The organism is Citrobacter sp. JUb117 (genome assembly GCF_024809055.1).
Classification (GTDB): Bacteria; Pseudomonadota; Gammaproteobacteria; order Enterobacterales; family Enterobacteriaceae; genus Citrobacter; species Citrobacter gillenii.
On record NZ_JANUFB010000011.1, the window covers coordinates 1 to 57671 of the forward strand.

Here is a 57671-nt window from a genome sequence, read left to right on the forward strand (position 1 = left end):
GGGTTCTCAGTGGAACCCCGCTGACCCGGCGGCTTGTAATCCGTTGTTCCGTGTCAGTGGAGGCGCATTATAGGGAGTTATTTCAGGCTGACAAGGGGAAATTTAAAATAATTTTCCGAGTGCGTATTATTTCACCAAAACGGATTAAACTGCCAGTTTTTCGAGCGTTTTGAAGCCATAACGCTGGAGGACTGGCAGTAATTGTTCAGCTTCAGGCGTCATTGCCATACAAAAGGCAATATTCTCGTCAGCTGATTTTGCGTCAGGTGCTTCATGTTCTAACAACCAAGCCGTGCGACGCGCAATCGCGGCACCGGAATCCACCAGTCGCGTCCCTTCAGGTAGAACCTGTAAAAGTTCTTCCTGTAATAGAGGGAAATGCGTACATCCGAGAACAACCGTATCCGGCGGTTCCGACATCCGCAACCATGGTCGCAGAATGCGGCGCAACTCATCCAGAGGAACTGCTTCTCCGTGCAGCTTCGCTTCCGCCAGTTCCACCAACTCAGCGGAACCCAACATCGCGATCTGACACTCGTTCGCAAAGCGCGCAATCAACTCATGCGTATATGAACGCTTCACCGTCGCTCGCGTCGCCAGCAGCCCCACTACACCGTTAGCCGTAAGGCGCGCCGCCGGTTTAATTGCAGGTACCACGCCGACGACCGGGAAAGCGAACTTTTCGCGTAACGCAGGGAGTGACACCGTGCTGGCGGTATTGCAGGCGATAACAGCCAGTGAAAGGGAGTAGCGCTGCTGAACGGCAGTCACAATCTCAACAACACGCTCGACAATAAATTCCTCGCTCTTCTCTCCATAAGGAAAGGCAACGTTATCGAAAGCGTATATATAGTGGAGATCCGGCAAGAGGTTGCGGATCTCATTGTAGACCGACAACCCACCGACGCCGGAATCAAACACCAGCACGGTGGGACGTGGATCAGAAGGTGTAGCTGCCAGACAAGGTGTATTCCCGTCCTGCAGTTGGGTAGCCATAAACTGTCTCGTAATCTTTATCGAACAGGTTGGCGATTTTACCACGAACTGTCAGCTGTGAGGTGATCGGATATGACACCGCCAGATCCCACAAACTCACTCCACCCATTTTCACCGGCTGGTAGGTAACATAGTCCGTGTCATAGCGAGTTCCCAGATATTGATACGTCAGACCCCAGTCAAAATCATAGACCTGCCAATCGAGCTGATACTTCACTTGCTGCTTTGAATGACGCACCAGCGGCTTGTCGGTAATCGCATTGCGCGCATCAACATAATCATAACTCAGCGTATGCGCCAGCGGACCCGTATCGAAACTCGCCGTTGCTTCAACGCCTTTAATCCGCACTTTTCCTTCGTTATAGTATTCATCAGCGTGGGGGTCGAGAGAGATCATGTTATCAATATCGTTGCGATACCCTGACAAACGCCAGTTTACATCCGCCGTTAACCCTTCAAACGCCCCTTCCCACTGTTTGCTCTCTTCAGGATTCAGATTTGAATTACCGTAATAGCCGTACAGCTGCCCCAGATTAGGTGCTTTATAAGAGGTGCCATAAGAAGCAATGAAACGATAGCCGTCAATGAACGCCCATCCGGCGCTGGTTTGCCATGTGCCATGCCGACCAAACTGGGAGTTGTCGTCGCTGCGCGCCGCGCCTTCGAAGGTGAAATCGCCAAGCTGTTGCAACCCGGTCAGATAAATACCGGTATTACGCTGATCGTAACCGTCCGTAACATACCCGGTGCCTGGCTCTGTGGTTTGCTTTTGCCAGTCGACGCCAGCGCCCACATTGCCGTGGCCAACCACCATACTGTTTGACCACTGCACGTTATATTGCTTCATCTCATCCAGGGTTGCCGAGGAGTCGTAGCGACCATAGTCCGGGTCATAGTTGTAGTCTTTGCTGTGACTGTAGCTGGAAACCAGTTGTGACTGGATTTGCTCGCCATTAAAGCGCAGTCCGGCATCCCAGCTCTGGCTGTAGAGCTTACGCGTATCGACTAACGGAGATCCCGGAGAATAATAGGAGTCATAATTGGTGCGGTTATCATAGCCATAGCCGCGCACAAACCCGCTCCAGGTATCGGAGAAGTTATGTTCCAGTGCGCCGTACAGCGTCTTACTTAAAAAACCATCTTTATCGGGCTGCGCTTGCTCACCAGTGCTACCGTAGGCGACAACGTCAAAACCTTTGGTATAGGCATAATCCCCCATCAGCGTCACGCGCGTATTCTCACCGAGCTGTTGCTGCGTCGAGATGTCGTAATTCTGATAACCATTACTGCCCACACCGGCGGTCAATTCTGTCCCCGGCTTTTCTCGCGCGGTAATGATATTCACCACGCCGCCGATCGCATCAGAACCATAAACAGCGGAACGCGGCCCGCGAATGTATTCAATGCGTTGCACCAGCGATATCGGGAACTGGCTGAGATCGGCAGCACCACTCACCCCAGCTAAATTCAGGCGCACGCCGTCAATCAGCACCAGTACATGGCTGGCGTTGGTCCCACGAATAGAAATAGTCGAAAGTTGCCCCATGCCGCCGCTTTGTGCGATATCGACACCCGGCAGGCGGCGAAGAACGTCATTTACAGAGGTAGATTGCCAGCGATCGATTTCCTGGCGCGTAACAACGGTGATGGGAGCAAGCACTGCACTAAGGGGTTGCTGAAAACGGTTAGCCGTAACGACGAGAGTGTCTGGGCTAGCATCCTGCGCCCAACCAGAAAATGCCGCGACGGAAAGTGCCGTCAGCAGCAATGATTTTTTGATCATTGTAAAGCATCCACAATATAAGAAGGATGCCGCAGGTCCCACCGATAGTACGCGATGATGAAAACCAGATGCGACGTTAGCCGGCAGGTCTTCGGGCTTGGAAGGTTATTCAATATAGCGAATAAAAAGAAATGAAGACTTCCCACCCAAAGGCAGTGTCTGCTTACGCTCTCATTTCACCTTTCCTTACCGCTGCGCGTCAGCTCCAGATTTACACTGGATTCCCTTTTAACTCACAGGACCGGAACGCGGATGCTACAGTTTGTTATAACCGACTGTCCAGACTGCGTATCACAATATTAGAAATCATCAATAACTGGACATCTACTGAGCAATCCCTACAATCCCCGCGTACTTTTATTTTTCAGGACGCATCATGACCCCCGAACACCTCCCGACAGAACAGTATGACGCGCAGCTAGCCGATAAAGTGGCTCGTTTACAGAGCTTAATGACGCCATTTACTGATCAGGCTCCGGAAGTGTTTCGCTCGCCGGTCAGTCATTACCGCATGCGCGCTGAATTCCGCCTGTGGCATGACGGTGACGACCTGTATCACATCATGTTTGAAAGCCAGACCAAAAGCCGTATTCGCGTCGACAGCTTTCCTGCAGCCAGCGAACTCATCAACACGCTGATGACAGCCATGATTGACGGCGTTCGTCACAATCACGTCCTGCGTCATAAATTGTTCCAGATTGATTACCTCACCACCATGAGCAATCAGGCGGTGGTATCCATGCTGTACCATAAAAAGTTAGATGACGAATGGCGTCAGGAAGCCGAAGCACTGCGGGATGCGCTACGCGCGCAAAACCTGAATGTGCATCTGATTGGCCGGGCGACCAAAACCAAAATCGCGTTGGATCAAGATTACATCGATGAACGTTTGCCGGTTGCGGGTAAAGAGATTATCTACCGCCAGGTTGAGAACAGCTTCACGCAGCCGAATGCCGCCATGAACATTCAGATGCTGGAATGGGCGATTGATGTCACCAAAGATTCGCAGGGCGACCTGCTTGAATTGTACTGTGGCAATGGCAACTTCTCGTTAGCGCTAGCGCAGAACTTCAACCGCGTACTGGCCACTGAAATCGCTAAACCGTCCGTGGCTGCCGCGCAGTACAATATTGCGGCTAACCATATTGATAACGTGCAAATTATTCGTATGGCTGCAGAAGAGTTTACTCAGGCGATGAACGGGGTGCGCGAGTTCAACCGTTTACAGGGCGTCGACCTGAAGAGTTACCAGTGTGAAACCATTTTTGTTGATCCACCGCGCAGCGGCCTGGACAGCGAAACAGAGAAGATGGTGCAGGCGTATCCGCGTATTCTGTACATCTCCTGCAACCCGGAGACACTGTGTAAGAACCTGGAAACGTTGAGCCAGACGCACAATGTGTCACGTCTGGCGCTGTTCGATCAGTTCCCGTATACGCACCACATGGAGTGCGGAGTATTACTGACCGCGAAGTGATTTTTTTGTAGGCCGGGAAAGCAAAGATACCCCCGGCCTACAAATACTATTCCGCAATTTCTTGCTTACGGTTACGCACCTTAAAGCCGATCCAGAACACCAGAATCACTGACAGGACCGCTGGGAAGAAGTTCGAGCCGATATCCGGGTATTCCGCACGCACCACGGTGCTGTACAACAGAACGCCAAGAATAAAACAGGCCGCAGCCAGACCCGGCAGCCCCACAGGCATTGTGCGATTCTGGTAACGTTGATGCAGGCAGTAAACCGTCAGCACCAGCGAAATAATCGGGAATACAGAGAATGGCACAATGGAGCTAAACAGCGCCGCAAATGTACCATTGATCGATAAGCCAGCAACCAGCGCCAGCAGCAGCGTACCTTTATCTTGACCTGACTGTTTCATTGCTCGTCCTTCTCGTTACTCGGAGTGATGCGTCATCTTCTCTTGTTCACGGCGATACCAGTAAAATGCGCCTTTGGCGATCATGCGCAGTTGCAATACCAGCCGCTCTTCCAGTTGTCGACGCTGTTCGGCGCCAACATCCAGCGCTTCTGCCCCCGCACTGAAAACAATCGTCACCATGGCTTCGGCTTGTGCTTCAGTAAACGCACGAGGCATATGGTTTTCGAGTTCCAGATAGTCCGCAAGTTCCGCAATGAAATGCTGAATTTCGCGAGCCACGGCGGCACGAAACGCCGCGGAGGTACCAGACCGCTCGCGCAATAATAAACGGAAGGCGTTGGGATTGTTGCCGATGAACTCCATAAATGTTGAGACCGAGGTGCGGATCACACTGCCGCCCTTGGCGATACGCTGACGCGCCTGGCGCATCAACTGGCGTAGCATCAGGCCGCTCTCATCCACCATCGTCAGGCCGAGCTCATCCACATCGCGAAAATGGCGATAAAATGAGGTTGGCGCAATGCCCGCTTCACGAGCAACTTCACGTAAACTGAGGCTGGCAAAACTGCGCTCTGCACTCAATTGACTAAATGCGGCCTCAACCAGCGAACGCCGGGTTTTTTCTTTTTGTTGCGCTCTAACGCCCATCACGATGTCTGAATCCTTCCTTATACCTTGCTGGCACTATACCAGAGATTAGGCGGTTGGCATGGCTTTGTGAATGATTGTTTACGCGCAGTTTGTGCTTCGACTTCGCAAAAAAGCACAACGATAATTGGGTTATCCTGACAACGATGTTACTATTCTGTTGCTTTTATGTATAAGAACAGGTAAGCCTGACCATGTCACATTCCTACGATTACGATGCAATAGTAATAGGTTCCGGCCCCGGCGGCGAAGGCGCTGCAATGGGTCTGGTTAAGCAAGGCGCGCGCGTCGCCGTTATTGAGCGCTATCATAACGTCGGCGGCGGTTGTACCCACTGGGGCACCATCCCATCTAAAGCACTCCGCCACGCCGTCAGCCGTATCATTGAATTCAATCAGAACCCACTCTACAGCGACCATTCCCGGCTTCTTCGCTCTTCTTTTGCCGATATTCTTAACCATGCCGATAACGTCATTAATCAGCAAACGCGTATGCGGCAAGGATTTTACGAGCGAAACCACTGTGAAATTTTGCAGGGGAATGCCCGTTTTGTTGACGAACACACCCTCGCTCTGGAGTGCCATGACGGTACGGTGGAAACGCTCACGGCAGATAAATTTGTTATTGCCTGCGGTTCGCGTCCCTACCACCCAAATGATGTCGATTTTTCTCATCCGCGCGTTTACGACAGTGATTCTATACTCAGCCTGCACCATGAACCTCGCCACGTTCTGATCTATGGCGCGGGCGTCATTGGCTGTGAATATGCGTCGATCTTCCGGGGAATGGACGTCAAAGTTGATTTGATCAATACCCGTGACCGTCTGCTGGCGTTTCTTGATCAGGAGATGTCCGACTCGCTGTCTTATCACTTCTGGAACAGCGGCGTGGTGATTCGCCATAACGAAGAATACGAGAAAATTGAAGGCTGCGATGATGGCGTCATCATGCACCTGAAATCCGGAAAGAAACTAAAAGCCGACTGCCTGCTGTACGCCAACGGTCGTACCGGTAACACCGATTCATTAGCGCTGGAGAATATTGGCCTGAAGACGGACAGCCGCGGCCAGCTAAAAGTGAACAGCATGTACCAGACGGCGCTGCCACATGTGTATGCCGTAGGGGATGTGATCGGTTATCCGAGCCTTGCTTCCGCAGCCTACGATCAAGGCCGTATCGCCGCCCAGGCGCTGGTCAAGGGTGAGGCCACCGCGCACTTGATCGAAGATATTCCGACAGGCATTTACACCATTCCCGAAATCAGCTCCGTCGGTAAAACTGAACAGCAACTGACGTCAATGAAAGTCCCTTACGAGGTTGGCCGCGCCCAGTTTAAACATCTGGCACGCGCACAAATCGTCGGGATGAGTGTCGGAACATTGAAGATTCTGTTCCATCGGGAGACCAAAGAGATTTTAGGGATCCACTGCTTTGGCGAACGCGCTGCCGAAATTATTCATATCGGTCAGGCAATAATGGAGCAAAAAGGTGGTGGTAACACCATCGAGTACTTCGTTAACACCACCTTTAACTACCCAACCATGGCGGAAGCCTATCGGGTAGCTGCACTGAACGGCTTAAACCGCCTGTTTTAACGTGTTGTCGAAATGGCCATCCATTGCACCACGGATGGCCTCTGCCAGCTGTTCATAACGGCTGCGCAGCGGCGAACCCGGACGGTACACCAGACCAATGGTACGACGCGGTTCTGGTTTAATGCACGGCACATACACCACACCATCACGCTTACGCTCCGGTGGGACAGCCAGCGCGGGCAGTAAGGTAATCCCGCTGCCTGCCGCCACCATATTGCGCAGCGTTTCCAGACTGGTTGCCCGGAAATGGGTGTCTTCATCGGCCCCGGCTTCAAAACAAAAGCCCATCGCCTGGTCACGCAAACAGTGACCATCTTCGAGCATTAACAGTTTTTCACCTGCCAGATCGGACATCGGTACGCGGTCGCGATTTGCCCATGGGTGATCTTCATAGATCGCCAGCATCATCGGCTCATCAAACAGCGGTACCTCGATAAACGCTTCACTCTCTTTCACCAGCGCCAAAATCACGCAGTCGAGTTTACCGCTGTCCAGTTGCGCCAGCAGCTGATGCGTTTGCGCCTCATGCAGGTACATTTCCAGTTTCGGGAAGGTCTGGTGCAACATAGGAATAATATGCGGCAGCAGGTAAGGTCCTACCGTTGGGATCAAACCAATATGTAGCGGGCCAGACATTGTCTCACCCTGTTGGCTTGCCATCTCCTTGAGCACTTTGACCTCGCGCAACACGGTGCGCGCCTGATCCACCAGCAGTAAACCCGCTTGAGTGAACAGCACTTTACGACTCGTCCGCTCCAGCAGCATAACGCCAAGCTCATCTTCGAGTTTGCGGATTTGCCCACTCAGCGTTGGCTGGCTGACGTGACAGGAGTCTGCCGCTCGTCGGAAGTGACGGTGTTCGGCAAGTGCTACCAGGTATTCAAGATCACGAATATTCATTATTCATCCTCCATTGCCACGATAGTTCGTAGCGATAGGTAGCATAGCAACGAACGATTATCCCTATCAAGCATTCTGTTTAATAATGCACCACAGAAACGGAACGGTACCCCTTTAACCCTTGAAGCTACTGTCCGTTCTCATACTCGAAATAACTAAAGCCAACGTGAACGTTTGCGGACCTCTGGTCCGCTTTTTTTTTGCATAAAAAAGCCCGGCTTGATGCCAGGCTCAGATAACTATTTGCCGGATGGCGACGCGAAGGCGTTTACCGCCATCGGGCAAAACACACGTTACGCCAGGCGCGCCTTCGCGTAGTCGATCGCCTGCGCTACCTGCTGCGGTGAAACGCCCCCTTTCGCCACACGCTTATCGAGGCACGACTGTAGCGAGAGGATCGGGTACACGTCATCGCCAATCACGGCGCTGAATTTTTGCAAATCAGCCAGTGACAGTGCTTCCAGCGGTTTGCCCTGACGAATCGCCTCAACTACCGTTTCACCCACGATATGGTGTGCTTCACGGAACGGGACGCCTTTCGCCACCAGATAATCGGCCAGCTCCGTAGCGTTGGCATAGCCCTGCTGCGCGGCTTCCTGGCAACGTGGGCGTTTTACCTGAATACCGTCCAGCACCAGCGCCGCCATATGCAGGCAGTCCAGCCAGGTATCGAGTGCATCGAACAGCCCTTCTTTGTCTTCCTGCATATCCTTGTTATACGCCAGCGGCAGTCCTTTCAGCGTCATCATCATGCCAGTCAACGCACCTTGCACGCGGCCACATTTGCCACGAATCAGCTCTAATGCGTCCGGATTTTTCTTCTGCGGCATTAATGATGAACCGGAGGTTACGCGATCGGACAGTTCCACAAAACCAGCTTCCCCGGTATTAAAGAAAATCAGATCTTCAGCAAAGCGTGACAGGTGAACCATACCGATAGAGGCATCTGAGAGGAGCTCCAGAACATGGTCACGATCGGATACGCTATCCAGACTATTGCGGGTCGCCGAGGCGAAACCCAGCCAGCCAGCCAATTGCTCGCGATCGATTTCATAGGCAGTACCCGCCAGTGCACCGCAGCCTAACGGGCTGACATCCAGACGCTTGAGTGTATCCTGCAGACGGCTCTCATCACGCGCCAGCATTTCAACATAGGCCAGACACCAATGAGCAAACGTCACCGGCTGGGCACGCTGCAGGTGGGTATAACCCGGCATGACGGCATCCTGATTATTCTCTGCTGTCACCACCAGCGCGCTTTGCAACTGACGGTTAGCAGACAACAATTCAAGCACCGTGTCTTTGCACCACAGTTTAAGATCGGTTGCTACCTGGTCATTACGGCTACGCCCGGTATGCAGTTTTTTACCCAACGGCCCGACTTTATCGATGAGCTTGCCTTCTACCCAACTGTGAATATCTTCCGCATCGCTTTGCAGGATCTGTTGCGGGTCGAGGCGTACTTCTTCCAGCAGAGTATTCAACGCCTCTTCCAATTGACATTGTTCATCAGCAGTCAACACACCGACCGTGACCAGCGCTTTGGACCAGGCCACAGAGCCGACGATATCCTGCTCGGCCAAGCGGTAGTCGAAGCGCAAAGAGTCGTTGAACTGTTTGAACCGCTGATCTGCTGCCTGTGTAAAACGCCCACCCCAAAGTGCCATAACGAATTTCCTTAATATGATATTTTGCCCGGTGGCGCTACGCTTACCGGGCCTACAAAACCCATGCAGGCCGGATAAGGCGAAGCTGCCACCCGACACAGTAATAGTTAAGCCAGAATACGCGTACCGATCGGCGTGCCGTTAAACAGCGCCGGGAGTTGTTCGGCATGACGCCAGGAAGCGATATCCACTGGACGTCCCAGCGTACGTGCCGCGTCCAACGCCGCGTTCACCTTCACAATCATGCCATCGGTGATAATACCCTGCTCAATCAGCTGTTCTGCTTTGGCTGCGGTCATTTCGGCAATCCGCTGGCCTTTACCATCCAGAATACCGCTGACGTCAGACAACAGGATCAGATCCGCACCCAGCGTTGCCGCCAGCGCCGTCGCAGCCTGATCGGCATTGACGTTCATCAGTTGCCCTTCTTCCGTGACGCCTATCGAGCTGACGACCGGTAGAAAACCGTTTTCCAGTAGCGTGTTAATCAGCTTAGGAGAACCAGGCTGTGCCAGTCCAACATGACCTAACGCTACATCGAGCTGGGTCACTTTTACGCTGTCACCATCGCCAAGGTACAGACCAACAGCGTCAATATGGTGTTTCTTCGCCCACGCCAGCAGCGTTTTATTCGCCGTTCCGGCCAGGGCACCGGTAATGATGTCGATCTGGTCGGCTGGCGTCACGCGCAGACCATTTTTCTTTGTCACCGGCAAGTTGAGCCCTTTCATCAGCTCGTCAACCACGCAGCCGCCACCGTGCACAATGACCAGCGGACGCTGGTGCGACTCGCGATAATTGACCAGAGCGGTAAACAAACGCTCCAGCGCCTCTTCGCTATCCAGTAAAACGCCGCCCAGCTTGATAATTAATGGATTCATCATTGCACCCTTAAAGAAGAGACTGCGTTTCAGCAAAGCCGAAACGGATATTTGCGCACTGCATCGCCTGTGCGGCAGCGCCTTTCAATAAATTATCTTCGGTTGCCACCACAATCAGGTGCTCGCCCTGAACGGCAAAACCGATATCGCAGAACGGTAAACCCACCACATTTTTCAGGGCCGGGACACCGTTGTCATACAGACGAACCAGCGGTTTATCACCATAGGCCTGCTGCAGTGCTTGCGCCACCTGCGCATGGGTCACGCCCGGCTTCAAACGACAGGTGATGGTTTCCAAAATTCCGCGCGGGAAGTTGCCCAGATGCGGAGTAAAAATCACGTCCGCCCCCAAATGTGTGGCGATCTCCGGCTGATGGCGGTGGGTAAATACACCATACGGTTGCAGGCTCACTTCACAGAAGCTGTTCGAGATGGCAGCTTTACGTCCTGCTCCGCTCACACCACTGGTGGCGTTAATTACCGGCCACTGGCTGAGATCAAGCAGATTGGCATCAATCAGAGGCTTAAGCGACAACTGCGCCGCCGTAGGATAGCAACCCGGTACGGCAATTAGATTCGCGTCTTTAAGTTTGCTTGCACTCCACTCCGCCAGCCCGTAGACCGCTTGCTCCAGCAGCTCAGGATGCTGATGAGTAAAGCCATAATACTTTTCATAGAAGGCGCCGTCGTTAACACGGAATGCACCAGAGAGGTCAAACACCACGCAGCCCGCTTCCAGAAACTGTGGCGCCAGGTCATGACTAACCTCATGGGCCGTCGCCAGAAACACAACGTCTACCCCTGCGCTAAACTCGCGGATATCCGACATGGGTTGCAACGGCAAATCAACAATGCCCTTTAACTGCGGATGTAAATCAGAGATTAATTTTCCTGCATCATTGCTTTGCGCTGAGACAGTCAAAGCGGTTATGTTCATATCAGGATGGCGATTTACATAGGTCACAAGCTCTGCACCAGCATAGCCACTGGCGCCCACAATCAGCGTATTCAACATCGGGGCTGTTCACCTTCTTATATTCGGTTGCCAGGTATAAGCCTTTATCACCTCACCTTACACTTGGTGGGTTTTATTTCGCTCAACATTATTGTATTTTTATTCACAAATACTGCATGAATATTGATACTATCATGACCCGAGGTGTGTCAACAATGAAAAACAATTTACCGCCATTTATCGAGATTTACCGCGCTCTGATTGCCACACCATCGATCAGCGCCACCGAAGAAGCGCTCGATCAAAGTAATGCAGGTTTAATCACTCTGCTGGCGGATTGGTTCAAAGATTTAGGCTTCAGCGTTGAGGTACAACCGGTTCCCGGCACCCGTAATAAATTCAATATGCTGGCAAGTACAGGCACCGGCGCAGGCGGCCTGCTGCTCGCCGGTCATACCGACACCGTACCGTTTGACGACGGACGTTGGACGCGCGATCCGTTCACCCTGACCGAACATGACAACAAGCTCTACGGACTGGGTACGGCGGATATGAAAGGTTTCTTCGCGTTTATTCTCGATGCACTGCGTGATGTCGATGTGAAACAGCTGAAAAAGCCGCTCTACATCCTGGCCACCGCCGATGAAGAGACCAGTATGGCGGGCGCACGCTACTTCTCTGAAAATACGGCGATTCGCCCGGATTGCGCGATCATCGGTGAGCCAACATCCCTGCAGCCAATTCGCGCACACAAAGGCCATATCTCCACGGCGGTGCGCGTGCTCGGCCAGTCTGGCCATTCCAGCGATCCAGCGCGCGGCGTGAACGCCATTGAACTGATGCACGATGCCATCGGCCACATTATGCAGTTGCGCGACTCGCTGAAAGCACGCTATCACCACGATTCATTCACCGTGCCTTACCCGACGCTGAACCTCGGCAGCCTGCATGGCGGCGATGCCTCCAACCGTATTTGCGCCTGCTGCGAACTGCACATGGATATCCGCCCGTTGCCGGGAATGACGTTAAGCGACCTGAATGGCTTACTGACGGACGCGCTGGCCCCGGTGAGCGAACGCTGGCCTGGCCGACTGACGGTTTCCGAGCTGCACCCGCCGATCCCGGGTTACGAATGCCCGCCGGATCACCAACTGGTCGAGGTGGTGGAAAAACTGCTCGGCGAGAAAACCGATGTGGTGAACTACTGCACAGAAGCACCGTTTATCCAGACGCTGTGCCCGACGCTAGTACTGGGACCAGGTTCCATTAATCAGGCACATCAACCAGATGAATATCTGGAAACACGCTTCATTAAGCCAACCCGCGAATTAATTACCCAGGTTGTGCATCATTTTTGCTGGCATTAACCGAACGTCGCCTTGCTAATCCTTTAGTGGTAAGCAAGGCGATTCTTTTAACATTTGCATAAGCAACGCTTATTTGACGCGATGTGAATTAAATAACGTAAATTCCCGCCATTTTTTCGTTTGCTGAACCGATTTCGCAGCAATTGACGTCAGGTGTTTTACGTGGCTTTATAAAAGACGACTAAAAAGTTAAGTCCGAAAGATTTCGCGTTGCAGCCATTGCCGCTGGGACGCGAAAGATACAGGACATATTCAAAACAGATGGGGTGTCTGGGATCATATGAACGAACAATATTCCGCGTTGCGTAGTAATGTCAGTATGCTCGGCAAAGTGCTGGGAGAAACCATCAAGGATGCGCTGGGAGAGAACATTCTCGATCGCGTAGAAACAATCCGTAAGCTGTCTAAATCATCCCGCGCTGGCAATGAAGCGAACCGTCAGGAACTGCTCACTACGCTGCAGAATCTGTCTAACGACGAGCTGCTGCCAGTTGCCCGTGCGTTTAGTCAGTTCCTGAACCTGGCCAATACCGCCGAACAGTACCACAGCATTTCGCCAAAAGGCGAAGCTGCCAGCAACCCGGAAGTGATTGCCCGTACCCTGCGTAAACTGAAAGACCAGCCTAACCTCGATGAAGCGACAATCAAAAAAGCCGTGGAATCGCTCTCTCTGGAGCTGGTCCTGACCGCACACCCAACCGAAATCACCCGCCGTACGTTGATTCATAAAATGGGTGAGGTTAACGCATGCCTCAAGCAGCTTGATAACAAAGACATCGTCGATTACGAACGCCACCAGTTGATGCGCCGCCTGCGCCAGCTAATCGCCCAATCATGGCACACGGATGAAATCCGTAAACTGCGTCCCAGCCCGGTTGATGAAGCCAAATGGGGCTTCGCCGTGGTTGAAAATAGCCTGTGGGAAGGTGTACCGAACTATCTGCGTGAACTGAATGAACAGCTGGAAGCGCATCTGAACTACAAGCTGCCAGTCGATTTTGTCCCAGTCCGATTCACCTCGTGGATGGGCGGTGACCGTGACGGTAACCCGAACGTAACGGCAGATATCACCCGCCACGTGCTCCTGCTCAGCCGCTGGAAAGCGACCGATCTGTTCCTGAAAGACATCCAGTTTCTGGTTTCTGAACTGTCGATGGTCGAAGCCACGCCTGAGCTATTAGCGCTGGTGGGTGAAGAAGGCGCGGCAGAACCCTATCGCCATCTGATGAAAATGCTCCGTTCGCGTCTGATGACGACCCAGGCCTGGCTGGAAGCGCGTCTAAAAGGCGAAAAATTGCCGAAACCTGCAGGTCTGCTGACACAAAACGAGCAGCTATGGGAACCGCTGTACGCGTGTTATCAGTCACTGCAAGCCTGCGGTATGGGCATCATCGCCAATGGCGAACTGCTCGATACCTTGCGCCGAGTGAAATGTTTTGGCGTCCCGCTGGTGCGTATCGATATTCGTCAGGAAAGCACCCGTCATACCGAAGCGCTGGGCGAACTGACCCGTTACCTGGGCATTGGCGACTACGAAAGCTGGTCAGAAGCAGACAAACAGGCCTTCCTGATCCGAGAACTGAACTCCAAACGTCCACTGCTGCCGCGCAGCTGGGAACCGAGTAACGATACCCGCGAAGTCCTCGATACCTGTCGAGTGATTGCCGAAGCACCTCATGGTTCTATTGCTGCCTACGTGATCTCGATGGCAAAAACACCGTCGGATGTGCTGGCCGTTCACCTGCTGCTGAAAGAAGCCGGCATTGGTTTTACCATGCCGGTAGCGCCGCTGTTTGAAACGCTGGACGACCTCAACAATGCTGACGATGTAATGACTCAGTTGTTGAATATCGACTGGTACCGCGGTCTGATTCAGGGCAAGCAGATGGTCATGATTGGCTACTCTGATTCCGCAAAAGACGCAGGCGTGATGGCGGCGTCCTGGGCGCAATATCAGGCGCAAGATGCGTTGATCAAAACCTGCGAAAAAGCCGGCATTGAACTGACGTTGTTCCACGGCCGGGGGGGTTCAATCGGCCGCGGCGGCGCTCCGGCCCATGCGGCACTGCTCTCACAACCACCTGGCAGCCTGAAAGGCGGACTGCGCGTCACTGAGCAGGGTGAGATGATCCGCTTCAAATACGGTCTGCCGGAAGTGACCATCAGCAGCCTGTCTCTGTACACCGCCGCGATCCTGGAAGCCAACCTGCTACCACCGCCGGAACCGAAAGACAGCTGGTGCCATATTATGGATGAGCTGTCAGATATCTCCTGCAAGCTGTACCGTGGTTACGTGCGTGAGAACAAAGACTTTGTACCTTACTTCCGCTCAGCAACTCCCGAGCAGGAACTGGGTAAATTACCGCTCGGCTCACGTCCAGCTAAGCGCCGTCCGACCGGTGGGGTAGAGTCTTTGCGTGCCATTCCATGGATCTTCGCCTGGACACAAAACCGCCTGATGCTCCCGGCCTGGCTGGGCGCAGGTACCGCACTGCAAAAAGTGGTTGAAGACGGTAAACAGAGCGAACTTGAAGCGATGTGCCGCGACTGGCCATTCTTCTCCACGCGCCTTGGCATGCTGGAAATGGTGTTCTCGAAAGCGGACCTGTGGCTGGCAGAATACTACGATCAGCGTCTGGTCAAAAAAGAGCTGTGGCCGTTAGGTGAAGAACTGCGCCACCGTCTGGAAGCCGACATCAACGTGGTACTGGCAATCGCCAACGACTCACATTTGATGGCCGACCTGCCGTGGATTGCCGAGTCAATTCAGTTAAGAAATATTTATACCGATCCGTTGAACGTGCTACAGGCTGAACTGTTACACCGTTCGCGTCTGGCAGAAGAACAAGGTGAAGCCCCCGATCCGCGCGTTGAACAAGCGCTGATGGTCACCATCGCCGGTGTCGCAGCGGGTATGCGTAATACCGGTTAAGTAAGCCCCCTGTCACCCTCGTGCAATTGCGCGGGGGTGACCTCAAAAACGCTTGTCATAACCGTTTCATTTCAAATATATTCTCGCCTTGATTCATTTATTTTATGAATGAATCATCAACGAAACGCGATCTTAACGTCGCGACGCTTCAGATCTCCTTAAGATTTAGCCGCTACTCTTGGCGACACGATTAATGACAGGCTCACACTATGCAATCCTTACAACTCCAGACTAAACCCCCGTTTAGCTGGAAAGCCCTAGGTTGGGCACTTCTCTATTTTTGGTTTTTTTCTTCATTACTGCAGGCCATTATCTATTTTAGCGGTTATAGCGGATCGACCGGATTACGTGACTCATTATTATTTAGTTCGCTATGGTTGATCCCGGTATTCTTATTCCCTAATCGTATCCGTATTATTGCCGCCGTCATTGGCGTCGTGCTGTGGGCCGCGTCGCTCGCCGCACTGAGTTATTACGTCATTTACGGGCAGGAGTTCTCACAGAGCGTGCTGTACGTGATGTTTGAGACTAATGCCAACGAAGCCAGCGAATACTTAAGTCAGTATTTCAGCCTTAAAATTGTCTTCATCGCGCTGGCCTATACCGCCGTAGCGATTCTGCTGTGGACGCGCCTGCGCCCGGTTCATATTCCCTCCCCCTGGCGTTATCTGGTGTCGTTTGCGCTGTTATACGGCTTGATTCTGCACCCGATGACCGTCAATACATTTATTAAGCATAAACCTTTCGAGCAAACGCTGAACGGTCTTGCTGCTCGTATGGAGCCCGCCGCACCGTGGCAGTTTATTTCTGGCTATTATCAGTATCGTCAACAACTAACCTCATTGAACAGTCTGCTGAATGAGAACAATGCGCTACCGCCACTGGCGCATTTTAAAGACAACTCTGGCGATGCTCCGCGCACGCTGGTGCTGGTGATTGGTGAGTCAACTCAGCGTGGGCGCATGAGCCTGTACGGCTATCCGCGTAAAACCACGCCGGAACTGGACGCACTGCACAAATCCGATCCTAATCTGACCGTATTCAATAATGTTGTGACCTCTCGTCCTTACACTATTGAAATCCTGCAGCAGGCGCTGACCTTTGCTAACGAGAAGAACCCGGATTTATATCTGACACAGCCGTCGCTGATGAACATGATGAAGCAGGCGGGGTATAAGACCTTCTGGATCACTAACCAGCAAACCATGACCGCCCGTAACACCATGCTGACCGTATTTTCCAAGCAGACGGATAAGCAGTTCTATATGAACCAGCAGCGAACGCAAAGTGCGCGCGAATATGACAGCAACGTGCTGGCACCGTTTAAAGAAGTGCTGGCCGATCCGGCGCCGAAAAAATTCATCATCGTTCATCTGCTGGGAACACATATTAAGTACAAATTCCGCTATCCGGATGGTCAGGGGAAATTCGACAACAATATCGACCACGTTCCTGCAGGCCTGAGCAACGATGAGCTGGAAGCCTATAACGATTACGACAGCGCTAATGTGTATAACGACCACATCATTGCCAGCCTGATTAACGACTACAAAGCCACCGATCCGAACGGCTTCCTGCTCTACTTCTCCGACCATGGCGAAGAGGTGTATGACACGCCGCCGCATAAAACGCAGGGGCGTAATGAAGACAACCCAACGCGTCATATGTACACGGTGCCGTTCCTGCTATGGACGTCTGAAAAATGGCAGGCTGCACACCCGCGTGACTTCTCACAAGATGTCGATCGTAAGTACAGCAGCTCTGAACTTATTCATACCTGGTCTGATTTAGCGGGCTTTACCTACGATGGATTCGACCCGACACGTGCCATTACCAACCCGCAGTTCAAAGAGACAACCCGCTGGATTGGTAATCCGTACAAGAAAAACGCCCTGATTGATTACGATACTCTGCCTTACGGCGATCAAATCGGTAATCAATAACAGGCTGCCGGATACGCTACGCTTATCCGACCTACAGCTCGCAATGACTTGTAGGCCGGATAAGGCATTAGCCGCCATCCGGCAATAATCACTTGAGGGCGGTTGCTTTCAACGTTACTGTGGCCCTGTCTGTTGCCAGCAAGGGATTCACATGTATCACGACGTCAGCCACCTTCTCTCCCGCCTGATTAACGGTCCCCTCCCGCTGCGGCAGGTGTGTTTCGCCAGCACCAACGGTTCAATGCCGGAATTAGCCTATCAGGTTGATTTTCCCCGTCTGGAAATTGTACTGGAAGGCGAGTTTGCTGATGTCAGCATCGGAAACAAACTTACCTCTGGTGATGTGCTGTACGTCCCGGCAGGTGGTTGGAATCTCCCGCAGTGGCACACGCCGGTCACCACGCTCAGCATCCTGTTCGGCAAACAGCAGTTAGGTTTCAGCATCGTTCAGTGGGATGGAAAACAATGTCAAAACCTCGCCAAACAACACGTTGCGCGGCGCGGACCGCGTATTGGCTCCTTCCTGCTGCAAACGCTACATGAGATGCAGATGCAGCCACAGGAGCAACAAACGGCCAGGCTGATCGTCGCCAGTCTGTTAAGCCACTGTCGCGATCTGCTGGGCAGCCAGATCCAGACCGCATCACGTAGTCAGGCGCTTTTCGACGCTATTCGCGACTATATCGACGAACGCTACGCCTCGCCGCTGACCCGCGAATCCGTCGCCCAGGCATTCTACATTTCACCGAATTACCTCTCACACCTGTTTCAGAAAACCGGGGCGATTGGTTTTAACGAGTATCTGAACCATACGCGACTGGAACACGCTAAGGCGCTGCTGAAGGGTTACGACCTGAAGGTGAAAGAAGTGGCACACTCCTGTGGATTTGTCGACAGTAACTACTTCTGTCGCCTGTTTCGTAAGAATACAGAGCGTTCTCCGTCAGAGTATCGTCGGCAATATCACAGCCAGTTAACGGAAAAAGAGGCACATCGGCAGTGAAGCCGTTGCGTAGCGACACAGACTGAGCACAAATCCATCATTTACTGGATTTTTGTAATATTCAAGAACCCTCAAAACTCTCTATACCCCAGAATAAACCCATAGCTAATTAACATGTGATGTATCTCTCACTTTGACAGACACATTACATTTATCCAGTTTTTGGCAGATTTGTCAGATAGCGCACGACTGTAAAACGCTCTTATCCTGTACGCAGAACAGCATTCCGGCAACGGGCGGCTAACCGAATATTAAGAGGGTGTTTTGTATGGAACTGTACCTGGATACCGCCAACGTGGCGGAAGTTGAACGTCTGGCACGCATCTTCCCGATTGCTGGCGTCACTACCAACCCAAGCATCGTGGCGGCAAGTAAAGAGTCCATCTGGGATGTACTGCCGCGTCTGCAAAAGGCAATAGGCAAAGACGGCATTCTGTTCGCGCAGACCATGAGCCGTGATGCGCAGGGGATGGTGGAAGAAGCTAAGCGCCTGAGCCTCGCCGTACCAGGTATCGTCGTTAAAATCCCGGTCACCGCCGAAGGTCTGGCGGCCATCAAGCAACTGAAAAAAGAAGGTATTACCACCTTAGGCACCGCCGTGTACAGCGCAGCGCAAGGACTGCTGGCCGCGCTGGCGGGAGCAAAATATGTCGCCCCTTATGTGAACCGTGTTGACGCCCAGGGCGGAGACGGTATCCGCACGGTACAGGAACTGCAAACATTGCTGGAGCTGCATGCGCCAAGCAGCATTGTGCTGGCAGCCAGCTTTAAAACGCCACGCCAGGCGCTGGATTGCTTACTGGCAGGATGTGAAGCAATCACCCTGCCATTAGATGTAGCGCAAAAAATGCTCAATACCCCTGCGGTAGAGTCTGCAATAGAGAAGTTTGAGCAGGACTGGAACAACGCATTTGGTCGGATCACTCTTTAAGGAGATAACGTATGGATCGCATTATTCAATCACCGGGTAAATACATCCAGGGTGCCGATGTTATTACTCGTCTTGGCAGTTACCTCAAACCACTGGCGGAACGCTGGCTGGTTGTTGGAGACAAATTTGTCTTAGGCTTTGCCCAACCCGCCCTGGAAAAAAGCTTCCAGGATGCCGGTCTGGCGCTGGAAATCGCCCCGTTTGGCGGCGAATGTTCACAAAACGAAATCGATCGCCTGCGCGGCGTCGCGGAACAAGCGCAGTGTGGCGCGGTATTAGGCATTGGTGGCGGTAAAACGCTGGATACCGCCAAAGCACTGGCCCACTTTATGGGCGTGCCGGTTGCCATTGCACCGACCATTGCCTCAACCGATGCCCCCTGCAGCGCGCTGTCGGTAATTTACACCGATGCAGGTGAGTTCGATCGCTATCTGCTGCTGCCGAACAACCCGGACCGGGTCATTGTGGATTCCAAAATTGTCGCGGGGGCACCGGCTCGTTTACTTGCCGCCGGCATTGGCGATGCGCTGGCAACCTGGTTTGAAGCCCGCGCCTGTTCACGCAGCGGCGCCACCACCATGGCCGGTGGTCAGTGTACTCAGGCGGCACTGGCGCTAGCCGAGCTGTGCTACAACACGCTGATCGAAGAAGGCGAAAAAGCGATGCTGGCCGCCGAGCAGCACGTGGTGACCCCAGCACTGGAGCGCGTGATTGAAGCCAACACCTACCTGAGCGGCGTCGGTTTTGAAAGCGGTGGGCTGGCCGCAGCACATGCTATTCACAACGGCCTGACGGCCATCCCGGATGCACATCACTATTATCACGGTGAAAAAGTGGCATTCGGTACGTTAACGCAGTTAGTACTGGAAAATGCGCCGGTAGAAGAAATTGAAACCGTGGCGGCACTGTGCCACTCCGTTGGTCTGCCAATCACCCTTGCCCAACTGGATATCAAGCAGGATATTCCGGCCAAAATGCGCATCGTGGCCGAAGCAGCCTGTGCCGAAGGCGAAACCATTCACAACATGCCTGGCGGAGCCACGCCGGATCAGGTTTACGCCGCGCTGCTGGTGGCAGATCAGTACGGTCAGCGATTCCTGCAAGAGTGGGAATAAGCACGGTTTGACCGGATGGCGGCTTCGCCCTATCCGGCCAACAAAATCCACATGCCTAACGGCCAATAAAAATCCCCGCAATTGCGGGGATTTTCTGTATGCCATCCGGCCTCTTGCTTTACAGCAGGTCGAAACGGTCCAGATTCATCACTTTCACCCATGCCGCGACAAAGTCTTTCACAAACTTCTCGTGGGCATCGCTGCAGGCATACACTTCAGCCACAGCACGCAGGACCGAGTTAGAACCAAACACCAGGTCAGCGCGGGTTGCCGTGTACTTCACTTCGCCGCTCAGACGGTCGCGACCTTCAAACAGCTCCTGTGACGCATCAACCGCCTTCCACTCATGACGCATATCCAGCAGATTGACAAAGAAGTCAGTGCTGAGCACGCCTGGGCGATCGGTAAAGACGCCATGCTGGCTACCATCGAAGTTTGTTCCCAGCACACGCATACCGCCCACCAGCACGGTCATTTCCGGCGGGGTTAACGTCAGTTGCTGCGCTTTATCGATCAGCAGCGACTCGGTGGTCGAAACCTCAGGACGGGAACGATAATTACGGAAACCATCGGCAATCGGCTTGAGCAGTTCAAACATCTCAATATCAGTCTGATCCTGACGCGCATCCACACGACCCGGCGCAAAAGGTACATTGATACTGACACCTGCCGCGCTTGCCGCCTTCTCTACACCAACGACGCCTGCCAGCACGATGATATCGGCTAACGAGGCGGTATGCGCCGATTTATAAATACCTTCCAGCACCGGCAGAACACGGGCTGCCGTCGCATTCACATCCCAGCCGCGTTGCGGATTCAGCGCCAGACGCGCCCCGTTAGCCCCGCCGCGTTTATCGCCCCCGCGGAACGTTGACGCAGAAGCCCATGCCACCGACACCAACTCGCCCACGGAAAGCCCGGAAGCCGCAATGGTCGCCTTCAGGTTAAGGATATCTTCTTCGCTTGGGTTGAAGAACGCGTGCGGCAGCGGATCCTGCCAAATCAGATCTTCCTGCGGGACTTCTGGTCCAATGTAACGTGATTTTGGCCCCATATCCCGGTGCGTCAGCTTAAACCACGCGCGAGCAAAGGCTTCGTTAAACGCCTGCGGATCGTTGAGGAAACGACGGGAGATCTTCTCGAATTCCGGATCAAAACGCAGCGTCAGATCGGTAACCAGCATCGTCGGCTTACGTTTTTTCGACGGATCAAACGGATCCGGAATAATTTCAGGGGCATCGACCGCTTCAAACTGGATAGCACCGGCCGGGCTGCGGGTCTGTACCCATTCGTATTTGAACAGGTTCTCGAAGAAATAGTTGCTCCACTGGGTCGGCGTTTGCGTCCAGACCACTTCCAGACCGGAGGTGATGTTGTCTGCACCCACACCGCTGCCGTAGCTGCTGGCCCAACCTAAGCCCTGGGCCTCAATCGGTGCCGATTCTGGATCGGGGCCGACGTGCGATGCAGGACCTGCACCGTGGGTTTTACCCAACGTATGACCACCGCCAATCAGCGCCACGGTTTCTTCGTCATTCATCCCCATGTTGCCGAAGGTGGCACGAATCGCTGCTGCCGCGGAAAGCGGTTCGCCGCTGTGATCCGGCCCTTCCGGGTTCACGTAGATAAGTCCCATCTCAGTTGCACCCAGCGGGGCTTTCGCCAGCTCTTCCGGATGGCGGTGCGTCAACCAGGCTTTTTCGTCACCCCAGTTCACATCAAGATCCGGTTCCCATACGTCTTCACGACCGGCACCAAAGCCAAAGGTACGGAAGCCGGAGTTCTCCAGCGCCACGTTACCCGCGAGGATAAACAGGTCGGCCCAGGAAATTTTCTGACCATACTTTTGCTTAACAGGCCACAACAAACGACGGGCTTTATCCAGGCTCACGTTGTCCGGCCAGGAGTTCAGTGGTGCAAAACGCTGCTGTCCGCGACCTGCGCCACCGCGTCCATCAATGGAGCGATAGGTCCCTGCGCCGTGCCATGCCATACGGATAAACAAACCGGCATACGTGCCCCAGTCAGCGGGCCACCACGGTTGAGATTCGGACAGGAGGGCTCTGAGATCCCCTTTCAGGGCAGAATAGTCGAGTTTGCTAAATTCTTTGCGGTAATTGAAATCTTCACCCAATGGGTTCGAACGGTTGGAGTGTTGGTTCAAAAGGTCTACGCGGAGTTGATTCGGCCACCAGTCGCGGTTATTTCTTCCTGCTCCCGCGCTGGGATCGTGACCGCCTTGATGGAAAGGACACTTACCGGCAGTTGATGCGTTTTGGCTATCGTCGGACATGCTCATCTATATGCTCCCTTTACAGTGTTCTAGCTACGATATACACCACCAGAGATAAGATATAGTCGAAAAAACCCACAGATTCGATAGCTAAATCCTTTTATATTTTTAGTTACAGAGATGTAGATCAAAATGATCAACAAAAAGCCCTCCGTAGAGGGCTGATGTTACAATTAAGCAGGCCTGACGCCCAGCGTATGGCATATCGCGTAGCTCATCTCGGCGCGATTGAGCGTATAGAAATGGAAATCTTTCACCCCTTCACGGCTTAAAATCTTCACCATGTCCATGGCAATGTTAGCGCCCACCAGCTTGCGGGTTTCCGCATCATCATCCAGACCGTCAAACATCGTCGACATCCAGGAAGGGATGCGCACGTTGGTCATGTCAGCGAATTTTTTCGCCTGCTTAAAATTAGAGACCGGCAGGATACCCGGGATAATTTCCACATCGATACCTGCGGTTACGCAGCGGTCACGAAAACGCAGATAGCTTTCCACGTCGAAGAAAAACTGGGTGATCGCGCGATTCGCTCCGGCGTCGACCTTACGCTTCAGGTTGAGCAGATCGGCCTGGGCGCTTTTCGCTTCCGGGTGGACTTCCGGATAGGCCGCAACAGAGATATCAAAGTCTGCCACTTCTTTGAGTAACCCAACCAGATCGGCGGCGTACATATCCGGTTTGCCGCTGCCTGGCGGCAGGTCGCCGCGCAGGGCCACAATATGACGAATCCCGTTGTTCCAGTAATCCTGAGCGATAGTTCGCAGCTCGTCGCGAGTAGCATCAATACAGGTCAGGTGCGGGGCGGCTTCAAGACCGGTGCGATCCTTAATCCCCTTAATGATGCTGTGCGTGCGGTCACGCTCACCGGAGTTTGCGCCGTAGGTCACGGAGACAAACTTGGGCTTCAGACTGCTCAGGCGATCGATTGAGTTCCACAGTGTTTGCTCCATTTCACTGGTGCGCGGCGGGAAAAACTCAAACGAAACGTTAATCTGACCCTGGACTTCAGCCAGGCTCTGATTCAGGGCTTCCCGCTGGTTGGCGTGAAAAAAGCTCATACCTTACCTCATCAATCTTTTGTCGTTATATGTTGTGTTGTGAACTGCTATACGTTTAGACGTCTAGATGTAAAAATGACGGAAAAGCGCCGTAACGTCAACATAAAAATCATCGTGAAAGGTGAGGAATACTCAGTGAAGATGAAAATAATTCACTTTAGCGTGCAGAAAGGAAGGACGCCGAGAGTAATGAAGGAAGCCATTGCAGGCGAGATTCTTGTTCAGGCGGTAATATCAGTCCGACAGTGATGCACAATTCCGTGTCGCATAGCGGACGAAAAACCACTCCCTGCCGCTGGATAGCTGCAAACGATGCCGGAAACAGGCTCACCCCCTCGCCACGCGCAATACGCGCGAGCAGAACATCATGCTCCAGCGGCTCTTCAATACAGACAGGCGAGCGGGATCACGGTGAGTCCAATAGCCTCCAGCGGCAGCGCCACACTAGCCGCGTCCAGTTTTCCACGCCGCACCTGGCGCGTTAGGTAACGCCACACCGCAGCTAAAGGTGCACATTGCCGCCGCACTGCACGTGGGGTTAACGCAGGAGGAGATTACTGAAGTGATTATGCAGATGGCGGTATACGCAGGCTTTCCCGCTGCGCTGAACGGGCTGTTCGCCGCAAAAGAGGTGTTTGCGAAACAGTAAAGATGCCGGATGGCGATGCTTGCGCATCTTATCCGGCCTACACGGCATTACCCTTACTACGTAGGCCGGATAAGCGTAGCGCCATCCGGCAACACACAACACACCCTACAGCAACTGCGCCAGACGATTAATATCCGACTGAATCGCCCCGGCGGTCACATCACGACCCGCCCCCGGCCCACGGATCACCAGCGGGTTATCGCGGTACCAGCGGCTTTCGATGGCGAACACGTTATCGCACGGCAGCAGCGCCGCCAGCGGGTGCTCAGGACGGACCGCTTCCACCCCCACACGCGCTTTGCCGTTGGCATCGAAACGTGCCACGTAGCGCAGTACCAGCCCCATTTCACGGGCGGCCTCCAGCCGCTGAACCATCTGCTCATTCAGCTCATCGCCATTTTCAAAGAAATGGTCAATAGAGCCTTCTTCACAGTGCGCAGGTACCAGTGACTCCACGCGAACCTGGTCCGGCTCGATGTCGTAGCCCGCTTCACGCGCCAGGATCACCAGCTTGCGCATCACATCTTTACCAGAAAGGTCAACGCGCGGGTCTGGCTCGGTCAGCCCCTGCTGCCACGCCTGATCCACCAGATCGGTAAACGGAACAGAACCGTCAAATTGCAGGAACAGCCACGACAGCGTGCCGGAGAAGATCCCGCTGATCGACAAAATGGTGTCTCCGCTGTCAATCAGATCCCGTACGGTATGATTGATCGGCAATCCGGCACCGACAGTGGCGTTATACAGCCAGTGACGACCGGTTTTCTCAAAGGCGTCGTGGATTTGGCGATACTTATTACTCGTGCTTGCGCCAGCCAGTTTATTGGCGCTAATCACGTGAAAACCGTGGCTGGCGAAATCCAGATACTGATCCGCCAGTTGTTCACTGGCGGTGACATCCAGCACGACTAAATCGTCATACGGGTGCGCGCGCATCCACAGGAACAAGGATTCTTCATCCTGCTCTACCGCTTCATCATCAAAGAAGGCTAACGCGCGGCTGGCGTCCAGTCCTTCGTAATTCAGCAGGCTACGGCGGCTATCCACCACGCCTGCCAGCACGAATTCAAAACCGGTACGCGCAGACAGCGTGCTCTGCTCACGGGCAAACAGCTCCAGCCAGCGAGAACCGATATTCCCCTTGCCAAACAGCACCAGGCCGATGCGTTTTTCAGCGCGGAAAATTGACTGGTGCAGACCCTGGATCAGGCTTTCGGTCGGGCCAGTACGCAGCACGGCAACCAGGCTGATACCCTCTTCTGACTGCCAGGTAAACTCAACCGGCTGGCCCTTCAGTTGTTGCCAGAAACGGTGGCAGTGCAGCGGGTTACGCGTCACCCCAGCACCCACCATCGCCACCAACGCCAGGCCTTGACGCAAACGCAGCTCGCCCGGCAGGCCTGCTTCATCAAGAATTTTCAGCGCGCCGTCAGCGACTTCAGAGGTGTAGCAAAATTGCAGTAGTTGGCGATCAGGATGCACACCCACCGCCAGCGGACGCACCTGTGCACGTTTTAAAATCTGGTCGATATCTTTGTAAGCCAGCTTAAAGTCCTGACCTGTGGGCACCTGGAACTCAATCAGGCAAACGTCGTCATGGCTGGTGACAATACGCGCCCCGGTACCGGAAGCCAGCACGCGTTCAATGCGCGTCGATCCTTGCTCCGGCGTATAGCTACAGCGCAACTGGAGATCAATATCGCTGCCGGAAACCGGCTGTAAGGTACGGGCATGGAGAACCGGTGCCGCCAGACGCGCCAGTTCGCTGGCTTCATCAAGGCGCAGCAACGGCAGCAAACACGCATCTTTTACTTTGCGCGGATCCGCGCTGTACACCCCGGCGACATCGCTCCAGATAGTCACGCGGGAAACACCCGCCAGTGCGCCAACCTGGGTCGCAGAGTAGTCAGAACCGTTACGCCCCAACAGCACCGTTTCGCCCGCATTACTGCGGCTGATAAATCCGGTCACCACCAGGCGTTTCCCCGGATGCTGCGCCAACAGCTGTTGCAGTAAGGGATACGAAAGGCCTTCATCCACCTGCGGTTGAGCGCCGCGTTCCGCGCGCAAAAACTCGCGCGCATCCAGCCAGGCAGATTCCAGACCCTGCTGGTTAAGTACGGCAGACATCAGACGCGCTGACCACACTTCACCATGTCCGACTACTTCAGCGTAAACCGTATCGTTGACGCCGCCGTCGAGTAAACCGGCCAGACGCTCCAGATCGTGAATAAACTCGCCAATCAGCCCATCGGCCACGTCTGGTGGTAACAGACCGCTAATAAGCTCGCTCTGATAGCGGCGTAACGCCTGCTGAACCTGATGCGCAGAAAGGCGATCGGTCTGGCTTAACTTCAGCCAGCTAATCAACTGGTTAGTGGTACTGCCCGCCGCGGAAACAACCATCATGTCGTCAGGCTGCGAGTACTCAGCCATAATGCCTGCGACACGTAAATAACATTTCACGTCAGCCAGACTACTACCACCAAATTTGTGCAGTTGACGACCCTTCGCCCCTGCCTGCGCAATCACACTCATGTTTACCCCTTGTTTGCAGCCCGGAAGCCATTTTCCAGGTCGGCAATTAAATCTTCGCCATCTTCAATACCGGTGGAGATACGCAGCAGCGTCTCAGAAATGCCGGCAGCAGCACGCGCTTCTGGTGCCATCCCCGCGTGGGTCATGGTCGCGGCATGGGAGATCAGGCTTTCGACGCCCCCCAGTGATTCTGCCAGCGTAAACAATGATAACCCGCCAAGGAAGTCGCGCAGCGTTTGCTCATCACCATCCAGTTCAAAACTCAACATCGCGCCAAAGCCTTTTTGCTGACGCGCGGCAATTTCATGCCCCTGATTATCCGGCAGTGACGGGTGATACAGTTTTTTCACCAGCGGCTGGGTTTGCAAATAGTCGACAATCGCCTGGGCGTTGCGTTGTGCCACCTCCATACGAGGTGACAGCGTACGCAGGCCGCGCAACAGCAGATAACTATCAAATGCGCCGCCGGTGACGCCAATATTATTCGCCCACCATGCCAGCTCAGTGACCAGTTCTGGATCTTTTGCAATCACCACGCCAGCCACGACATCTGAGTGACCATTTAAATATTTCGTGCATGAATGCAACACCAGATCGGCGCCCAATGCCAGTGGATTTTGCAGTGCCGGGCTTAAAAACGTGTTATCAACGACGCTTACCGCGCCAGCCTCACGCGCCAACTGGCAGATTTTCGCAATATCGACCACGCGTAACAGCGGATTACTTGGGCTTTCTACCAGCACCAACGTCGGTTTCTCCGCCAACGCGGCCTTCAGCGCGGCTTCATTGCCTTGATCGACAAACAGCACGCGATAACACCCACGCTTCGCCAGACTGTCAAACAGGCGATAGCTGCCGCCGTAACAGTCGTGCGGCGCCACCAGCAGGTCGCCCGGCTTTAGGAACACCGTAGTTACCAGATGAATTGCCGACATACCGGTACTGGTCAGCACCGCGCCCGCACCGCCTTCCAGCTCCGCCAGCGCACGCTGGACAACATCACGCGTCGGGTTACCGCGACGTGAATAGTCATGGGCCCGAGGCTCGTTGAATCCGGTAAAATTATAGGTGCTTGAAAGGTGAATCGGCGGGACAACGCAACCGTACTGCTCGTCGTCATTTAATCCGCTACGCACTGCGATGGTGGCCTGTTTACGCGTCATATTGAGGAGTTCCTGGCTGAGCCGGTGAATAGTCAGACCCCAGAGTAATCATTGTTACAATAGCCGTCAATACATCTGGACATCTAAACTTCTTTGCGTATAGATTGAGCAAATTCAAAATAGCCGTTAAAATTATATGCATTAGCGTACATCTGCGTCGGCTAACTTCGTGTCAGGGCCGCGCCACTACGATAAACTACGCACAGTTATGGTCCGGGCTCAGGTTCTGGCCTCAAATTTAATGACAAAGAGGATTAAGTATCTCATGGCTGAATGGAGCGGCGAATATATCAGCCCATACGCTGAGCACGGTAAGAAGAGTGAGCAAGTCAAAAAGATTACGGTTTCCATTCCTCTGAAGGTGTTAAAGATCCTTACCGATGAACGCACGCGTCGTCAGGTGAACAACCTGCGCCACGCCACCAACAGCGAACTGCTGTGTGAAGCGTTTCTGCATGCCTTTACCGGACAACCGTTACCCAACGATGACGATCTGCGCAAAGAGCGCAGTGATGAAATCCCGGAAGAAGCCAAGGTAATTATGCGTGAACTGGGGATCAACCCGGAGACGTGGGAGTACTAACTAGTTAAAACGGCGGCTGACGTTGCAAAAGATGAGAAGACGCGGGACTGCTCCCGCCTCTTCTCATCCTGTTTCTCCTAACGCATAACGCGCGATACAGAGCCTCATACCTTCACAAGGTTACTTACTAATACCATTAAGCTTATTCAATGTTTCTTCCATTTTGAGCGTTTCTTTACGGTTCAACGGATAGAAATAAATCAGCACGACCGCCGCCAAAAACAGGCATAAAGCCGGCAAGAGATTCGCCATCGTATAAATATTTTCCTGCACAATGCTGGTTTGCACAGCACCGCCCGTTGATGACGATTGATAACCAATGATCGCCAGCATAAAGCCGCCAATGGCCCCTGCGCACGCCTGACCCACCTTGCGGGCAAAGAAGTTCACGCCATAAACGGTACCATCCTCACGATCGCCGGTGACATACTGGTGGTAGTCGCAAACATCGGTCATGAACGCCCAAATCATCAGGTTGAATAACCCCGCCCCCAGCGTCGCCAGGAACAGGAAAACCAAATAGACTTTCGCGTCGGTGATATGGGTAAAGTACATGATCACGTACATGACCACCGAAAAGAGCAGCGCACCTACGCTGGCTTCTTTCTTACCAAATCGCTTCGTGAGCCAGGATGCCGAGGGTGGCAGCAAAATCAAGGAACCAAAGGTAAACAGTAACGCGACAGACATCGCCTCTTTATTGTGGAAATAGTCATTAAACAGATAGGTCATATTGGTGCCGGAAAGCCCCTGATTAATCACGATCAGCAGATCCACAACAACTAAAACAATCAATGCTTTATTGCGTATCAACCCTTTCAGAAGCACCGACACGGGCATGCTATCTTTTCTTTCCACCCGCACGCGTTCCGTCGTTAAATGGCAGGTCAGCGTTAAAAAGATAAAGCCCAGTATTGCGCAACCAATGGCGATCCAGAAGAAGTGCTGCCCGGAAATCACCTGGCTTCCATCCACCAGAGTGGTGTACATCAGGATAGGAATAAAAAAGCCGGTTGCCCCGCCGCCGATTGCGGACCCAACGCTGCGGTAGGTTGAAAGCGATACGCGATCTTCCGGATTAGAGCTAATCGCCGCAGACATGGCACCATAAGGAATACTCACAGTCGATAGCAGTGAGCCGTAAATGAAATAGGAGACGCAGATGTAGATAATTTTCGCCGTATAAGAAAAGTCTTGTACAAACGGCAGAAACAGGACGACCGCAATGATACAGAATGGATACTTCATGCGGCGTACCCAAGGGTTAAAACGCCCGTACGCCGTCAGTTTAGACGTATCACATAAGCGCCCTACGCCAACATCGACAAACGCATCAAAGAGTTTGGTCACAAAATAAAGTGAGCCAACAATAACGCCAGAAACACCGAGTACGTTGGTGTAATAAATCATTAAAAAGCTATTCACTAACCCAAGAATAAAACAGGTTCCCAGGTCACCACATAAATAACCAATTTTATCTCTGAATCCGAAAGGTCTGACGGCAATACTGCTATTGCTTCTAATCATAGTTCCATCATTGGACATGATGTCAACTCCTTAGATACACTATTCACGCAAATTATGCTTATATCCCGATACTCAGCGTAATAAACCGATGAGAAGAGTATTAGCGATCAGAAGTTATAACCGAGACCGACACGATAACGGGTCTGACGATCGTCTGTCGTTGTTGTGTTATAACCTGATGAAACATTACCGATTTCAACAAAAGGAACCCAGGAACCTATGTTATAAGCAACCCGGAAGTTATACTCATAATCTTCGCTTTTGTTGTTATATAAATCTTCACTATCGGCAATTTTATAAATGCCGTTCAGTTCAAACATCCAGTTATTGATGTTATAACCAACCCAGGCTTCAGGGCGATAAACCATACGGTCATCTTTACCCTCCGTGTTTCTACGCATGTACTCTTGACGATAGCGGAACGCGGTCCACCAGTTGTCATTGATGTTATACTGCACGCGAATATAAGGCTTATAAATCGTGATGTTATCGCCAGTCTCGATTGCAATACCCGGCTGCCAGGTAAGCCCCTGCGAAGTAAATTGATAGCTTGCTGTATACTCGTTGCCGTTACTTTCCATATTGTTCCACGCATCATTCGATTGCGAGTCATCGGAACGTGAGATAGCTTCGACTGCCACACCAAAACCGGTAGCAAAACGGTGAGACATATAAACACGGTCATAGTTACGGCCATCGTCATAATATTCATGGCGGTAATCAACATAGCCTGCGTGTGCAGCTGCAGAGAATAATGGAATAAGTAATAATGCGGAGTTTAATTTCATAAACGTCCCTTCCCATAAACAATTAAGGAATGAATCCATATGACCTCCCTAAAAAGGATAATCAAATTGGATCTATGAATAATTTTATATTTCCCAAAAATTGTATTTAAGCTGGAGGGACAAAACCTTTTAAATTTTGCCAAAAACTCAAATCAGTGGCAAAGACGTAAAGATAAAAACGATAAAGATCACCAATAGAAACATTTTACCGATAAAATAAAAACACCGTTTTATTTATGCATTGGTTTTACATTCACCGCAAGCATACATATTTCAGCACTGATTCACAGATACAAAAAAAGCGCCTTACGGCGCTTTTTTCCGACAGCAAAAAACTTATTTGCTGGTACCCGGTACGCTGAAACGCTTGTTGAAGCGGTCAACACGGCCACCGGTAGCAACATCACGCTGTTTGCCAGTATAGAACGGGTGGCATTTACCGCACACGTCGAGGTTCAGATCGTGACCAACGGTAGAGCGGATTTTCATGACGTTACCGCAAGAGCAGTTTGCAGTAATTTCTTCGTATTTCGGATGAATATCTTTTTTCATGGGGAGAACCTCAGTTAAGGCCGCGTCGCTCTTCCAGCCCTAACGCCAGACACCACGCGATGTTAATTATTCCCCGTCACCTTTCACACTGCTGATGCGTTGCCTGCGTTCAATCACTCTGGTCACATAGTTCACTATGCTCCCAGAGATTCGCTCGCTTGCCGCCTTCCAGCCGCGCGAAACTCTCGGGTAATGGTCAGTATTTGACGCAATCAATTTGCATCAAAGGCGGCGAATCATACAGAAATTAGCCTGCTCATGCAAACTGATCCGCATTCCGCTCCTCACTAATGTGTATACTAACCCGCCAGAATTCAAGTCAGGATGATTCAATGCCCGTTGCTCACGTTGCCTTACCCGTCCCGCTACCCCGCACCTTTGACTACCTCTTACCGGAAGGTATGAGCGCCAAAGCCGGGTGTCGCGTGCGTGTACCCTTTGGCAAACAGCAAGAACGCATTGGCATTGTCCTGTCAGTTAGCGAGAACAGCGAACTGCCGCGGAGCGAATTAAAAGCGGTCATTGAGGTGCTGGACAGCGAACCGGTCTATTCGACCTCCGTCTGGCGCTTACTGCTGTGGGCCGCAGATTATTACCATCATCCCATTGGTGACGTGCTGTTTCACGCCCTGCCGATGCTACTGCGCCAGGGGCGTCCCGCCACCAACACGCCAATGTGGTACTGGTTTGCCACCGAAGAAGGCCATGCCACTGACCTGAACAACCTGAAACGCTCACCGAAGCAGCAGCAGGCGCTGGCAGCACTGCGACAGGGAAAAATCTGGCGGGATCAAGTGGCCGACCTCGAATTTAATGATGCGGCATTGCAGGCGCTACGCAAAAAAGGTCTGTGCTCCCTGGCAAGCGAAACGCCTGGATTCAGTGACTGGCGCACGCACTACGCCGTCTCTGGCGAGCGTTTAAGGCTGAATACCGAACAAGCCACCGCCGTTGGAGCTATTCACAGCGCATCGGACAGCTTTAGCGCCTGGCTACTCGCCGGCGTCACAGGTTCTGGCAAAACGGAAGTCTATTTAAGCGTACTGGAAAATGTCCTCGCTCAGGGCAAGCAGGCGCTGGTAATGGTGCCGGAGATCGGCCTGACGCCGCAAACCATCGCCCGCTTTCGTGAACGCTTCAATGCTCCGGTCGAAGTCCTGCACTCTGGTTTAAATGACAGCGAACGTCTTTCTGCATGGCTGAAAGCAAAAAACGGTGAAGCAGCAATTGTCATCGGTACCCGCTCATCGCTGTTCACCCCGTTTAAAAACCTCGGCGTAATTGTCATCGACGAAGAACATGACAGCTCCTATAAACAGCAGGAAGGCTGGCGCTATCACGCCCGCGACCTGGCGGTTTACCGTGCGCACAGCGAGCAGATCCCGATTATCCTCGGCTCAGCCACACCGGCGCTGGAAACGCTGTGCAACGTACGACAAAAAAAATATCGCATGTTGCGCCTGACGCGTCGCGCCGGAAATGCCCGTCCCGCGACGCAGCACGTGCTGGATCTGAAAGGTCAGCAGGTACAGGCCGGACTGGCCCCGGCGCTGATCGCCCGCATGCGTCAGCATCTGCAGGCTGATAACCAGGTTATCTTGTTTCTTAATCGCCGGGGTTTTGCCCCTGCGTTGTTGTGCCACGACTGCGGCTGGATTGCTGAATGTCCACGCTGCGATCACTACTACACGCTGCATCAGGCACAGCATCATCTGCGCTGCCACCACTGCGACAGCCAGCGCCCGATACCGCGTCAGTGCCCCTCCTGCGGCTCTACGCATATGGTACCGGTTGGACTCGGCACCGAGCAGCTCGAACAGGCCTTAGCGCCGTTCTTTCCCGGCGTGCCGATTTCACGTATCGATCGCGATACCACCAGCCGTAAAGGGGCGCTTGAGCAGCATCTGGCGGAGGTCCATCGCGGCGGAGCACGCATTCTTATCGGGACGCAAATGTTGGCGAAAGGCCACCACTTCCCGGACGTCACGCTGGTGGCGCTGCTGGATGTGGACGGGGCATTATTCTCTGCTGACTTCCGCTCCGCAGAGCGCTTTGCCCAGCTCTATACCCAGGTATCCGGGCGCGCAGGACGTGCCGGGAAACAGGGCGAAGTGGTATTGCAGACGCATCACCCTGAACATCCGTTGCTGCAAACCTTATTGCATAAAGGCTATGACGCCTTTGCCGAGCAGGCACTGGCCGAGCGACAAACGTTGCAGCTCCCACCGTGGACCAGCCACGTGATCGTGCGGGCTGAAGATCACAACAACCAGCAGGCACCGCTGTTTTTACAACAGTTACGTAATCTGATTCAGGCCAGCCCGCTGGCCGACGATAAGCTGTGGGTATTGGGCCCGGTTCCCGCGCTGGCCCCCAAACGTGGCGGTCGCTATCGCTGGCAAATTTTGTTGCAACATCCGTCACGAATTCGACTGCAGCATATCGTCAGCGGCACGCTGGCGTTGATCAATACCCTGCCCGAAGCACGCAAGGTCAAATGGGTGCTGGATGTCGATCCCATTGAGGGATAAGCCCTCATGATGCGAGGCGGATCGTAAAATTAAATATCCATCACACTTTTTATGAAAATTCTGTAACTGCTTCGATTCACTATCTGATAAAAATGTTTCAGATGAAGGTTACCCAGGGACAGAGCTGCTCCAGCAGCGCCCTGGCGAGGAGAAAGAGTGAAACCGAACAAGCAGGTCACTGCCGCAACGATGAAAGATGTTGCCCTGAAGGCGAAGGTCTCCACGGCAACCGTTTCCCGTGCATTGATGAATCCAGACAAAGTCTCTCAGTCAACCCGTAACAAGGTTGAGCAGGCCGCTCTGGAAGTAGGATATTTACCGCAGTCAATGGGCCGCAACGTTAAGCGTAATGAATCACGTACCATCCTGGTCATCGTCCCGGATATTTGCGATCCCTTTTTCAGCGAAGTCATTCGCGGCATTGAAGTCACCGCCGCCGAGCAGGGTTATCTGGTGCTGATCGGCGATTGCGCGCATCAGAACCAGCAGGAAAAGACCTTTCTTAACCTCATTATTACCAAGCAAATTGACGGCATGGTGCTGCTCAGCTCACGCCTGCCATTTGATGCCAGCGTAGAAGAACAGCGCAATTTACCGCCGATGGTGATGTCCAATGAGTTCGCACCTGAGCTGGAACTGCCCACCGTTCACATTGATAACCTCACCGCCGCCTTTAACGCGATGAACTATCTGCTGGAGTTGGGGCACAAACGCATCGGCTGTATCGCCGGACCAGAAGATATGCCACTGTGCCACTATCGCCTGCAAGGTTACGTTCAGGCGTTACGCCGCAGCGGGATTACCGTCGATCCGCATTTTATTGCGCGCGGTGATTTTACCTACGAAGCGGGGGCTAACGCGCTAAAGCAACTGCTTGAACAGCCTCAACCACCGACAGCCGTCTTTTGCCACAGCGACGTCATGGCGCTGGGCGCACTTTCCTACGCCAAACGCCAGGGACTGAAAGTGCCTGACGACCTGTCGATTATTGGCTTTGATAACATTTCACTGGCGGAATATTGTGATCCACCGCTGACAACCGTCGCACAGCCGCGTTTCGATATCGGACGTGAGGCTATGCTGTTACTGCTCGATCAACTCCAGGGGCAAAATGTCAGCAGCGGGTCACGTTTACTGGACTGTGAACTCATTATTCGGGGCACCACCCGGGCACTGACGTAAAGTAAAGTGCTTTCGGACTCCCCTGTCTGGTCAAAGGCCCGCCGCTTAAGTAACATGGCGGGCTGACGAACGAATAAATACAGCGAAACGATAGTGGCACAACGAGATTATGTACGTCGCGGCCAACCGGCACCTTCGCGGCGCAAAAAGAGCACCTCACGGAATAAGCAACGCAATACGCCTGCGGTTTCACCCGCGATGGTCGCTATTGCAGCAGCCGTACTCGTGACCTTTATCGGTGGTCTGTACTTCATTACGCATCACAAGAAAGAAGAGTCCGAGACGCTGCAAAACCAGAAAGTTACCGGCAATGGCATTCCGCCGAAGCCGGAAGAACGCTGGCGATACATCAAAGAACTTGAAAGCCGTCAACCAGGCGTGCGTGCACCAACCGAACCCTCTGCGGGCGGTGAAGTGCTGAATGCCGATCAGCTGACCAATGAGCAGCGTCAGTTGCTGGCGCAAATGCAGGCTGATATGCGTCAGCAGCCTACTCAGCTCAACGAAGTTCCGTGGAATGAGCAAACGCCTGCGCAGCGCCAGCAAACGCTGCAGCGTCAGCGTCAGGTGCAGCAACAGCAATGGAGCAACGCGCAGCAGCAGGCTCAGCAGCCACGCCCTCGGGCAACGGAGCAGACTCAGCAGCAGCAAACGCGTACCGCACAAGCCGCGCCGGTGCAGCAGCCTCGTCAAACGCAGCCCAAACCTGCGGCCCAACAGCCATACCAGGATCTGCTGCAGACGCCTGCACATACCGCTGCCGCTCAGCCGAAGACGCAGCCAGCAGCACCGATTACCGAAGTGCCGAAGCAGACTGCTGAGAAAAAAGATGAGCGCCGCTGGATGGTGCAGTGTGGGTCGTTTAAAGGGGCTGAACAGGCAGAAACCGTGCGTGCACAGCTGGCTTTTGAGGGCTTTAACTCCCGTATTACCACCAACAACGGCTGGAATCGCGTGGTTATTGGCCCACTCAAAGGCAAAGAAAACGCTGACAACACCATCAGCCGTTTGAAAGTAGCGGGTCACACAAACTGTATTCGACTGTCTGCCGGGGGTTGAAACCCCCAAAATCCCCCCCATCTATACTTGCATTACGCCCCGTACATCTGTGCGGGGCCTGAATTCCGTATTTGTAACCAAGGGGTCTGCTCGTGACAACAATAGTAAGCGTACGCCGTAACGGCCATGTGGTAATCGCCGGTGATGGTCAGGCCACACTGGGTAACACCGTAATGAAAGGCAACGTGAAAAAAGTCCGCCGTCTGTACAACGACAAAGTCATCGCGGGCTTTGCGGGCGGCACTGCGGATGCATTCACGCTGTTTGAACTGTTTGAACGCAAACTTGAAATGCATCAGGGTCACCTGGTGAAAGCTGCCGTTGAGCTGGCGAAGGACTGGCGTACCGACCGTATGCTGCGCAAACTCGAAGCGCTGCTGGCTGTTGCCGATGAGACTGCATCACTCATCATTACCGGTAATGGCGATGTCATTCAGCCAGAAAACGATCTGATTGCCATCGGCTCCGGCGGTCCCTACGCCCAGGCTGCGGCACGTGCTCTGCTTGAAAACACCGAGCTTGGCGCCCGCGAGATTGCTGAGAAAGCGTTGGATATTGCAGGGGATATCTGCATTTATACCAACCACTTCCATACCATCGAAGAATTGAACTCCAAAGCGTAAGGATCCCCCATGTCTGAAATGACCCCACGCGAAATTGTCAGCGAACTGAACAAACACATCATCGGCCAGGATAACGCCAAGCGTTCCGTGGCGATTGCTCTGCGTAACCGCTGGCGCCGCATGCAGCTCGACGAAGAGCTGCGCCATGAAGTTACGCCAAAAAACATTCTGATGATTGGCCCAACCGGCGTCGGTAAAACCGAAATCGCCCGTCGTCTGGCAAAACTAGCCAACGCACCGTTCATCAAAGTTGAAGCCACGAAATTCACCGAAGTCGGCTATGTGGGTAAGGAAGTTGACTCCATCATCCGCGATCTGACCGATGCTGCCATTAAAATGGTCCGCGTCCAGGCGATCGAGAAAAACCGCTTCCGCGCCGAAGAAATGGCGGAAGAACGTATTCTCGACGTACTGATTCCACCAGCTAAAAATAACTGGGGACAGTCTGAACAGCCTCAGGAACCTTCCGCTGCACGTCAGGCATTCCGTAAAAAACTGCGTGAAGGCCAACTGGACGACAAAGAGATTGAAATTGATCTCGCCGCTGCGCCGATGGGCGTAGAAATTATGGCACCTCCTGGCATGGAAGAGATGACCAGCCAGCTGCAGTCCATGTTCCAGAACCTGGGCGGCCAGAAACAAAAACCGCGTAAGCTGAAAATCAAAGAAGCCATGAAGCTGTTGATTGAAGAAGAAGCGGCGAAGCTGGTAAACCCGGAAGAACTGAAGCAAGACGCTATCGACGCCGTTGAGCAGCACGGGATCGTGTTTATCGACGAAATCGACAAAATCTGTAAGCGCGGTGAATCCTCCGGTCCGGACGTGTCCCGTGAAGGCGTGCAGCGCGACCTGCTGCCGCTGGTCGAAGGCTGCACCGTCTCGACCAAGCACGGCATGGTGAAAACAGATCACATTCTGTTTATCGCTTCCGGCGCGTTCCAGGTGGCGAAACCGTCCGACCTGATCCCGGAACTGCAGGGTCGTCTGCCAATTCGTGTAGAATTGCAGGCACTGACCACCAGCGATTTTGAGCGTATCCTGACTGAGCCTAACGCCTCCATCACCGTCCAGTACAAAGCACTGATGGCAACTGAGGGCGTTAATATTGAGTTCACGGAAGATGGCATTAAGCGCATCGCTCAGGCCGCCTGGCAGGTCAACGAAACCACCGAGAACATCGGTGCCCGTCGTCTGCACACCGTGCTTGAGCGTCTGATGGAAGATATTTCCTATGATGCGAGCGATTTAAACGGCCAAAGCATCACAATTGATGCCGAATATGTGAGCAAACATCTGGATGCGCTGGTCGCAGATGAAGATCTGAGCCGTTTTATCCTATAATCGCGTTCAATGCATTTTCATCACTGTTGATGGGGCTGATAAAGCCCCATTTTTATTGGCGCTAAATATGACTGAACAACAACAAATTAGCCGCTCACAAGCCTGGCTGGAAAGTTTACGACCTAAGACCTTACCGCTCGCCTTCGCGGCGATCATCGTCGGTACGGCATTAGCATGGTGGCAAGGGTATTTCGATCCGCTGGTAGCTCTGCTGGCATTGATAACGGCGGGGCTGCTGCAAATCCTGTCCAATCTCGCAAACGACTATGGCGATGCTGTCAAAGGCAGCGACAAGCCTGACCGCATTGGACCGCTGCGTGGCATGCAAAAAGGGGTGATCACCCAACAGCAGATGAAGCGCGCATTAATGGTCACCGTGGCCTTAATTTGCCTGTCCGGCCTGGCACTAGTGGCGGTGGCCTGCCACACGATGGCTGATTTTGTCGGCTTCCTGGTGCTCGGTGGCTTGTCGATTATCGCGGCGATCACCTATACCGTCGGCAATCGCCCCTATGGCTACATCGGCCTCGGTGATATTTCCGTGCTGGTTTTCTTCGGCTGGCTGAGCGTGATGGGTAGCTGGTATTTGCAGGCCCATACGCTGATCCCCGCGCTGATCCTGCCAGCCACCGCCTGCGGTCTGCTGGCTACCGCCGTGCTCAACGTCAATAACCTGCGTGATATCAACAGCGACAGGGAGAACGGTAAAAACACGCTGGTGGTGCGTCTGGGGGCCGTGAATGCACGTCGTTACCATGCCTGCCTGCTGATGGGGACGCTGGTTTGCCTGGCGCTGTTTAATCTGTTTTCGCTGCAAAGTCTGTGGGGATGGCTGTTTATCCTCGCCGCTCCGCTGCTTTTCAAACAGGCGCGTTACGTGATGCGTGAGATGAACCCTGAGGCAATGCGCCCGATGCTGGAACGCACCGTAAAAGCGGCACTATTAACTAACCTGCTGTTTGTGGTTGGAATTTTCCTAAGCCAGTGGTCTGTTTAACTGACAAATATCAATTAACAATTTCAATTTTTAGAATCGCATAACGCCTCGCAACCCTTACAAATAGAGGGTCGCGAGGTTTTTCCATGTTTTTCATATTTTCCGGAGATACCTCGGGGGGATACCAACGAACGGTAAACACCGTGACCTATAAGTACTAAAATCAGCGTTTCCCAGCTTACTTAACCGATCACGGGGCCTGAAGCCCAACCGTACGAGAGCATACGCTAAGTGCATTTTTTAAGCAGATTGGGCGAGTAAAGAAAATGAGGGTTTTATTTACTTTCTCCATTAATGCCAGTATCCGTGCGGTTTCCGGCATTAACTGTGCTAATAAACCCGGTAATCTAATCAACGTAAACCTGACCGACAACGCCACGACTTTGTAGATTTAAATTCATAAAGTTACGTTCTTAGCGTACGATCTCGTACGGTTGCTCCCCAAACCAGAGGGGCTTAACGCTAGAAGCGGCGTAGCCGCAGTTTGTGACAATTTCTGATATTTCCCGCATTTTTTAACAGGAAAAAATTTACTTTAAGGCGTATTAAGGTGTTTTTTACCAATGGATGATGTCTCCAATGATAAGGGAAATGAACGAGATAGACCGGGGCGGGTTACGGCTGTTTACGCTTGGTGAGATTAACTTGGCCCGTACCCTCTACGCTTTCACCATCCGCTATAACGAAGTCTGGATCCACCGCAGCAGCTATCTACCTTTCAACCTCCAAAAGAACAACTACGCCATGACGCCCAACGGCGAATTGTACTTTCAGGAAGGTACTTATGAGCCTGACTTTTCACAGCCGCATGTTAATAACGATCGCGTTGGTGGGCAGCATCTTTTTTTACATGAAATGATGCACGTTTGGCAGCATCAGCGCGGGATGATGGTAAGGATGCGGGGCCTGTTCTCTTGGGCAGTTGATTACTATTACACGTTAGATAAGGCTATACTCTTGGATTACGGCTTAGAGCAGCAGGCTGCAATGGTGGCTGATTATTGGCTGCTTAAAACGTATGGATTCGGCAACCGCTCTGATTTGTATCGCCTCAAGGATTACGATCCATCTGAGCCTGTCCTTAGCCTCATATCCCGCTATGAGAAAGTATTAGGGAGGTTCCCGCATTGAAACACTACTTTCTCATTCCTGCCTTTTTTGCGCTGGCTGGGTGTGGCGCTGGCGACAGCGTTCCCCCATGGCGTAGTTTCCCTATTATAAATAATTCGCTTTGCTTCTCTGTTAATAAATCGGACGTTCTGAGCCGATACGGCGTTTATTCTGAGCAGGGGAATGAATACAAGACATTGGCGGAAAATTCGCATGTAGCTCTCTCCTATCCTGAAACGTGCTTAAAAATACCGATAACGCCGGGCTATATCTATGCGGCTTCATACACGTTGAACGGAAAGAATTACCGTTACAACTTTTTCATTGACAGAAACGGGCAAATATTAAGCACAAAATAAGGAGATCTATAAATGTCATTACCAGCTTATATGTATATTTATGATGAAAATGGACAGCTGATCAAAGGCAGTTGCATGGCGCTGGGCCGTGAGGGTGCAATTGAAATCATGAACAGCAGTTACGGTGTGTACCAAAACACATGCCGCAACACTGGTAAGCTGATGGGTTCGCGCGAACACAACGCTTTTACCCTGCACAAAGAGATCGATAAGACCTCGCCATATTTTGCGGTTGCAGTCTGCCAAAGTAAGCGGCTGCAAAAGGCAGTAATCCACTATTACGACATCAACGAGGCGGGTGTCGAATACGAGATTTACCGAATTACGCTTAACAACATCGTAATCATGTCCGTCAATGCTGCTCATGCTTATATGCCGGGTTCCCACACTCCGGGCATGATGGAAAATATCGCCATCACCTACTCAGGCATTGAGTGGTTTTATATCGAAGGGAATATCAAATACGACGATGACTGGAGCCGCCCGGTTGGTTACAACCAGCAGCAGAGGTAAATCGAATTGGCAGGCAGATCTGCTGAAATAAAGACCACTTAGCAGACTGTCTGCAATACTCGTCGCTATTCCCGAACACGCTTACTTGCAATACGAGCGTACTTGGCCATCAAATCAACGTAAATCAAACCAATAATTCAACAACTTTATAGATTTAAATCATAAAGTTACGTTCTTAGCGTACATTTCCGTACGGTTGGGCTTCACCCCCCATCAACACATCAGTTTTATAGCCTGCTATAGCCCATTGTCTTACGGTATCAAGGGCCTTGAGCCAGTTGCCTAAATCATTATTTCTGATTTTAGTTGTTCTCCGTGTATTTCCATTCCAAAGCATTTTTGTACTTAAAATGGTTGTGGGCGGATCCGGTAACAATCTCCCACCATCTTTATCACGGTAGCTATCATATGCATAGCGATAGACAGCACGCAGAACACGTGCCCATAAATCAGCCTGGGCTTTACTGCCTTTTTCTTCACGCCTGAACGGGCCACCAAACCATATGCCCGCTCTCTGGCCTGCTCAATAGTCATATCCAGGAACTTGCCCAACGTCACACGGTAAAATTTTCCGTCGCGCTTTCGGGACACACAAAAACTTTTGCTGCCACTAGACGTAACGCGCAGCCGCACCCATTAACGACACTATCAGCATATTCAAGGCGTTTGCCGGCATCAGGGAACGGGGAGTTGCATCAGCACGGCTTTGGTGAATCTGATCGTTCTCATAGGGCTTTCTTTTATGCTCCAGCAATCTTCCGGAGATACCTCGGGGATACTTTACAGATGGAAATACGGGTAATTGTAGGTCAGTATCGGCTGTTTTAAAAATCAGCAATTAACTGTTTTTCAATGAAAAATACGAATAGTTATTGATCTGGACACTAATTAACAATTGATGATTTTGCCAACAGTACACATAGCGCGATATACTAAAAATTCTCGCAGCAACTGAACGTTGAGCCTATGAAATACGATACATCCGAGCTTTGTGACATCTACCAGGAAGATGTCAACGTCGTGGAACCACTGTTCTCTAACTTTGGGGGACGGTCGTCGTTTGGCGGACAAATCACCACGGTAAAATGTTTCGAGGACAACGGGTTGCTGTACGATCTGCTCGAACAAAATGGCCGTGGTCGCATTCTGCTGGTCGATGGCGGCGGCTCTGTCCGTCGTGCGCTGGTTGATGCCGAACTGGCGCGCCTGGCGGTACAGAATGAATGGGAAGGTCTGGTCATCTACGGTTCAGTACGCCAGGTAGACGATCTGGAAGAACTGGACATCGGTATCCAGGCAATTGCCGCTATTCCGGTGGGTGCCGCAGGTGAAGGCATTGGGGAAAGCGATGTGCGCGTCAACTTCGGTGGCGTGACGTTCTTCTCCGGCGACCACCTGTACGCCGACAATACCGGGATGATCCTCTCAGAAGACCCGCTCGATATCGAGTAATCGAAAAAGGCCATCAGCAAATTTGATGGCCTTTTATTTTCATTCATCCGATTTGTAGTGGATGACTTTCACATCATAATTCCCAGCCCTAGCTTCAACAACGACACTCATCATCTCGCGACTTGCAGGATAAGATTCAATGTATGCGTTTAATTTTTCCTCTGCTCTCTGAACATCACTCTTTGGTATCCCCGTAAAAACTATTTCACTGCGTTGAAGATGGCTACCTTCATCTGCATGGCTTACAAAAAACCAGTCGCTGGATACCCTTGGAACCTGTTTAAGAGGTTCTGGCGTTAACAGCTGATAAATTAATAAATTCTTCTGCGCATAGTTTTTTTTTGTAAAAATGCTCGCCATGAAATAACAATACAACAGCGCAAAGAAAATCATAAAACCAATAATAATACCTGATATACGAGACATCATATGCTGAGTTCCCAAACATAATCAGGATTTGCAACAGGTTTTATTACATCCATAAATAAAGGTAACTCCCCTGAATTGGGTTCATGTTTCGTCCCCTTATCTAAAGGATCGGGAAACAGTAACGGAATGACGCTTTTATTCTTAAATTCACCAACCGGACCATAGAAGTCCCATATCCGATAAGCCTTTTCTTTCGAGCATATCTGAAGATAAGAGGTGTAATCTGCGTAATGTACTGCTTGGTAAAAACCAAATAAATTCGATACCAAATCTTCGGCACTATAGCCACTATCAGTTAAATAAACGTAAGGCCAAAAATCCTGTAAGGATTCAAAGCGATGTGACGTACTTAAGAATATCGATAAAGCAACACCTTGCAGAGTTCGTTCCTGCAATCCTCGTCGCACCATAAATCTACGATATATGCCAGTATTAATATTTAGGCCATGAATGCTTTTGGACATACTTTGATGATAATTTACTTCATAAAATTCGCTATCACCACCACGAGCCCTTGTCATTTCAAACCAGAGCTTTTCAGCTCCAGCCGGATTGGCATGACCTAAATCAATCCATCCTAGATTCTCTGTATAGATAAGACCGTATCTAATATCTCTGGTGATAAATCGATCCGAATTATCAATAATATCATTTCTTTTTGTCATATCGTATTCTTTGAAATTTGGGAATTACGATATCCTAAAGTCTACATAGTAAAAAGGCATCCATAATGGATGCCTTTCTCAAGAAATCAGAATTAGACTTCTTCCATACGCCCCAGGAGAGCATGCAGACGATCCTGCCAGCCGCTCTGCTGTTCTTTCAGGCTGTTGTTCTCACGCTCCAGCTCTTCACGCTGCTGCTGTGCAGACTGAACTTCCTGCGACAGTGAGTTGTTTTTTTCTTTCAGCTCTTCGATTTCCATCTGCAACAGCGTGATGGTATCAATCGCCTGCTGTACTTTTGCTTCCAGTTTCTCAAACACTTCTAATGACATCGTCATACCTCTCCTGAATTGCAAGGCGTTGATGGATATAAATCCTCGTCCCGATAACGGTGACGCCTTAATAAAAACGCGCGTTCTCTACTTAGCACCGATTGTATGAAGCCGCGCCATCCCTGTCCAGCAGCATCCCGCGTAGATTGCGGTTTGCAACACTTTTAATCCTTGTCCTGGCGACAAACACCCTATAGCTCAAAAGTGTTAACATATTGGTTAATGAAATGATTCAGCTCACACTAGTTATGTATTACAAATACCTCGTTATGGCGCGAAAACGCTCATTTTGTTGATGCAGCACACACATTTTAATTTCGATATTTCTCGTTTTTGCTCGTTAACGATAAATTAACAGTGTGCCTACCGGGCTCCGGGGATGTCAGTGACCTTCTCGCACACAATAAACATTAATCTCTCTTCAGGATCCGATTATGAGTCAAACATCAACCTTGAAAGGCCAGTGCATTGCTGAATTCCTCGGTACCGGGTTGTTGATTTTCTTCGGTGTGGGCTGTGTTGCTGCACTCAAAGTCGCTGGGGCGACTTTTGGGCAGTGGGAAATCAGTATCATCTGGGGTCTGGGGGTAGCGATGGCTATCTATCTGACGGCAGGCGTTTCTGGTGCACACCTGAATCCGGCGGTCACAATCGCACTTTGGCTGTTTGCCTGCTTTGATAAGCGTAAAGTCGTACCTTTTATCATTTCACAAATTGCCGGCGCCTTTTGCGCAGCGGCTTTGGTTTACGGGCTTTATTACAATCTTTTCATCGATTTCGAACAAACCAACCATATCGTGCGCGGTAGCGCTGAAAGCCTCAATCTGGCAGGGACATTCTCAACATATCCAAACCCGCATATCAATTTTGTGCAGGCCTTCGCAGTTGAAATGGTCATTACCGCTATTCTGATGGGGCTGATTTTGGCACTGACCGACGATGGTAACGGTGTGCCACGTGGTCCACTGGCGCCGCTGCTGATCGGTTTATTGATCGCAGTTATTGGTGCCTCTATGGGACCACTGACCGGTTTTGCAATGAACCCGGCACGTGACTTCGGACCGAAACTCTTCGCCTGGATGGCTGGATGGGGTGAGATTGCCTTCACGGGCGGTCGCGATATTCCTTACTTCCTGGTACCGGTGTTTGGCCCGATTACCGGCGCGATTTTGGGCGCATGGGCATATCGCAAACTGATTGGTCGCCATTTGCCGTGCGATGTCTGCGCGATTGAAGAGAAAGACGTCGCGGCCAACACTCAACAAAAAGCTTCGCAGTAATGTGACTACGGGACAAAAATCATGACTGAAAAAAAATATATCGTTGCGCTCGACCAGGGCACTACCAGTTCCCGCGCGGTCGTAATGGACCACGATGCGAATATTGTTAGCGTTTCACAACGCGAATTCGAGCAAATCTACCCGAAAGCCGGTTGGGTAGAACACGACCCGATGGAAATTTGGGCGACTCAAAGCTCTACGCTGGTAGAAGTGCTGGCGAAAGCCGATATCAGTTCCGACGAAATTGCCGCGATCGGGATTACCAACCAGCGCGAAACCACTATCGTCTGGGAGCGTGAAACCGGTAAACCTATCTATAACGCCATTGTCTGGCAGTGTCGTCGTACCGCGGATATTTGCGAGAAACTTAAGCGCGACGGTATGGAAGACTATGTCCGTAACAACACCGGGCTGGTCATTGACCCGTACTTCTCTGGCACCAAAGTGAAGTGGATCCTCGACCACGTAGAGGGCTCGCGTGAGCGCGCTCGTCGCGGCGAACTGTTGTTTGGTACCGTGGACACCTGGCTTATCTGGAAAATGACTCAGGGGCGCGTACACGTAACGGATTACACCAACGCCTCACGTACCATGCTGTTCAACATCCATACCCTGGACTGGGACGACAAAATGCTGGACGCGCTGGACGTCCCGCGTGCCATGCTGCCGGAAGTGCGTCGTTCTTCTGAAGTCTACGGTCAGACCAACATTGGCGGTAAAGGCGGCACGCGTATTCCTATCTCGGGTATCGCGGGTGACCAGCAGGCCGCACTGTTCGGTCAGCTGTGCGTGAAAGAAGGGATGGCGAAAAACACCTACGGCACCGGCTGCTTCATGCTGATGAATACCGGCGAGAAAGCCGTGAAGTCTGAAAACGGGCTGCTGACCACCATCGCCTGCGGTCCGACCGGGGAAGTAAACTATGCGCTGGAAGGCGCGGTGTTTATGGCCGGCGCATCCATTCAGTGGCTGCGTGATGAAATGAAACTCATCAGCGATGCGTTCGACTCCGAATACTTCGCCACCAAAGTGAAGGACACCAACGGTGTGTACGTCGTTCCGGCATTCACCGGTCTGGGTGCGCCATACTGGGACCCGTATGCGCGTGGTGCCATCTTTGGCCTGACCCGTGGCGTTAACTCCAACCACATCATCCGTGCAACGCTTGAGTCTATCGCTTATCAGACCCGTGACGTGCTGGAAGCAATGCAGGCCGACTCCGGTATTCGTCTGCACGCGCTGCGTGTCGACGGTGGCGCGGTCGCCAACAACTTCCTGATGCAGTTCCAGTCCGACATTCTTGGCACCCGCGTAGAGCGCCCGGAAGTCCGTGAAGTGACTGCACTGGGTGCCGCATACCTGGCAGGTCTGGCCGTTGGCTTCTGGCAAAACCTGGATGAACTGCAGGAAAAAGCGGTCATCGAGCGTGAATTCCGCCCGGGCATCGAAACCACCGAACGTAACTTCCGTTACAGCGGCTGGAAAAAAGCGGTTAAACGCGCCCTGGCGTGGGAAGACCACGAAGAGTAACCCGTCATTGCGGATGGCACGGCCTACTGATACGAATCTGACGTAGGCCGGATAAGACGCGTTAGCGTCGCCATCCGGCAATATCTTCGTGCGGGGCAATCCCGCACACACATCAATAATCCCGCCCTCTCCCCTGTGCTACACTTCGCGCCATTCCTTTCTGCTACGAGTTTGCAATGAGACGAGAACTTGCCATTGAATTTTCACGCGTAACCGAAGCGGCAGCGCTGGCTGGCTATAAATGGCTGGGACGCGGCGATAAAAATACCGCCGACGGCGCAGCGGTGCACGCCATGCGTATTATGCTCAACCAGGTCAATATTGACGGCACCATCGTGATTGGCGAAGGTGAAATTGATGAAGCGCCGATGCTGTTTATCGGTGAGAAAGTCGGTACCGGTCACGGCGATGCCGTAGACATTGCGGTCGACCCTATCGAAGGTACGCGCATGACGGCAATGGGCCAGGCGAATGCGCTGGCGGTCCTCGCAGTTGGTGACAAAGGCTGTTTCCTCAACGCGCCAGATATGTACATGGAGAAGTTGATTGTCGGCCCTGGCGCCAAAGGGGCTATCGACCTGAACCTGCCGCTGGAAACAAACCTACGTAATGTCGCCGCCGCACTCAACAAGCCGCTCGGCGATCTGACCGTGACGATTCTGGCCAAACCTCGCCACGATGAGGTGATCGCAGAGATGGCGAAGCTTGGCGTTCGCGTGTTCGCCATTCCCGATGGCGACGTCGCAGCCTCCATTCTGACCTGTATGCCAGACAGCGAAGTTGACGTGCTGTACGGCATTGGCGGCGCACCGGAAGGTGTCGTTTCTGCCGCCGTCATCCGCGCGCTGGACGGCGACATGCAGGGTCGTTTGCTGGCACGTCATGACGTCAAAGGCGACAGCGAAGAAAACCGCCGTATCGGCGAACAGGAACTGGCCCGCTGCCAGGCGATGGGCATTGAAGCCGGTAAAGCGCTGCGTCTGGACGAAATGGCACGTAGCGATAACGTTATCTTCTCCGCCACCGGGATCACCAAAGGTGATCTGTTGGATGGAATCAGCCGTAAAGGCAATATCGCCACCACCGAAACGCTGCTGATCCGCGGCAAGTCGCGCACGATCCGTCGTATTCAATCCATCCACTACCTTGATCGCAAAGATCCTGATGTGCAGGCGCATATCCTGTAACAAATTTGTTTGATTGAGCCTTCCAGTCCTTCGGGGCTGGAAATCTTTCGTGCAACGAACGAAGATAAGGCAATCAAAGCAGACAGGAGGACACCATGGCAGATTGGGTAACAGGCAAAGTCACTAAGGTACAGAACTGGACCGACGCCCTGTTTAGTTTGACCGTGCGCGCGCCGGTTCTCCCCTTCACTGCGGGTCAGTTCACCAAGCTTGGTCTGGAGATCGACGGCGAACGCGTCCAGCGCGCCTATTCCTACGTGAATGCACCAGACAACCCCGATTTAGAGTTTTATCTGGTGACAGTGCCCGACGGAAAGCTGAGTCCACGTCTGGCCGCGCTAAAACCTGGCGATGACGTACAGGTGGTCAGTGAAGCCGCGGGGTTCTTTGTGCTGGATGAAGTCCCCGATTGCGATACGCTGTGGATGCTGGCAACCGGCACGGCGATCGGCCCGTACTTATCCATTCTGCAACTGGGCAAAGATGTCGATCGCTTTAAAAATCTGGTGCTGGTCCATGCTGCCCGTTATGCCGCCGATTTAAGCTACCTGCCGCTGATGCAGGCGCTGGAAAAGCGTTACGAAGGGAAATTACGTATTCAGACCGTCGTCAGCCGTGAAACAGCTGCAGGTTCGCTTACTGGCCGCGTTCCCGCACTGATTGAAAGCGGTGAGCTGGAAAAAGCAGTCGGTCTGCCGATGGATACCGCCACCAGCCATGTGATGCTCTGTGGGAACCCACAGATGGTACGCGATACCCAGCAGTTGCTGAAAGATACCCGGCAGATGACCAAACACCTGCGTCGCCGACCGGGCCATATGACCGCTGAGCATTACTGGTAAGGGTGTTTGCCTGAAGTCACTTTTGCCGGATGGTGGCTTCGCCTTATCCGGCCTACGGGTGACACTTTCGCCATCTGGCATTGTATTCACGCTTTGTACTTCACGTCCTGCGTATCCTTACCAAACTTATTCTCGCCCTGGGTGCCAACAAACGCGCCCAGGTCAATCAGCATGCCGACCAGAATCAACGTGGGGACAAAGCGTCCGACGACCCACGGCAAGACGCTGGGTAACATCGTCCAATTTCCTGCCAGCAGCATCCACGCCAGAATCATCAATAGCGCCCATGCGCCAGAGCGTCCCCGGTCATGCAGGCGTTTTACCGTCACCGCCGCTGTCGGCCATAACAAGCACACCAGGCAAAAAGCCGCTGTCTGAATATCGAGAAGTTTTTTACTCGCCAGCGAGAACAGAACCAGCATACCGACAATCCAGAGGCCGACCCAAATCCAGAAATCACGGCGTCCAATACGCCCTTTAATTGAGAATAACCACTGCTGTATGGTCATGTAAGTTCCTTTATTATTACCTTCAAGAACAGCTTACCCTTTTGACAAGCCCGACGGTTTTGCTCTATGGATTTCGAGTGGTGGGAAGGCGGCAAGTGAATGAGTCCCGATGAGCTTACTCAAGTAAGTGATTCGGGTGAATGAACGCAGCTAACGCACCTGCCACTTGAAAGACGACGAGTATATCGTTTTAATCGTGGTCAGTCATAATGAAAGGTACGATTGATGAAGCAAGGATTTACTCTGTTTTTATTATTGTTTTCAGCCCTGTCCGCAAGCCCTGTGGCTCGGGCGGAAGCGCCCTCGACGGCAACCACTGCCCCCTATCTGCTGGCGGGTGCGCCGACGTTTGATCTGTCGATCAGCCAATTTCGTGAAAACTTTAATACGCAGAATCCGAAGCTTGCATTAAATGAATTCCGCGCCATCGACAGCAGCCGCGATAAGGCAAATCTCACCCGAGCAGCCAGTAAAATCAATGAAAACCTGTATGCGTCATCAGCCCTTGAGCGCGGGACATTGAAAATTAAAAGCATGCAGATAACCTGGCTGCCGATCCAGGGGCCGGAACAAAAGGCCGCCAAAGCCAAAGCGCTGGAGTACATGAGTGCCGTCATCCGTACCGTAGCCCCCTTATTGACCAAAGAACAAAGTCAGAAAAAACTGCAAAAATTGCTCACCGCAGGCAAAAGTAAGCATTACTACGCAGAAACCGAGGGTGCAATTCGCTATGTCGTGGCAGATAACGGCGAAAAAGGGCTGACCTTCGCTGTTGAACCGATTAAGCTGGCGCTATCTGAAAATCTCGAAGGGTCGAATAAATGACAAAAAGCAAAGCCTTCATGATGATCAATCTCTATACTGTTTCACAGACCATGCTGCCCTGACGGGCGGCCATCTTCCTTAATTCGCTGACAAGCGTGGAGAAATGAAATGCGACATCCTTTAGTGATGGGTAACTGGAAACTGAACGGCAGCCGCCACATGGTAAACGAACTGGTTGCTAACCTGCGTAAAGAACTGGCTGGCGTTGCTGGCTGTGCAGTAGCAATCGCTCCACCGGAAATGTATATCGACCTGGCGAACCACGCCGCTGCCGGTAGCCACATCATCCTGGGCGCGCAGAACGTTGACCTGAACCTGTCTGGCGCATTCACCGGTGAAACCAGCGCTGAAATGCTGAAAGATATCGGCGCGAAATACATCATTATCGGTCACTCTGAGCGTCGTACTTACCACAAAGAGTCTGACGAACTGATCGCTAAAAAATTCGCCGTGCTGAAAGAGCAGGGTCTAACGCCGGTTCTGTGCATCGGTGAAACCGAAGCAGAAAACGAAGCGGGCAAAACTGAAGAAGTGTGCGCACGTCAGATCGACGCAGTACTGAAGACTCAGGGCGCAGAAGCATTCGAAGGCGTGGTTATCGCTTACGAACCTGTATGGGCTATCGGTACCGGCAAATCTGCAACTCCGGCACAGGCTCAGGCTGTTCACAAATTCATCCGTGACCATATTGCTAAAGCTGACGCAAAAATCGCTGAACAAGTTATCATCCAGTACGGCGGTTCCGTAAACGCAGCTAACGCGGCAGAATTGTTCGCGCAGCCGGACATCGACGGCGCGCTGGTGGGTGGTGCTTCTCTGAAAGCCGACGCCTTCGCCGTGATCGTTAAGGCAGCTGAAGCCGCTAAACAGGCTTAAGTTGTTGTAAGGGGGGCATTGCCCCCCTTGTCATCTCCGCGTTACCAATATCCCAGCCAGTGCCACCAGAAGGCACCCGTTACCCCCCAGATAGTCAGGTTGGCCACACTCATCACCAGCCCTGTTTTCCACCACTCAGCCAGCGTAACGTAACCCGAGCCAAAAATGATGGGCGCAGTACCTGTGCCGTAGTGCGTGAGCGACATCATCAACGAGGATGAGAATCCCAGCATCAGGCCAAGCAGCGCCGGAGGCGCACCGAGACCTAATCCCGCCGCGAAGAACGCCGCGAACATCGCCGTAATATGCGCGGTAGTGCTGGCAAAAAAGTAGTGCGAATAGACGTAAAGCAGAACCAGCAGCAGTGTGGCGATACTCCAGTGAACGCCGAGATGATCGATGGCACTTCCGACGCTGGTCGCCAGCCAGCCGACCAGGCCCAGTTTGCTCAGGAAGTCCGCCATCATTACCAGCGCAGCAAACCAGACTATCGTATCCCATGCCCCACGGCATTTGAGAATATCATCCCAGCTGAGTACCCCGGTCACTAACAAAATTGATAAGCCGATTAACGCCGCGCTGGTGGGGTTGACGGTCCAGGCACTGCCCATGATCATCGCAGGAACACCCGCCCACAGGCAGAGCAGCAAAACGAAAACCGCGAGGGTGATTTTCTCTGCCAGCGCAAGCGGGCCAAGCGCATCGAGCTTTTGCCGGGCGAACTGCGGTGCGTTCGGCGTGCGGGTAATGGCCGGCGGGTAGAGCCACCAGATAATAATGGGCATCACGATCAGTGAGATGACCGCAGGCAGAAGCGCAGCGATGGCCCACATTCCCCAGGTCATATTCAGTACCCCATCCGTCCCTTTGGTCAAAAAGCTGACAATCAATGGGTTAGGCGCGGTCGCAGTAATAAACATCGCCGAGGTGATCGGGTTAATGTTGTAGTTCACCAGCGCCAGATAGCGGCCGGTAGAACCGTTTTCCTTATCTCCTGGCTGAGACCCGAGGCTTTCGGCAATCGCCCGCATGACCGGGTGAATAATCCCACCACCGCGCGCGGTATTGCTTGGGGTTACAGGGGCTATCAGCGTTTCCGCCAGGGTTAACGCCCAGGCAATACCCAGCGTCCGTTTGCCAAACAGGGCAATAAATCCATAGCCAATGCGCGCGCCCAGCCCCGTTTTCAACAGGCTTTGCGACAGCATGATGGAGATACCGATCAACCAGATCAGTTGGTTAGAGAAACCGCTCAGCGCATCACTCAGCGCCGCAGTCGGTTTACCAGGGTGAGTGACGCCGGTCATTGCCACCAGCATAATCGCTACAATCGCGATAGCGCCAATAGGCATGGCTTTGCCAATGATGGCCGCGATAGTGCCAATAAACAACGCCAGCAGATGCCACGCTTCGGGGGTAACGTCAGGAGGGCAAGGGATAACAAACCAGATAGTCAGGGTAATCACGATCGAGATAATGGCAGGCCAACAGCGTATAGGGGTCAATCTGTCCATGAGACAATCCTTGAGTTTCCAGCACGCAAGTATGCACATCGATATTACCCGGTATCGACATGCAGAATGCGATTCACCTTCTCAATACATAAATTTTTACGATTACAAGACGTTATAGCTTCCCCAGTACGCTAAACCACAGATAATCCAGCGGCAGCAGAACCAGGTACGTTGCCATAGCCAGCGTAATGCACAGCAGCATTCCTGCCCGTGCAGGCACTTTGCCTAGCGCCATCGCCACCACAATTGGCGATGCCTGATACGGCAGCAACGGAGTGGAATAGCCCAGCACCTGAATCATAATCACCGACAGCAGCGGAAACCCGGTCGCATCGGCAAAGCTCTGTGCCAGCGTGGTATACAGCGCCGGAACGCCGTTGGCGGTCATAATAAAATTGAGCGCCGTGGTAATACCGGTTAACGCCAGAAAGCTGGTAAAGGGTTTATCCGCGTCCAGCGGCATCACGTGTAGCAACGCCTCCCCCACCGCGCTACCGATGCCGGTTTGCGTCACGGTGATCGCCAGCCCCAGGATCCCCGCCACGTAAATACAGGTGCGGATGTTCACCCCGCTGGAAAACTCGTCCCCGTTAATAAAGCCTACCCGTGGCAACAGCGTAATGATTGCCGCCGCCAGCCCAGTCCAGGCCGGACCAATACCGTGCCAGCTTTCGCTGACCCACATCAGCAACACCACCGCTAACATCCAGGCCAGCCGTTTTTCATCGCGACTCATCGGCGCAGGTGGCGTCACATCCATAGGGGCATGGGGCTTGCCGGGGAACAGCCAGCAGATCAGTCCAACCAGCAGCGCGCCTTTTAGCCAGCCGAGGACCGGCGTATGTAGCATTAAATAGGGTAGATAATTCAGATGGATACCGTAAGAACCTTCCGTTGCGCCACTCATCACCAGATTCGGTACGTTGGCAGGTAGGATGGTGGCGGAAAGCTGGAACGTCCCAAAACCCACGGCTAACGCCAGACCGTACCAGGCGCGGGTACCGTCGACAATGCCAGCGCGTTTCGCCATCGCCGCGACAATCGGCATCAGCAGCGCAATACGCCCCATATTGGACGGCATCACAAACGCCAGCGCATAGCTCAGCAGCACTACGCTTGCGACCATTAACGGCCAGGAATCGGTCAGCCGGGACGACAACGCCCGCGCCGCCCTGTCCGCCAGTCCCGTTTTACGTATCGCGATGCCCAACACGAAACCGCTGAAAACCAGCCAGAACGCCGACGAAGCAAAGCCGCCAAAAATCACCTCCGGTGGGGCGATTTTCGCCACCATTGCGACAGAGAAGAATATCAGCGCCGTAATGAACTCCGGTAACAGCGACGTAGCCCAGAGCAGAATGGTGATGCCAACCACCAGTGAAGGGATAAACAGAGGGTGCGTAAGCCAGAGCGACATGCCTGTCTCCTGTTGTTTTTTTCAACAAGAATACGGGGACAGGCACAGAGAGTAAACGCCAGATTAGGTGGGTTACCGCAGGATCTGGCACTGATGATCCTGAATTTCCTCGGCGGAGGCGAGATTCAGCGACAGCAGATCGCGCTGGGTCGCCAGCAGGACAAAGGACTCATCACTCTGACGCACCATCGCCAGCGCATAGCGCCCCATATGATCACGCGCATCCGGCACCTCTTCCGCCAGCATCATAAACGGGCTGCGCTGTGCCAGTTCGTTTTCCGTCACGCGGCGCGCCAGATACTCGTGCCCACGTAATCCCCCCGGCAAAGGCAGCCAGCGGGTGCTGATTTTCGCCATATTGTCATCCAGTTGCGTTCTAACGTCAGGACGCAGGCAAGAGATATGAATGTGGAAATGGTTTTGCGTGCGGCCAGACGGCGAGTTGATCGTGAGTGATACCGCTTTATCAGGAATTTCCTGACCGTATTTTTGGCTCATAAAACCGCGCGCTTGCCAGGCGAGCCAGAAAAAATTCGGCGTGCCTGATTGCAACAGCAGCGGGCTTTCCGTGCCGTTAATGCGGTAAGTGGGCATCAATAAGTATTGCAGAGGGCCGTTACGGTCTTTGAACACCACATACCCGGCATCCGGTTTCACCTCCGCACACGGCGCAGGGTTATGCCGTTGCAGCTGGTTCGGCAGGCATTGCTCAAGAACAATCTGGCGTAATGCATCCGGGTTACCGTTGAGTTTCCAGTAACCTATGCCCGCAGCGGCAGCGATAATCATCACCACCAGTAAAAAATAGCCTGCTTTTTTCATTACGCGTTTCCTGTATCCCATTGAAGGGTAAGCGTAACGTAAAATGATGACAAATAAAAAAGCCCGGTCGCGTTATGCCACCGGGCCTGCAAACACATCTGCGTTAGCGTTTACTGATTTGGTCAAACGTACCGCCGTTAGAGAAGTGCTCTTTCTGCGCTTTGGTCCAGCCACCAAACTCGTCGTCGATGGTGAACAACTTCAGCTTCGGAAAGGCATTTTCGTATTTCTTCGCCACGTCAGCATCACGCGGGCGGTAATAGTTTTTCGCCGCAATTTCCTGACCTTGCGGAGAATAGAGATACTTCAGGTAGGCTTCGGCCACCACTTTGCTGTCTTTCTTTTCTACCACTTTGTCGACAATAGACACGGTCGGTTCTGCGAGAATGGATTCGCTTGGCGTGACGATCTCAAACTTGTCTTTACCCAGTTCGTTCGTCGCCAGCAGCGCTTCGTTTTCCCATGCGATCAGCACATCGCCAATTCCGCGTTCAACAAAGGTATTGGTAGAGCCGCGCGCGCCGGAATCCAGCACTTCCACGTTTTTAAACAGAGCTTTGACGAAGTCCTGAGCTTTGGCCTGATCGTTGTTATTGTGGTGCAGGGCATAACCCCATGCCGCCAGATAGTTCCAGCGTGCCCCGCCGGAGCTTTTCGGGTTTGGCGTAATGACTGACACACCCGGTTTAACCAGATCGTTCCAGTCATGAATCTGCTTTGGATTGCCTTTGCGCACCAGGAAGACGATGGTGGAGGTGTAAGGTGCAGAGTTGTCCGGCAGGCGTTTAATCCAGTTTTTATCGATACGGCCACGCTCAGCAATGGCGTCCACGTCATAGGCCAACGCCAGGGTAACCACATCGGCTTCGATACCGTTGATGACTGAGGTTGCCTGTTTACCGGATCCACCATGTGACTGACGGATCACCACGTTATCGCCCGTTTCCTGTTTCCAGTGCGCCGCGAAGGCTTTGTTGTACTGTTCGTACAGCTCACGCGTTGGATCGTACGATACGTTAAGTAACTGAATATCCTTTGCCAGAACGCTGGTCGATGCCAGCAATAATGTTAACCCTACGCCCCATTTGTTCATCGCCCAGCTCTCTTATTTAATGTTGTGATGAGCAGAGCGTGCCAGAAAGCGATCCAAACTTTAAAGAATAAAAAAAGATTTGCTATAACGTGGGGGAATATATGGAGTCGGGTGTTTGCCTGATGGCGCTACGCTTATCAGGCCTACAATTTGCATCATGTAGGCCGGATAAGGCGCAAGCCGCCATCCGGCAATTGCAATCAGTACAGTTTTTTCGCGCAGTCCAGCCAGTCACCTTTGAACGGACGCTTCATATTCTCGATAGCGTCGATGATGTCGTGGTGAACCAACTGTTCGTTCTGAATACCGACGCAGCGACCGCCATGACCTTCAAGCAGCAGATCAATGGCATACGCCCCCATACGGGATGCCAGAATACGGTCGTAAGGCACCGGGGAACCACCACGCTGGATGTGACCCAGTACGGTTGAGCGCGTTTCGCGTCCGGTTTCTTTCTCGATGTAATGCGCCAGTTCATCAACGTCACACATGTGCTCGGTGATCGCCACAATCGCGTGTTTCTTACCTTTGGCGATGCCAGCTTTGATTTCAGCGACCAGATCGTCACGGCTGAATTCAACTTCCGGAACGACGACGAATTCGCAGCCACCGGCAATTGCTGCCGCCAGAGTCAGGTCACCACAGTAGCGTCCCATCACTTCAACGATGGAGATACGTTGGTGAGAAGAAGAGGTGTCACGCAGACGGTCAATCGCTTCTACCACGGTACCCAGTGCGGTGAAGTAGCCGATAGTGTAGTCGGTGCCTTTAATATCGTTGTCGATAGTACCCGGCAGGCCAATGCACGGGAAACCCATTTCAGTCAGACGTTTTGCACCCAAGTAGGAACCGTCACCACCGATAACAACCAGGGCGTCAATCCCACGCTTCTTCAGGTTTTCGATAGCCACAGCGCGCACGTTTTCGTCGCGGAATTCCGGGAAGCGAGCAGAACCGAGGAAAGTACCGCCACGGTTGATCATGTCGGACACGCTATAACGGTCGAGCTGAACCATACGGTCTTCATACAAACCCAGGTAGCCATCATGGATCCCCATGACTTCCAGTCCTTCCGTCAACGCTGCACGTACAACACCACGGATTGCTGCGTTCATGCCCGGCGCATCACCGCCGCTTGTCAACACACCGATTTTCTTAATCATGACTACCTCTGAACTTTGGAATGCAAAATGAAATCTGCTGCCGGAAGTCGATTCCGCATATCGAAACGATCCAACGAATATGCAGATAGTATAACAATCACTTCCTGCTGAATTGATTCAGGTCAGGCCAAACGGTGGTAATTTATACACAAAATGCTGGCCCTGCTCACTTTTTTACAACGAATTATGAAAGCTCAAACATCTTGCCTTCCTTGGGTACGACTGAACAGGGATCCTGATGAATAATCACATCCGATCCCGGGAAAC

Annotated in this window: 51 protein-coding genes, 2 pseudogenes and 1 riboswitch (1 of these 54 running past the window's edge); of the genes and pseudogenes, 26 read left to right on the forward strand and 27 right to left on the reverse strand. The window is 52.6% G+C overall.

From position 1 onward, the window contains the following. Positions 1 to 144 precede the first annotated feature (144 nt). Both murI and btuB read right to left on the reverse strand, forming a co-directional pair. Positions 145 to 996: a glutamate racemase gene (gene murI / locus M2374_RS20110; RefSeq protein ID WP_181624792.1), complete on the reverse strand. Its 852-nt coding sequence runs from the start codon at positions 994 to 996 to the stop codon at positions 145 to 147. Then, positions 941 to 2779: a TonB-dependent vitamin B12 receptor BtuB gene (gene btuB, locus M2374_RS20115; RefSeq protein ID WP_181624793.1), complete on the reverse strand. Its 1839-nt coding sequence runs from the start codon at positions 2777 to 2779 to the stop codon at positions 941 to 943. The genes murI and btuB overlap by 56 nt, the downstream gene beginning before the upstream one ends. Before the next feature lie 64 nt (positions 2780 to 2843). Next, positions 2844 to 3040: riboswitch (cobalamin riboswitch) on the reverse strand. Positions 3041 to 3155: 115 nt separating this feature from the next. On the opposite strand from btuB, the gene trmA reads away from it, so the two are divergent. After that, the gene (trmA, locus tag M2374_RS20120; RefSeq protein WP_135912755.1) at positions 3156 to 4256 is read left to right on the forward strand and encodes a tRNA (uridine(54)-C5)-methyltransferase TrmA; all 1101 of its coding nucleotides are present in this window, start codon (positions 3156 to 3158) and stop codon (positions 4254 to 4256) included. A gap of 46 nt (positions 4257 to 4302) precedes the next feature. Here the strand turns inward: trmA and M2374_RS20125 are convergent, their stop codons facing one another. After that, a complete protein-coding gene (locus tag M2374_RS20125) occupies positions 4303 to 4662 on the reverse strand; it encodes a YijD family membrane protein (RefSeq protein WP_003825114.1) in 360 nt (119 codons plus the stop codon). Between the two features lie 15 nt (positions 4663 to 4677). Further along, positions 4678 to 5313 carry an HTH-type transcriptional repressor FabR gene (fabR, locus tag M2374_RS20130; RefSeq protein ID WP_003028862.1) on the reverse strand — a complete coding sequence of 212 codons (636 nt, stop codon included), beginning with the start codon at positions 5311 to 5313 and terminating at the stop codon, positions 4678 to 4680. A gap of 191 nt (positions 5314 to 5504) precedes the next feature. Between fabR and sthA the strand changes: the two genes are divergently transcribed. Next, positions 5505 to 6905 (forward strand): Si-specific NAD(P)(+) transhydrogenase, encoded by a 1401-nt coding sequence (gene sthA / locus M2374_RS20135; RefSeq protein ID WP_096758790.1) that lies wholly within the window; start codon positions 5505 to 5507, stop codon positions 6903 to 6905. Here the strand turns inward: sthA and oxyR are convergent. From oxyR to argC, 4 genes are all read right to left on the reverse strand, one after another. Beyond that, complete coding sequence (oxyR, locus tag M2374_RS20140; RefSeq protein ID WP_115259743.1) at positions 6888 to 7805, reverse strand: DNA-binding transcriptional regulator OxyR; 918 nt, start codon at positions 7803 to 7805, stop codon at positions 6888 to 6890. The two genes, sthA and oxyR, sit on opposite strands and share 18 nt — an antisense overlap. Before the next feature lie 293 nt (positions 7806 to 8098). After that, positions 8099 to 9472, reverse strand: a complete 1374-nt coding sequence (gene argH / locus M2374_RS20145; RefSeq protein WP_096758792.1) for an argininosuccinate lyase — start codon at positions 9470 to 9472, stop codon at positions 8099 to 8101. A 107-nt stretch (positions 9473 to 9579) separates the two neighbouring features. Further along, a complete protein-coding gene (gene argB, locus M2374_RS20150; protein ID WP_117343671.1) occupies positions 9580 to 10356 on the reverse strand; it encodes an acetylglutamate kinase in 777 nt (258 codons plus the stop codon). A gap of 7 nt (positions 10357 to 10363) precedes the next feature. Further along, positions 10364 to 11368: an N-acetyl-gamma-glutamyl-phosphate reductase gene (gene argC / locus M2374_RS20155; protein WP_115259745.1), complete on the reverse strand. Its 1005-nt coding sequence runs from the start codon at positions 11366 to 11368 to the stop codon at positions 10364 to 10366. A gap of 155 nt (positions 11369 to 11523) precedes the next feature. On the opposite strand from argC, the gene argE reads away from it, so the two are divergent. The 6 genes from argE (at position 11524) to gldA (ending at position 20599) form a co-directional block, all read left to right on the forward strand. Beyond that, positions 11524 to 12675 carry an acetylornithine deacetylase gene (gene argE, locus M2374_RS20160; RefSeq protein ID WP_096758795.1) on the forward strand — a complete coding sequence of 384 codons (1152 nt, stop codon included), beginning with the start codon at positions 11524 to 11526 and terminating at the stop codon, positions 12673 to 12675. A 280-nt stretch (positions 12676 to 12955) separates the two neighbouring features. Next, complete coding sequence (gene ppc / locus M2374_RS20165) at positions 12956 to 15607, forward strand: phosphoenolpyruvate carboxylase (protein WP_115259747.1); 2652 nt, start codon at positions 12956 to 12958, stop codon at positions 15605 to 15607. Between the two features lie 209 nt (positions 15608 to 15816). Then, positions 15817 to 17550: a phosphoethanolamine transferase CptA gene (locus tag M2374_RS20170; protein ID WP_137400463.1), complete on the forward strand. Its 1734-nt coding sequence runs from the start codon at positions 15817 to 15819 to the stop codon at positions 17548 to 17550. Between the two features lie 151 nt (positions 17551 to 17701). Continuing rightward, complete coding sequence (locus M2374_RS20175; RefSeq protein ID WP_135912757.1) at positions 17702 to 18553, forward strand: helix-turn-helix transcriptional regulator; 852 nt, start codon at positions 17702 to 17704, stop codon at positions 18551 to 18553. A 268-nt stretch (positions 18554 to 18821) separates the two neighbouring features. Next, entirely contained in the window at positions 18822 to 19484 is a 663-nt protein-coding gene (fsa, locus tag M2374_RS20180; RefSeq protein WP_181688581.1) for a fructose-6-phosphate aldolase, read from the forward strand. Positions 19485 to 19495: 11 nt separating this feature from the next. Next, entirely contained in the window at positions 19496 to 20599 is a 1104-nt protein-coding gene (gene gldA / locus M2374_RS20185; protein ID WP_181688582.1) for a bifunctional L-1,2-propanediol dehydrogenase/glycerol dehydrogenase, read from the forward strand. A gap of 118 nt (positions 20600 to 20717) precedes the next feature. On the opposite strand, the gene katG is transcribed toward gldA, so the two are convergent. From katG to M2374_RS20200, 3 genes and pseudogenes are all read right to left on the reverse strand, one after another. Next, positions 20718 to 22898 (reverse strand): catalase/peroxidase HPI, encoded by a 2181-nt coding sequence (gene katG / locus M2374_RS20190; protein ID WP_117343664.1) that lies wholly within the window; start codon positions 22896 to 22898, stop codon positions 20718 to 20720. Between the two features lie 167 nt (positions 22899 to 23065). Continuing rightward, positions 23066 to 23953: a methylenetetrahydrofolate reductase gene (metF, locus tag M2374_RS20195; RefSeq protein ID WP_137362861.1), complete on the reverse strand. Its 888-nt coding sequence runs from the start codon at positions 23951 to 23953 to the stop codon at positions 23066 to 23068. Between the two features lie 157 nt (positions 23954 to 24110). Further along, a pseudogene (locus M2374_RS20200) lies at positions 24111 to 24353 on the reverse strand (LysR family transcriptional regulator); the annotation flags it as partial. A gap of 66 nt (positions 24354 to 24419) precedes the next feature. On the opposite strand from M2374_RS20200, the pseudogene M2374_RS20205 reads away from it, so the two are divergent. After that, a pseudogene (locus M2374_RS20205) lies at positions 24420 to 24602 on the forward strand (carboxymuconolactone decarboxylase family protein); the annotation flags it as partial. Positions 24603 to 24707: 105 nt separating this feature from the next. On the opposite strand, the gene metL reads toward M2374_RS20205, so the two are convergent. Then, positions 24708 to 27140: a bifunctional aspartate kinase/homoserine dehydrogenase II gene (gene metL, locus M2374_RS20210; protein ID WP_115259753.1), complete on the reverse strand. Its 2433-nt coding sequence runs from the start codon at positions 27138 to 27140 to the stop codon at positions 24708 to 24710. Between the two features lie 2 nt (positions 27141 to 27142). After that, positions 27143 to 28303: a cystathionine gamma-synthase gene (metB, locus tag M2374_RS20215; protein ID WP_096758808.1), complete on the reverse strand. Its 1161-nt coding sequence runs from the start codon at positions 28301 to 28303 to the stop codon at positions 27143 to 27145. Positions 28304 to 28568: 265 nt separating this feature from the next. Between metB and metJ the strand changes: the two genes are divergently transcribed. Beyond that, entirely contained in the window at positions 28569 to 28886 is a 318-nt protein-coding gene (gene metJ / locus M2374_RS20220) for a met regulon transcriptional regulator MetJ (protein WP_003825168.1), read from the forward strand. Positions 28887 to 29006: 120 nt separating this feature from the next. Here the strand turns inward: metJ and M2374_RS20225 are convergent, their stop codons facing one another. The 3 genes from M2374_RS20225 to rpmE form a co-directional block, all read right to left on the reverse strand. Next, positions 29007 to 30431 carry an MFS transporter gene (locus M2374_RS20225; protein WP_181688583.1) on the reverse strand — a complete coding sequence of 475 codons (1425 nt, stop codon included), beginning with the start codon at positions 30429 to 30431 and terminating at the stop codon, positions 29007 to 29009. Between the two features lie 89 nt (positions 30432 to 30520). Then, positions 30521 to 31201 carry an oligogalacturonate-specific porin KdgM family protein gene (locus M2374_RS20230; protein WP_096758810.1) on the reverse strand — a complete coding sequence of 227 codons (681 nt, stop codon included), beginning with the start codon at positions 31199 to 31201 and terminating at the stop codon, positions 30521 to 30523. A gap of 336 nt (positions 31202 to 31537) precedes the next feature. Continuing rightward, positions 31538 to 31753: a 50S ribosomal protein L31 gene (rpmE, locus tag M2374_RS20235; RefSeq protein ID WP_096758811.1), complete on the reverse strand. Its 216-nt coding sequence runs from the start codon at positions 31751 to 31753 to the stop codon at positions 31538 to 31540. A gap of 332 nt (positions 31754 to 32085) precedes the next feature. On the opposite strand from rpmE, the gene priA reads away from it, so the two are divergent. The 9 genes from priA (at position 32086) to M2374_RS20275 (ending at position 41468) form a co-directional block, all read left to right on the forward strand. Further along, positions 32086 to 34284, forward strand: coding sequence for a primosomal protein N' (gene priA, locus M2374_RS20240; protein ID WP_115259756.1), 2199 nt, complete (start codon positions 32086 to 32088; stop codon positions 34282 to 34284). Positions 34285 to 34440: 156 nt separating this feature from the next. Next, positions 34441 to 35466, forward strand: coding sequence for a DNA-binding transcriptional regulator CytR (gene cytR / locus M2374_RS20245; RefSeq protein WP_117343662.1), 1026 nt, complete (start codon positions 34441 to 34443; stop codon positions 35464 to 35466). A 93-nt stretch (positions 35467 to 35559) separates the two neighbouring features. Then, positions 35560 to 36525, forward strand: a complete 966-nt coding sequence (ftsN, locus tag M2374_RS20250; RefSeq protein ID WP_153880618.1) for a cell division protein FtsN — start codon at positions 35560 to 35562, stop codon at positions 36523 to 36525. A gap of 92 nt (positions 36526 to 36617) precedes the next feature. After that, complete coding sequence (gene hslV, locus M2374_RS20255) at positions 36618 to 37148, forward strand: ATP-dependent protease subunit HslV (protein ID WP_003028805.1); 531 nt, start codon at positions 36618 to 36620, stop codon at positions 37146 to 37148. 9 nt (positions 37149 to 37157) lie between these two features. Further along, a complete protein-coding gene (gene hslU, locus M2374_RS20260) occupies positions 37158 to 38489 on the forward strand; it encodes an HslU--HslV peptidase ATPase subunit (protein ID WP_096758815.1) in 1332 nt (443 codons plus the stop codon). 67 nt (positions 38490 to 38556) lie between these two features. Beyond that, on the forward strand, positions 38557 to 39486 hold the full coding sequence (gene menA / locus M2374_RS20265; protein WP_137400467.1) for a 1,4-dihydroxy-2-naphthoate polyprenyltransferase: 930 nt from the start codon (positions 38557 to 38559) through the stop codon (positions 39484 to 39486). Between the two features lie 579 nt (positions 39487 to 40065). Beyond that, the gene (locus tag M2374_RS20270; RefSeq protein WP_137400468.1) at positions 40066 to 40617 is read left to right on the forward strand and encodes a type IV secretion protein Rhs; all 552 of its coding nucleotides are present in this window, start codon (positions 40066 to 40068) and stop codon (positions 40615 to 40617) included. After that, on the forward strand, positions 40614 to 40955 hold the full coding sequence (locus M2374_RS22400; RefSeq protein WP_220137863.1) for a putative T6SS immunity periplasmic lipoprotein: 342 nt from the start codon (positions 40614 to 40616) through the stop codon (positions 40953 to 40955). Before M2374_RS20270 ends, M2374_RS22400 begins: the two co-directional genes overlap by 4 nt. A gap of 12 nt (positions 40956 to 40967) precedes the next feature. Next, positions 40968 to 41468, forward strand: coding sequence for a type VI secretion system tube protein TssD (locus tag M2374_RS20275; protein WP_016155257.1), 501 nt, complete (start codon positions 40968 to 40970; stop codon positions 41466 to 41468). 345 nt (positions 41469 to 41813) lie between these two features. Here M2374_RS20275 and M2374_RS20280 read toward each other — a convergent pair whose 3' ends face one another. After that, positions 41814 to 42101, reverse strand: coding sequence for an Arm DNA-binding domain-containing protein (locus M2374_RS20280; protein ID WP_228758166.1), 288 nt, complete (start codon positions 42099 to 42101; stop codon positions 41814 to 41816). A 333-nt stretch (positions 42102 to 42434) separates the two neighbouring features. On the opposite strand from M2374_RS20280, the gene rraA reads away from it, so the two are divergent. Then, positions 42435 to 42920, forward strand: a complete 486-nt coding sequence (gene rraA, locus M2374_RS20285; protein ID WP_115259760.1) for a ribonuclease E activity regulator RraA — start codon at positions 42435 to 42437, stop codon at positions 42918 to 42920. A 39-nt stretch (positions 42921 to 42959) separates the two neighbouring features. Here the strand turns inward: rraA and M2374_RS20290 are convergent, their stop codons facing one another. The 3 genes from M2374_RS20290 to zapB all read right to left on the reverse strand — a co-directional run bounded on the left by M2374_RS20290 (position 42960) and on the right by zapB (position 44352). Continuing rightward, on the reverse strand, positions 42960 to 43349 hold the full coding sequence (locus tag M2374_RS20290; protein ID WP_117343659.1) for a hypothetical protein: 390 nt from the start codon (positions 43347 to 43349) through the stop codon (positions 42960 to 42962). Then, positions 43346 to 44014 (reverse strand): hypothetical protein, encoded by a 669-nt coding sequence (locus M2374_RS20295; RefSeq protein WP_181688584.1) that lies wholly within the window; start codon positions 44012 to 44014, stop codon positions 43346 to 43348. Before M2374_RS20295 ends, M2374_RS20290 begins: the two co-directional genes overlap by 4 nt. Positions 44015 to 44106: 92 nt before the next feature. Beyond that, positions 44107 to 44352 (reverse strand): septal ring assembly protein ZapB, encoded by a 246-nt coding sequence (gene zapB / locus M2374_RS20300; RefSeq protein WP_115259761.1) that lies wholly within the window; start codon positions 44350 to 44352, stop codon positions 44107 to 44109. Positions 44353 to 44780: 428 nt separating this feature from the next. On the opposite strand from zapB, the gene M2374_RS20305 reads away from it, so the two are divergent. The 4 genes from M2374_RS20305 (at position 44781) to fpr (ending at position 49185) form a co-directional block, all read left to right on the forward strand. Further along, complete coding sequence (locus M2374_RS20305) at positions 44781 to 45626, forward strand: MIP/aquaporin family protein (protein WP_096758820.1); 846 nt, start codon at positions 44781 to 44783, stop codon at positions 45624 to 45626. Positions 45627 to 45647: 21 nt separating this feature from the next. Beyond that, complete coding sequence (gene glpK / locus M2374_RS20310; RefSeq protein WP_096758821.1) at positions 45648 to 47156, forward strand: glycerol kinase GlpK; 1509 nt, start codon at positions 45648 to 45650, stop codon at positions 47154 to 47156. Positions 47157 to 47332: 176 nt separating this feature from the next. Beyond that, positions 47333 to 48343, forward strand: coding sequence for a class II fructose-bisphosphatase (gene glpX / locus M2374_RS20315; RefSeq protein WP_096758822.1), 1011 nt, complete (start codon positions 47333 to 47335; stop codon positions 48341 to 48343). Positions 48344 to 48438: 95 nt separating this feature from the next. After that, the gene (gene fpr, locus M2374_RS20320; protein ID WP_096758823.1) at positions 48439 to 49185 is read left to right on the forward strand and encodes a ferredoxin--NADP(+) reductase; all 747 of its coding nucleotides are present in this window, start codon (positions 48439 to 48441) and stop codon (positions 49183 to 49185) included. Positions 49186 to 49271: 86 nt separating this feature from the next. Here fpr and M2374_RS20325 read toward each other — a convergent pair whose 3' ends face one another. Further along, on the reverse strand, positions 49272 to 49694 hold the full coding sequence (locus M2374_RS20325; protein WP_096758824.1) for a DUF805 domain-containing protein: 423 nt from the start codon (positions 49692 to 49694) through the stop codon (positions 49272 to 49274). Positions 49695 to 49919: 225 nt separating this feature from the next. Between M2374_RS20325 and M2374_RS20330 the strand changes: the two genes are divergently transcribed. Then, a complete protein-coding gene (locus M2374_RS20330; protein ID WP_096758825.1) occupies positions 49920 to 50519 on the forward strand; it encodes a YiiQ family protein in 600 nt (199 codons plus the stop codon). Positions 50520 to 50627: 108 nt separating this feature from the next. Beyond that, positions 50628 to 51395, forward strand: a complete 768-nt coding sequence (tpiA, locus tag M2374_RS20335) for a triose-phosphate isomerase (RefSeq protein ID WP_096758826.1) — start codon at positions 50628 to 50630, stop codon at positions 51393 to 51395. 41 nt (positions 51396 to 51436) lie between these two features. Here tpiA and M2374_RS20340 read toward each other — a convergent pair whose 3' ends face one another. From M2374_RS20340 to fieF, 6 genes are all read right to left on the reverse strand, one after another. Then, positions 51437 to 52909 carry a DASS family sodium-coupled anion symporter gene (locus M2374_RS20340; RefSeq protein WP_135912764.1) on the reverse strand — a complete coding sequence of 491 codons (1473 nt, stop codon included), beginning with the start codon at positions 52907 to 52909 and terminating at the stop codon, positions 51437 to 51439. A gap of 112 nt (positions 52910 to 53021) precedes the next feature. Then, positions 53022 to 54326 (reverse strand): SLC13 family permease, encoded by a 1305-nt coding sequence (locus tag M2374_RS20345; RefSeq protein ID WP_137400231.1) that lies wholly within the window; start codon positions 54324 to 54326, stop codon positions 53022 to 53024. A 72-nt stretch (positions 54327 to 54398) separates the two neighbouring features. Continuing rightward, the gene (locus tag M2374_RS20350) at positions 54399 to 55148 is read right to left on the reverse strand and encodes a CDP-diacylglycerol diphosphatase (protein WP_137400232.1); all 750 of its coding nucleotides are present in this window, start codon (positions 55146 to 55148) and stop codon (positions 54399 to 54401) included. 103 nt (positions 55149 to 55251) lie between these two features. After that, complete coding sequence (sbp, locus tag M2374_RS20355) at positions 55252 to 56241, reverse strand: sulfate/thiosulfate ABC transporter substrate-binding protein Sbp (protein WP_096758830.1); 990 nt, start codon at positions 56239 to 56241, stop codon at positions 55252 to 55254. Positions 56242 to 56441: 200 nt separating this feature from the next. Then, positions 56442 to 57404 carry a 6-phosphofructokinase gene (pfkA, locus tag M2374_RS20360; RefSeq protein WP_117343655.1) on the reverse strand — a complete coding sequence of 321 codons (963 nt, stop codon included), beginning with the start codon at positions 57402 to 57404 and terminating at the stop codon, positions 56442 to 56444. 184 nt (positions 57405 to 57588) lie between these two features. Continuing rightward, positions 57589 to 57671 carry the final stretch of a CDF family cation-efflux transporter FieF gene (gene fieF, locus M2374_RS20365; protein WP_096758832.1) on the reverse strand. The gene runs 820 nt beyond the window's last position, so the window shows 83 of its 903 coding nt (coding positions 821-903); its start codon lies beyond the right edge, outside the window; its stop codon occupies positions 57589 to 57591.

What these genes read in the sequence shown, in the direction of transcription:
- murI (WP_181624792.1), bottom strand. Translation starts at nt 996, where the DNA reads ATGGCTACCCAACTGCAGGACGGGAATACACCTTGTCTGGCAGCTACA.
- btuB (WP_181624793.1), bottom strand. Translation starts at nt 2,779, where the DNA reads ATGATCAAAAAATCATTGCTGCTGACGGCACTTTCCGTCGCGGCATTT.
- trmA (WP_135912755.1), top strand. Translation starts at nt 3,156, where the DNA reads ATGACCCCCGAACACCTCCCGACAGAACAGTATGACGCGCAGCTAGCC.
- M2374_RS20125 (WP_003825114.1), bottom strand. Translation starts at nt 4,662, where the DNA reads ATGAAACAGTCAGGTCAAGATAAAGGTACGCTGCTGCTGGCGCTGGTT.
- sthA (WP_096758790.1), top strand. Translation starts at nt 5,505, where the DNA reads ATGTCACATTCCTACGATTACGATGCAATAGTAATAGGTTCCGGCCCC.
- oxyR (WP_115259743.1), bottom strand. Translation starts at nt 7,805, where the DNA reads ATGAATATTCGTGATCTTGAATACCTGGTAGCACTTGCCGAACACCGT.
- argH (WP_096758792.1), bottom strand. Translation starts at nt 9,472, where the DNA reads ATGGCACTTTGGGGTGGGCGTTTTACACAGGCAGCAGATCAGCGGTTC.
- argB (WP_117343671.1), bottom strand. Translation starts at nt 10,356, where the DNA reads ATGATGAATCCATTAATTATCAAGCTGGGCGGCGTTTTACTGGATAGC.
- argC (WP_115259745.1), bottom strand. Translation starts at nt 11,368, where the DNA reads ATGTTGAATACGCTGATTGTGGGCGCCAGTGGCTATGCTGGTGCAGAG.
- argE (WP_096758795.1), top strand. Translation starts at nt 11,524, where the DNA reads ATGAAAAACAATTTACCGCCATTTATCGAGATTTACCGCGCTCTGATT.
- ppc (WP_115259747.1), top strand. Translation starts at nt 12,956, where the DNA reads ATGAACGAACAATATTCCGCGTTGCGTAGTAATGTCAGTATGCTCGGC.
- M2374_RS20170 (WP_137400463.1), top strand. Translation starts at nt 15,817, where the DNA reads ATGCAATCCTTACAACTCCAGACTAAACCCCCGTTTAGCTGGAAAGCC.
- M2374_RS20175 (WP_135912757.1), top strand. Translation starts at nt 17,702, where the DNA reads ATGTATCACGACGTCAGCCACCTTCTCTCCCGCCTGATTAACGGTCCC.
- fsa (WP_181688581.1), top strand. Translation starts at nt 18,822, where the DNA reads ATGGAACTGTACCTGGATACCGCCAACGTGGCGGAAGTTGAACGTCTG.
- gldA (WP_181688582.1), top strand. Translation starts at nt 19,496, where the DNA reads ATGGATCGCATTATTCAATCACCGGGTAAATACATCCAGGGTGCCGAT.
- katG (WP_117343664.1), bottom strand. Translation starts at nt 22,898, where the DNA reads ATGAGCATGTCCGACGATAGCCAAAACGCATCAACTGCCGGTAAGTGT.
- metF (WP_137362861.1), bottom strand. Translation starts at nt 23,953, where the DNA reads ATGAGCTTTTTTCACGCCAACCAGCGGGAAGCCCTGAATCAGAGCCTG.
- metL (WP_115259753.1), bottom strand. Translation starts at nt 27,140, where the DNA reads ATGAGTGTGATTGCGCAGGCAGGGGCGAAGGGTCGTCAACTGCACAAA.
- metB (WP_096758808.1), bottom strand. Translation starts at nt 28,303, where the DNA reads ATGACGCGTAAACAGGCCACCATCGCAGTGCGTAGCGGATTAAATGAC.
- metJ (WP_003825168.1), top strand. Translation starts at nt 28,569, where the DNA reads ATGGCTGAATGGAGCGGCGAATATATCAGCCCATACGCTGAGCACGGT.
- M2374_RS20225 (WP_181688583.1), bottom strand. Translation starts at nt 30,431, where the DNA reads ATGTCCAATGATGGAACTATGATTAGAAGCAATAGCAGTATTGCCGTC.
- M2374_RS20230 (WP_096758810.1), bottom strand. Translation starts at nt 31,201, where the DNA reads ATGAAATTAAACTCCGCATTATTACTTATTCCATTATTCTCTGCAGCT.
- rpmE (WP_096758811.1), bottom strand. Translation starts at nt 31,753, where the DNA reads ATGAAAAAAGATATTCATCCGAAATACGAAGAAATTACTGCAAACTGC.
- priA (WP_115259756.1), top strand. Translation starts at nt 32,086, where the DNA reads ATGCCCGTTGCTCACGTTGCCTTACCCGTCCCGCTACCCCGCACCTTT.
- hslU (WP_096758815.1), top strand. Translation starts at nt 37,158, where the DNA reads ATGTCTGAAATGACCCCACGCGAAATTGTCAGCGAACTGAACAAACAC.
- menA (WP_137400467.1), top strand. Translation starts at nt 38,557, where the DNA reads ATGACTGAACAACAACAAATTAGCCGCTCACAAGCCTGGCTGGAAAGT.
- M2374_RS20270 (WP_137400468.1), top strand. Translation starts at nt 40,066, where the DNA reads ATGATAAGGGAAATGAACGAGATAGACCGGGGCGGGTTACGGCTGTTT.
- M2374_RS20275 (WP_016155257.1), top strand. Translation starts at nt 40,968, where the DNA reads ATGTCATTACCAGCTTATATGTATATTTATGATGAAAATGGACAGCTG.
- rraA (WP_115259760.1), top strand. Translation starts at nt 42,435, where the DNA reads ATGAAATACGATACATCCGAGCTTTGTGACATCTACCAGGAAGATGTC.
- M2374_RS20290 (WP_117343659.1), bottom strand. Translation starts at nt 43,349, where the DNA reads ATGATGTCTCGTATATCAGGTATTATTATTGGTTTTATGATTTTCTTT.
- M2374_RS20295 (WP_181688584.1), bottom strand. Translation starts at nt 44,014, where the DNA reads ATGACAAAAAGAAATGATATTATTGATAATTCGGATCGATTTATCACC.
- zapB (WP_115259761.1), bottom strand. Translation starts at nt 44,352, where the DNA reads ATGACGATGTCATTAGAAGTGTTTGAGAAACTGGAAGCAAAAGTACAG.
- M2374_RS20305 (WP_096758820.1), top strand. Translation starts at nt 44,781, where the DNA reads ATGAGTCAAACATCAACCTTGAAAGGCCAGTGCATTGCTGAATTCCTC.
- glpK (WP_096758821.1), top strand. Translation starts at nt 45,648, where the DNA reads ATGACTGAAAAAAAATATATCGTTGCGCTCGACCAGGGCACTACCAGT.
- glpX (WP_096758822.1), top strand. Translation starts at nt 47,333, where the DNA reads ATGAGACGAGAACTTGCCATTGAATTTTCACGCGTAACCGAAGCGGCA.
- fpr (WP_096758823.1), top strand. Translation starts at nt 48,439, where the DNA reads ATGGCAGATTGGGTAACAGGCAAAGTCACTAAGGTACAGAACTGGACC.
- M2374_RS20325 (WP_096758824.1), bottom strand. Translation starts at nt 49,694, where the DNA reads ATGACCATACAGCAGTGGTTATTCTCAATTAAAGGGCGTATTGGACGC.
- M2374_RS20330 (WP_096758825.1), top strand. Translation starts at nt 49,920, where the DNA reads ATGAAGCAAGGATTTACTCTGTTTTTATTATTGTTTTCAGCCCTGTCC.
- tpiA (WP_096758826.1), top strand. Translation starts at nt 50,628, where the DNA reads ATGCGACATCCTTTAGTGATGGGTAACTGGAAACTGAACGGCAGCCGC.
- M2374_RS20340 (WP_135912764.1), bottom strand. Translation starts at nt 52,909, where the DNA reads ATGGACAGATTGACCCCTATACGCTGTTGGCCTGCCATTATCTCGATC.
- M2374_RS20345 (WP_137400231.1), bottom strand. Translation starts at nt 54,326, where the DNA reads ATGTCGCTCTGGCTTACGCACCCTCTGTTTATCCCTTCACTGGTGGTT.
- M2374_RS20350 (WP_137400232.1), bottom strand. Translation starts at nt 55,148, where the DNA reads ATGAAAAAAGCAGGCTATTTTTTACTGGTGGTGATGATTATCGCTGCC.
- sbp (WP_096758830.1), bottom strand. Translation starts at nt 56,241, where the DNA reads ATGAACAAATGGGGCGTAGGGTTAACATTATTGCTGGCATCGACCAGC.
- pfkA (WP_117343655.1), bottom strand. Translation starts at nt 57,404, where the DNA reads ATGATTAAGAAAATCGGTGTGTTGACAAGCGGCGGTGATGCGCCGGGC.